The sequence below is a fragment of the Modestobacter sp. SSW1-42 genome (genome assembly GCF_046635825.1).
In the GTDB taxonomy this organism is placed as follows: domain Bacteria; phylum Actinomycetota; class Actinomycetes; order Mycobacteriales; family Geodermatophilaceae; genus Modestobacter.
In genome coordinates this window covers 283,040-340,710 of the sequence record NZ_JBISCA010000005.1, presented here as the reverse complement: position 1 = coordinate 340,710, position 57,671 = coordinate 283,040, and the positions used below count along the sequence as shown (strand labels likewise).

At 70.6% G+C, this 57,671-nt stretch carries 41 protein-coding genes (2 of these 41 running past the window's edge); 20 read left to right on the top strand and 21 right to left on the bottom strand.

The features are described 5' to 3' along the window. Together ACGBYP_RS18835 and ACGBYP_RS18830 are read right to left on the bottom strand one after the other, a co-directional pair. A protein-coding gene (locus ACGBYP_RS18835) for a glutathione S-transferase family protein (protein WP_411586588.1) crosses the window boundary here: on the bottom strand, positions 1–655 show its 5' portion. 386 nt of this gene lie to the left of the window's left edge; only the first 655 of its 1,041 coding nucleotides appear in the window; its start codon is at positions 653–655; its stop codon lies beyond the left edge, outside the window. Between the two features lie 142 nt (positions 656–797). Further along, positions 798–2,576 (bottom strand): bifunctional metallophosphatase/5'-nucleotidase, encoded by a 1,779-nt coding sequence (locus ACGBYP_RS18830; RefSeq protein WP_411586585.1) that lies wholly within the window; start codon positions 2,574–2,576, stop codon positions 798–800. A gap of 231 nt (positions 2,577–2,807) precedes the next feature. Here ACGBYP_RS18830 and ACGBYP_RS18825 point away from each other — a divergent pair, with 231 nt between their 5' ends. Then, positions 2,808–3,068: a hypothetical protein gene (locus tag ACGBYP_RS18825; protein WP_411586583.1), complete on the top strand. Its 261-nt coding sequence runs from the start codon at positions 2,808–2,810 to the stop codon at positions 3,066–3,068. Here the strand turns inward: ACGBYP_RS18825 and ACGBYP_RS18820 are convergent, their stop codons facing one another. After that, a complete protein-coding gene (locus ACGBYP_RS18820) occupies positions 3,069–3,914 on the bottom strand; it encodes a formate/nitrite transporter family protein (RefSeq protein ID WP_411586580.1) in 846 nt (281 codons plus the stop codon). Positions 3,915–4,107: 193 nt separating this feature from the next. On the opposite strand from ACGBYP_RS18820, the gene ACGBYP_RS18815 reads away from it, so the two are divergent. Then, a complete protein-coding gene (locus tag ACGBYP_RS18815; RefSeq protein ID WP_411586578.1) occupies positions 4,108–4,371 on the top strand; it encodes a hypothetical protein in 264 nt (87 codons plus the stop codon). Positions 4,372–4,382: 11 nt separating this feature from the next. Here the strand turns inward: ACGBYP_RS18815 and ACGBYP_RS18810 are convergent, their stop codons facing one another. Genes ACGBYP_RS18810 through ACGBYP_RS18800 form a run of 3 tightly spaced genes read right to left on the bottom strand, consistent with a single transcriptional unit; the run spans position 4,383 to position 7,754 of the window. Then, positions 4,383–4,973: a helix-turn-helix domain-containing protein gene (locus tag ACGBYP_RS18810; RefSeq protein WP_411586577.1), complete on the bottom strand. Its 591-nt coding sequence runs from the start codon at positions 4,971–4,973 to the stop codon at positions 4,383–4,385. A 31-nt stretch (positions 4,974–5,004) separates the two neighbouring features. After that, positions 5,005–6,864 carry a glycoside hydrolase family 15 protein gene (locus ACGBYP_RS18805; RefSeq protein ID WP_411586576.1) on the bottom strand — a complete coding sequence of 620 codons (1,860 nt, stop codon included), beginning with the start codon at positions 6,862–6,864 and terminating at the stop codon, positions 5,005–5,007. After that, positions 6,861–7,754, bottom strand: a complete 894-nt coding sequence (locus ACGBYP_RS18800; protein WP_411586574.1) for a glucose 1-dehydrogenase — start codon at positions 7,752–7,754, stop codon at positions 6,861–6,863. Before ACGBYP_RS18800 ends, ACGBYP_RS18805 begins: the two co-directional genes overlap by 4 nt. Before the next feature lie 74 nt (positions 7,755–7,828). Here ACGBYP_RS18800 and ACGBYP_RS18795 point away from each other — a divergent pair, with 74 nt between their 5' ends. Continuing rightward, positions 7,829–8,824, top strand: coding sequence for an acetamidase/formamidase family protein (locus ACGBYP_RS18795; RefSeq protein WP_411586572.1), 996 nt, complete (start codon positions 7,829–7,831; stop codon positions 8,822–8,824). Positions 8,825–8,845: 21 nt separating this feature from the next. Here the strand turns inward: ACGBYP_RS18795 and ACGBYP_RS18790 are convergent, their stop codons facing one another. After that, a complete protein-coding gene (locus ACGBYP_RS18790) occupies positions 8,846–10,441 on the bottom strand; it encodes a protein kinase domain-containing protein (RefSeq protein ID WP_411586569.1) in 1,596 nt (531 codons plus the stop codon). A 133-nt stretch (positions 10,442–10,574) separates the two neighbouring features. On the opposite strand from ACGBYP_RS18790, the gene ACGBYP_RS18785 reads away from it, so the two are divergent. The 4 genes from ACGBYP_RS18785 to ACGBYP_RS18770 all read left to right on the top strand — a co-directional run bounded on the left by ACGBYP_RS18785 (position 10,575) and on the right by ACGBYP_RS18770 (position 14,390). Further along, complete coding sequence (locus ACGBYP_RS18785; RefSeq protein ID WP_411586566.1) at positions 10,575–11,105, top strand: NUDIX hydrolase family protein; 531 nt, start codon at positions 10,575–10,577, stop codon at positions 11,103–11,105. A gap of 80 nt (positions 11,106–11,185) precedes the next feature. Beyond that, complete coding sequence (locus tag ACGBYP_RS18780; RefSeq protein WP_411586563.1) at positions 11,186–12,706, top strand: DUF4407 domain-containing protein; 1,521 nt, start codon at positions 11,186–11,188, stop codon at positions 12,704–12,706. Between the two features lie 83 nt (positions 12,707–12,789). Beyond that, positions 12,790–13,353, top strand: a complete 564-nt coding sequence (locus ACGBYP_RS18775; protein ID WP_411586560.1) for a sigma-70 family RNA polymerase sigma factor — start codon at positions 12,790–12,792, stop codon at positions 13,351–13,353. A 23-nt stretch (positions 13,354–13,376) separates the two neighbouring features. Further along, positions 13,377–14,390, top strand: coding sequence for an LLM class flavin-dependent oxidoreductase (locus ACGBYP_RS18770; protein ID WP_411586557.1), 1,014 nt, complete (start codon positions 13,377–13,379; stop codon positions 14,388–14,390). A gap of 82 nt (positions 14,391–14,472) precedes the next feature. Here the strand turns inward: ACGBYP_RS18770 and ACGBYP_RS18765 are convergent, their stop codons facing one another. From ACGBYP_RS18765 to ACGBYP_RS18740, 6 genes are all read right to left on the bottom strand, one after another. Further along, entirely contained in the window at positions 14,473–15,726 is a 1,254-nt protein-coding gene (locus tag ACGBYP_RS18765) for an MFS transporter (protein WP_411586556.1), read from the bottom strand. 145 nt (positions 15,727–15,871) lie between these two features. Next, the gene (locus tag ACGBYP_RS18760; RefSeq protein ID WP_411586554.1) at positions 15,872–16,528 is read right to left on the bottom strand and encodes a response regulator; all 657 of its coding nucleotides are present in this window, start codon (positions 16,526–16,528) and stop codon (positions 15,872–15,874) included. Further along, the gene (locus tag ACGBYP_RS18755) at positions 16,525–17,697 is read right to left on the bottom strand and encodes a sensor histidine kinase (RefSeq protein ID WP_411586552.1); all 1,173 of its coding nucleotides are present in this window, start codon (positions 17,695–17,697) and stop codon (positions 16,525–16,527) included. The genes ACGBYP_RS18760 and ACGBYP_RS18755 overlap by 4 nt, the downstream gene beginning before the upstream one ends. A 32-nt stretch (positions 17,698–17,729) precedes the next feature. Then, positions 17,730–18,563, bottom strand: coding sequence for an ABC transporter permease subunit (locus ACGBYP_RS18750; protein WP_411586550.1), 834 nt, complete (start codon positions 18,561–18,563; stop codon positions 17,730–17,732). Then, entirely contained in the window at positions 18,560–19,477 is a 918-nt protein-coding gene (locus ACGBYP_RS18745; protein ID WP_411586549.1) for an ATP-binding cassette domain-containing protein, read from the bottom strand. The genes ACGBYP_RS18750 and ACGBYP_RS18745 overlap by 4 nt, the downstream gene beginning before the upstream one ends. 156 nt (positions 19,478–19,633) lie before the next feature. Beyond that, on the bottom strand, positions 19,634–19,837 hold the full coding sequence (locus ACGBYP_RS18740) for a hypothetical protein (protein WP_411586547.1): 204 nt from the start codon (positions 19,835–19,837) through the stop codon (positions 19,634–19,636). 146 nt (positions 19,838–19,983) lie between these two features. Between ACGBYP_RS18740 and ACGBYP_RS18735 the strand changes: the two genes are divergently transcribed. Then, positions 19,984–22,671 (top strand): S8 family serine peptidase, encoded by a 2,688-nt coding sequence (locus ACGBYP_RS18735; RefSeq protein ID WP_411586545.1) that lies wholly within the window; start codon positions 19,984–19,986, stop codon positions 22,669–22,671. Positions 22,672–22,752: 81 nt separating this feature from the next. Continuing rightward, positions 22,753–23,628 carry an alpha/beta hydrolase gene (locus ACGBYP_RS18730; RefSeq protein WP_411586543.1) on the top strand — a complete coding sequence of 292 codons (876 nt, stop codon included), beginning with the start codon at positions 22,753–22,755 and terminating at the stop codon, positions 23,626–23,628. Here ACGBYP_RS18730 and ACGBYP_RS18725 read toward each other — a convergent pair. Next, a complete protein-coding gene (locus ACGBYP_RS18725) occupies positions 23,621–24,982 on the bottom strand; it encodes an amidase (protein WP_411586542.1) in 1,362 nt (453 codons plus the stop codon). The genes ACGBYP_RS18730 and ACGBYP_RS18725 overlap by 8 nt on opposite strands. Before the next feature lie 124 nt (positions 24,983–25,106). On the opposite strand from ACGBYP_RS18725, the gene ACGBYP_RS18720 reads away from it, so the two are divergent. After that, positions 25,107–25,514, top strand: coding sequence for a hypothetical protein (locus ACGBYP_RS18720; RefSeq protein ID WP_411586540.1), 408 nt, complete (start codon positions 25,107–25,109; stop codon positions 25,512–25,514). A 12-nt stretch (positions 25,515–25,526) separates the two neighbouring features. On the opposite strand, the gene ACGBYP_RS18715 is transcribed toward ACGBYP_RS18720, so the two are convergent. From ACGBYP_RS18715 to ACGBYP_RS18705, 3 genes are read right to left on the bottom strand one after another with little or no spacing between them, the layout of a single operon-like run. Next, positions 25,527–26,312 carry an ABC transporter ATP-binding protein gene (locus tag ACGBYP_RS18715; RefSeq protein ID WP_411586538.1) on the bottom strand — a complete coding sequence of 262 codons (786 nt, stop codon included), beginning with the start codon at positions 26,310–26,312 and terminating at the stop codon, positions 25,527–25,529. Positions 26,313–26,320: 8 nt separating this feature from the next. Beyond that, positions 26,321–27,187 (bottom strand): ABC transporter permease, encoded by an 867-nt coding sequence (locus ACGBYP_RS18710; RefSeq protein ID WP_411586535.1) that lies wholly within the window; start codon positions 27,185–27,187, stop codon positions 26,321–26,323. Positions 27,188–27,246: 59 nt separating this feature from the next. Continuing rightward, positions 27,247–28,218 carry an ABC transporter substrate-binding protein gene (locus ACGBYP_RS18705; protein ID WP_411586532.1) on the bottom strand — a complete coding sequence of 324 codons (972 nt, stop codon included), beginning with the start codon at positions 28,216–28,218 and terminating at the stop codon, positions 27,247–27,249. A gap of 174 nt (positions 28,219–28,392) precedes the next feature. Between ACGBYP_RS18705 and ACGBYP_RS18700 the strand changes: the two genes are divergently transcribed. Beyond that, complete coding sequence (locus ACGBYP_RS18700; RefSeq protein ID WP_411586530.1) at positions 28,393–29,937, top strand: helicase HerA-like domain-containing protein; 1,545 nt, start codon at positions 28,393–28,395, stop codon at positions 29,935–29,937. 80 nt (positions 29,938–30,017) lie between these two features. Beyond that, entirely contained in the window at positions 30,018–30,566 is a 549-nt protein-coding gene (locus ACGBYP_RS18695) for a GIY-YIG nuclease family protein (protein ID WP_411586528.1), read from the top strand. Between the two features lie 45 nt (positions 30,567–30,611). Here the strand turns inward: ACGBYP_RS18695 and ACGBYP_RS18690 are convergent, their stop codons facing one another. Beyond that, the gene (locus ACGBYP_RS18690; protein WP_411586526.1) at positions 30,612–31,832 is read right to left on the bottom strand and encodes an NADH:flavin oxidoreductase/NADH oxidase; all 1,221 of its coding nucleotides are present in this window, start codon (positions 31,830–31,832) and stop codon (positions 30,612–30,614) included. 367 nt (positions 31,833–32,199) lie between these two features. Between ACGBYP_RS18690 and ACGBYP_RS18685 the strand changes: the two genes are divergently transcribed. From ACGBYP_RS18685 to ACGBYP_RS18675, 3 genes are read left to right on the top strand one after another with little or no spacing between them, the layout of a single operon-like run. Next, on the top strand, positions 32,200–33,945 hold the full coding sequence (locus tag ACGBYP_RS18685; RefSeq protein ID WP_411586523.1) for an N-6 DNA methylase: 1,746 nt from the start codon (positions 32,200–32,202) through the stop codon (positions 33,943–33,945). Continuing rightward, positions 33,942–35,153 carry a hypothetical protein gene (locus ACGBYP_RS18680; protein ID WP_411586521.1) on the top strand — a complete coding sequence of 404 codons (1,212 nt, stop codon included), beginning with the start codon at positions 33,942–33,944 and terminating at the stop codon, positions 35,151–35,153. The genes ACGBYP_RS18685 and ACGBYP_RS18680 overlap by 4 nt, the downstream gene beginning before the upstream one ends. Then, the gene (locus ACGBYP_RS18675) at positions 35,153–38,281 is read left to right on the top strand and encodes a type I restriction endonuclease subunit R (protein ID WP_411586519.1); all 3,129 of its coding nucleotides are present in this window, start codon (positions 35,153–35,155) and stop codon (positions 38,279–38,281) included. The genes ACGBYP_RS18680 and ACGBYP_RS18675 overlap by 1 nt, the downstream gene beginning before the upstream one ends. Positions 38,282–40,362: 2,081 nt before the next feature. On the opposite strand, the gene ACGBYP_RS18670 is transcribed toward ACGBYP_RS18675, so the two are convergent. The 3 genes from ACGBYP_RS18670 to ACGBYP_RS18660 all read right to left on the bottom strand — a co-directional run bounded on the left by ACGBYP_RS18670 (position 40,363) and on the right by ACGBYP_RS18660 (position 45,491). Continuing rightward, positions 40,363–42,465, bottom strand: coding sequence for a DUF262 domain-containing protein (locus tag ACGBYP_RS18670; protein ID WP_411586517.1), 2,103 nt, complete (start codon positions 42,463–42,465; stop codon positions 40,363–40,365). Positions 42,466–42,606: 141 nt separating this feature from the next. Beyond that, on the bottom strand, positions 42,607–43,419 hold the full coding sequence (locus ACGBYP_RS18665; RefSeq protein ID WP_411586515.1) for a hypothetical protein: 813 nt from the start codon (positions 43,417–43,419) through the stop codon (positions 42,607–42,609). A 962-nt stretch (positions 43,420–44,381) separates the two neighbouring features. Further along, entirely contained in the window at positions 44,382–45,491 is a 1,110-nt protein-coding gene (locus ACGBYP_RS18660; protein ID WP_411586513.1) for a DNA cytosine methyltransferase, read from the bottom strand. 253 nt (positions 45,492–45,744) lie between these two features. On the opposite strand from ACGBYP_RS18660, the gene ACGBYP_RS18655 reads away from it, so the two are divergent. The 5 genes from ACGBYP_RS18655 to ACGBYP_RS18635 all read left to right on the top strand — a co-directional run. Continuing rightward, positions 45,745–46,140 (top strand): very short patch repair endonuclease, encoded by a 396-nt coding sequence (locus tag ACGBYP_RS18655; protein WP_411586757.1) that lies wholly within the window; start codon positions 45,745–45,747, stop codon positions 46,138–46,140. Positions 46,141–46,754: 614 nt separating this feature from the next. Next, complete coding sequence (locus tag ACGBYP_RS18650) at positions 46,755–47,852, top strand: DNA cytosine methyltransferase (RefSeq protein ID WP_411586512.1); 1,098 nt, start codon at positions 46,755–46,757, stop codon at positions 47,850–47,852. A 755-nt stretch (positions 47,853–48,607) separates the two neighbouring features. After that, complete coding sequence (locus tag ACGBYP_RS18645; RefSeq protein ID WP_411586511.1) at positions 48,608–53,317, top strand: sacsin N-terminal ATP-binding-like domain-containing protein; 4,710 nt, start codon at positions 48,608–48,610, stop codon at positions 53,315–53,317. Further along, positions 53,314–54,834, top strand: coding sequence for an NERD domain-containing protein (locus ACGBYP_RS18640; RefSeq protein WP_411586509.1), 1,521 nt, complete (start codon positions 53,314–53,316; stop codon positions 54,832–54,834). The genes ACGBYP_RS18645 and ACGBYP_RS18640 overlap by 4 nt, the downstream gene beginning before the upstream one ends. Continuing rightward, a protein-coding gene (locus ACGBYP_RS18635; RefSeq protein ID WP_411586508.1) for a helicase-related protein crosses the window boundary here: on the top strand, positions 54,831–57,671 show its 5' portion. Its footprint extends 321 nt past the window's final position; the window shows 2,841 of its 3,162 coding nt (coding positions 1–2,841); it begins with the start codon at positions 54,831–54,833; the stop codon falls past the right edge of the window. Before ACGBYP_RS18640 ends, ACGBYP_RS18635 begins: the two co-directional genes overlap by 4 nt.

Below are 57,671 nucleotides of genomic sequence, written 5' to 3'. Positions count from 1 at the left end.
CCATCAGGTAGCGCATGTCGGTGAGCCGGTCCTCCAGCCAGTCCATCGCCGTCCAGAGCCGCTCGTAGGCGCGGTCGTAGGCCTTCTGCGAACCGGCGAAGCCGCAGCGGTACACCCCGTTGTTGACCTCGGTGTAGACCCGCTTCATCACCTCGTCCATCTCGTCCCGCAGGTGCTCGGGGTACAGGTCCGGGGCGCCCTCGCGGTGGAACTGCGTCCACTGGGTGGAGAAGTCCAGCGTCATCTGCATGAAGTCGTTGGTGACGACGGCCTTGGTGGGCAGGTCGACCATCGCGGGCACGGTGATGCCCCGCGGGTACTCGGGGTCGCGGGCGAGGAACGCCTCCTGCAGCCGCTCGTAGCCCAGCACCGGGTCGCGCCCGTCGGGGTCGAGGTCGAAGGTCCAGCTGCGCGCGTCGTGCGTGGGGCCGCAGATGCCCATCGAGATGGCCTGCTCGAGCCCCAGCAGCCGCCGGACGATCGCCGCGCGGTTGGCCCACGGGCACGCGCGGGCGATGACCAGCCGGTAGCGGCCGGCCTCGACCGGCCAGCCGCTGGAGCCGTCGGCGGTGATGCGGTCGGTGATGTAGTTCGCGTCGCGCTGGTACTCCTTGCCGGGTTCGACGTAGCCACTGCCGCTCTGCGTGGTGCTCATGCCCCCAGCGTCGCCGACGTCGGCCCGCCGCGCGCGTCCGGCCCCCCGCCGACCCGACTCCACCCGTGCCCGGGACGCCACCGGCCCCGCTCCCCGGCGACGGGGTCGCGGGGAACGGGGCCGGCAGGGAGCAGGGGGTGAGTCAGACGGCGCGGATCCGGCCCTCGCCGCCGACCGGGTAGTCGGCCGCGGTGACCCGGCCGCCGAGGTCGACGGTCAGGTACGTCTGCAGCGCCTGCTGGTAGGTCACCGGCAGGACGGAGAAGGCGACGCCGTCGAAGGGGTAGCCGTCACCGCCGCGCAGGGTGAAGTCGTTGGTCGCCACCGAGATGGTGCTCAGCGCGCCGGTGGGCACGCCGTTCGTGACCAGCTTGGTGCCGTCGTCCAGCGTCAGGTCCACGATCCGCGAGCCGACCGGCTGCGCCGCGCGGTAGGTGACCCGGTAGCCCGCGACCTGCGCGAAGCCGCCGTCCGGGGTGAGGCCCCGCTCGACGCCGGCGAGGAACTGGGAGACCGGCATGGCCGGGGCGACGGCGACGAAGTTGGCGAACGGCAGCACCGTGTAGGTGTCCAGCGCGCTCAGCGGCCCGGCCGGCAGCACGCTGGCGTTGCGGATGCCGCCACCGTTCTGGATGGCCACCACCGGCGGGGTCACCCCGGCGGCCGCGGCCTCCCGCCGGCCGGCGGCCAGCAGCGAGTCGGCGACCAGGTCGCCGAGGTTGGTCTCCCGGCCGCGGACGTCGTTGCGCAGGCCGTTCAGCGGCACCTCGCTCGTGGCGACCACCTGCTCCGCCAGGGACGAGACGTACTCCTGGACCGGCTCCACCACCTGGGCGTTCACCGCGGCGTCGGGCGCGACGGCGTCCGGGCCCTGGGCGGCGACCGGGATCGGCCGCGACGCCGCGTCGTCGACGCTGGTCACGACGCCCTTCGCGTCGAAGTTGACGACCAGCCGGCCGACGTAGGTGTAGGTGGCCGCGGTGGTGACCACCGGGACGACCTTGCCGTCGGCGTCGGTCGGGGTGAGCGGGTACGTGCCGGCGGGGGTCACGCCGTTGGGCACCAGGGGGTCGCCGGCGTCCGCGAGCAGCTCGTGGCCGCCGCCACCGACGATGACGTCGACGCCGCGCAGCTGCCCGGCGAGGGCGACCTCGTTGTCGATGTCCTGCAGGTGCGAGACGAGCACGACCTTGTCGACGCCCGCCGCGGCGTAGGCGGCGGCCTGGGCGTTGGCGATCCGGGCCAGGGCCGGGTCGACCGTCACGCCGCGCGAGCTGGTGAGCCGGGGGAGCTCCGGGGTGGTCAGGCCGATGATGCCGATCCGCTCGCCCTTGACCTTCTCGACGTGGGTGCTGACGATCGTGCCGTCCTGCACCTGGGCGAGCAGCGCGGGCTCGGCGGCGAAGCCGAGGTTCCCGGACACGACGGTGGTCCCGGACCCGATGTCCTCGAGCCAGCGGGCCAGGTAGTCGGGGTTCTGGTCGAAGTCGTGGTTGCCGAGGATCGACACGTCGAAGCCGGCCGCGGTGAAGGCGGTGGCGTCGAGGACCGGCTGCGCCGCGTCCGTGCCGCTGGCGGCCAGCTGCGCGCCGGGCAGGAAGTTGTCGCCGGCGGAGATGGTCAGCACGCCGCGCTTGCCGGCCTGGCCGGCGCCCGGCTTGCCGGTCACCGCAGCCGCCTGCTGCTGCTGGACCAGCTCGACGAACCGGTCGGCGCCGCCGTAGGTGCCGCCGTCGGTGCCGGTGATCGGCAGCAGCGCGGACTCCAGGTCGTTGGCGTGCAGGATCGTCAGGGTGAAGTCCACCTTGGATGCCGCGGCCTGGGGGGCTGCGGAGGCGGTGCCGGCCAGCAGGCCGGTGGTGAGCGTCGTGGAGGCGAGCGTCAGGACGACGGCGCTGCGGCGCAGGGAGCGGGAGGTCATGTCTCTCCGGGGTCGGGAGGGTGGGCCGGACGGCACGTTGCCACAGCTCGGCGGCCTGGCCGACGTGTCCCTCGTCACGCCACTGCGTCGTCGTCACGTCACATCGAGTCAGTGCGCTGTTCACCCGGGCGGCCCATGCTGCGCGGTGGTCGGCACTTTCCCGGTGACCTCCGTGCCCGGGCCCGAGCCGCGCGTCCCGGGCGGGGACCAGCGGATGGGTACTGTTCCCGAGTGGCGAACGGACCTGTACGACCGCCCTGGCTCGGCAACTGGGGCGTGCAGCTGCTCGGCATCGGCCTGGCGCTCTACAACGCCGTCCAGCTCGTCCTGCACGTGGTCGACGGCGACTACGGCTCGGCGTTCCTGAGCTTCGCCTACACCGTCGTCTTCGGGTACGTGGCGCTGGAGTCGTGGCGCACCCGCCAGGACCTGGCCGCCCGGCGCGCCGAGGAGGGGTCGGCGCCGACCGACGGGCCGGCGCCGACCGACTGATCAGGCGCGCTCGGCGTCGGGTGCGTTGACGGCCGCGGCGTCGGGGGCGTCCTTCAGGAACAGGTACCAGTACGTGGTGGCCACGAAGACCACCGCGCCCACGAGGTTGCCCGCCCCGGCCAGCAGCCAGTTCAGCAGCGTCTCGCCCCAGGTGATGTCCGGGACGCCGGCGAAGATGGCCGCCGGCAGGAAGAACATGTTGGCCACGACGTGGTCGAAGCCCATGGCCACGAACGCCATGATCGGGAAGAAGATCACGATGACCTTCCCGGCGACGTTCTTGGTGGCCACCGACATCCAGACGGCCAGGCAGACCAGCCAGTTGCAGCCCATGCCGCGCAGGAACGTCTGCCACGGCGACTCGTTCAGCGCCTTGCCCTGGGCGATCCCGGCCAGCCGGTCGTAGACCAGCCCGGCCGTGCCCGCGGTGTTGGCGCCGCCGATCACCCCGGTCTGCACGGCGAGGAAGAAGGCGACGAAGAGCGCGCCGATCAGGTTGCCGATGAGCACCAGGACGAGGTTGCGGGCGACCGACCCCAGGCCGATCTTGCGGTTCATCGCCGCCAGCGGCACGAACATCATGTTGCCGGTGGCCAGGTCGGAGCCGGCGATGAGCACAAGCACCAGGCCGAGGGTGAAGGCGCCGCCGAGGAACAGCGTCGGCAGCGTGCCCCAGGTCGCGGGGTCCAGGCCCGCGGAGACGGTCATCGCCACCAGGCCGCCGAAGGCGATGTAGGCACCGGCCAGGAAGGAGCTGACCAGCACCCGGTCCCAGCTGCGGTGGACCTTCTTCGCCCCGGTCTCGGCAGCCGCCTGGGCCATCTCCTGCGGTTCGCGGTCGGTCATGTGCTTCTCCCGGGCTCGGGGTCCTCGGCCGCCTCGGTCTCGGCTGCCCCGACCAGCCTCGCCCCCGGCGCGTCGTCCCGCTCGTTGGAGGGTGCAACCAAGTGTCGCGGGGCTGGCGCAGCAGCGGCCGGGACGGGAGGCTCACCGGCATGGACCTGAGCGTGGGTGTGCGGCGAAGTACCTGGTCGTCCTGGTGCTGGTCGCGGTCGTGCTGTTCGTCGCGGTGCGCCGCGTGGGGGCCCCGGCGAAGCCCGCGGAGGAGGCCCGGCCGGTCCGCCGGTCGTCCGGTGACGGCGGAGCGCCGATCGGCTGGGGTGGCGACGGCGGTACGTCCTACGACAACGGGCCCGGCCACGGCCACGGCCACGCGAGCGGTTCCGACGGCGGGGCCGGGGGCTCGGACGGCGGCTCCGGTGGCGGCGACGGTGGTGGCGGTGGGGGAGGCGGCGGCGACTGAGCGCCGCCCGGTCAGTCGGCGGCGCGGGCCGCGGGTCGGGCGGGCACGTGCATCCGCTCGCCCTGCGGCCCGAACAGCGCCAGCAGCTCCACCGGCGTCGGGCCGGGGTTGCTGAGCAGGTGCGGCACGTGGGTGTCGAACTCGACGACCTCGCCCGGGGTGAGCACCAGCTGCTGGCTGCCCAGGTGGAGCACGAAGCGGCCGTTGAGCACGTAGATCCACTCGTACCCTTCGTGCGTGCGCAGTTCGAGGTCGCCGGAGGGCACGCCCGGCGGGATCACCATCTTGTAGGCCTGCAGCCCGCCGGGGCGCCGGGTCAGCGGCAGCATCGTCATGCCGTTGCGCTCGATCGGCTTCGGGTGCACCCGCGGGTCGGTCGAGGGCGGCTCGTCGAGGAGCGAGTCCAGCGGCACCTGCAGCGCACGGGTGAGCGGCAGCAGCAGCTCCAGGGTGGCGCGGCGCTGCCCGGACTCCAGCCGGGACAGCGTGCTGATCGAGATGCCGGTGGTCTCCGACAGCTGGGTCAGGGTGGTGTCCCGCTGCAGCCGGGCGGCCCGCAACCGCGGACCGACCGACTGCAGGACGGCGTCGACGTCGCTCATCGGTTCATTGCCACATCGGCAAGGCCGATTGTCAAGCGACCGCGGACTCCATCGCCTCGGAGACGGTGATCGCGGCGTTGACCAGCGCCAGGTGCGACAGCGCCTGCGGCAGGTTGCCCAGCAGGTCGCCGGTCGCCGGGTCGAGCATCTCGGTCAGCAGCCCCACGTCGTTCGCGGTGCCCATCAGCTCGTCCATCAGTGCCCGGGCCTCGGCGACCCGACCGCACAGCGTCAGCGCCGACACCATCCAGAACGAGCAGGCCACGAACGTGCCCTCCTCCTCGGCGGCGCCGCTGAACCGGTAGAGGTGCGGGCCGGCGCCCAGCTCCGCGCGCAGCGCGTCCAGCGTGCGGCTCATCCGGTCGCCGCGGTCGAAGCCGCTGATCGCGTGCAGCACGATCGAGGCGTCCAGCTGGTCGCTGCCGGGGTACCAGAGATAGGCGCCGCGCTCCTCGGACCAGCAGTTGTCCTCGACCCAGCGGCGGATCCGCTCGGCCTCGCTGCGCCACCGGGAGTCGTCGCCGGGCACGTGGCCGCCCTCGGCGAGCTCGACGGCCTTGGTCAGCGCCATCCACGCCCCGAGCTTGGAGGTCGTGTAGTGCCGGAGCTCGGGCAGCTCCCACATGCCGGAGTCCTTGCTCTGCCACCGGTCGCAGGTCAGGTCGGCGATCTCGGCCAGCAGCCGCCCGGTGTGCGCGTCGAGCACGTTCCCGTTGGCCGTGTAGAGCGAGACGATGGAGAACAGGTCGCCGAAGACGCCCAGCTGCAGCTGCCCGGCGGCGTTGTTGCCCACGGCGACCGGCGTGCTGCCCCGCCAGCCCGGCACGTCGCGGAACTCCGCCTCGGGCACCAGGCCGCCGTCCAGGGCGTAGACGACCTGCGGCTCCGGGCCGTGCTCGCGGATCGTGCCCAGCAGCCAGCTGATCGCCCCGTGCGTCTCCTCGCGCAGCCCGAACCGGAACAGCGCGGTCAGCGCGTACGCCGAGTCGCGCACCCAGGCGTAGCGGTAGTCCCAGTTCTTGCTCGTGGTCAGGCTCTCGGGCAGCCCGGCGGTGGCCGCGGCGACCATCGACCCGCTCGAGGCGTGGATGAGCAGCTTGAGGGTGAGGGCGCTGCGCCGGACGGCGGTGTCCCAGGGGCCGTCCCAGTCGAAGGCGCGCATCCACGCCGCCCAGTTGGCGATGGTGCGGTCGACGCCGGCGTCGATGGCCTCGGCCGGCGGCAGGAACAGCGGCTCGCGCTCGGTGGCGACCACGGCCAGCAGGTGCCGGGAGTCGGGTGAGGTGGTGAACGTGGCGTCGATCCGGCGGTCGCCGGCGGTGACGTCGTCGGCGTCCAGGGTGCGGACGGCGAGCGTCACCCCGTCGACGCGCAGCACCGGACCCTGCGACGTCCGGTGGACCCACGGTGAGACGGTGTTCAGAGCCGTGCCCGGCCGGACGGCGGCGCGCATCGCCACGACGCCGTCCAGGCCCTCGACCCGGCGGGCGAGCTCCGACCACGGCAGCCGGCCGGCGATGCCGCTGTTGAGGGAGTCGGTGACCCGCACCCGGCCCGACGCGGTGGTGAACGTCGTCGTCAGCACGTTGGTGTGCTCGACGTACTCGCGCTCGACGGTGAAGTCCTCCGCCGGGCACAGCTCGATGCAGCCGCCGCTCTCGGCGTCCAGCAGTGCACCGAACACCGGCGGGGCGTCCATCTCCGGCAGCGGCAGCCAGTCGATCCGGCCGTCGCGCGCGATGAGGGCGATGGTCCGGCCGTCGCCGATCGCGGCGTAGGAGCGCAGGTCGGCGTAGCCGTCGGCGTCCCGCTCCTCGACCGAGCCGGACCCGGCGCCGTCGGCACCCCAGTGCAGGGTGGGACGGCGCCGGGGGAGGTCCGTCGGGCTCACGGGGTGGGCATCCCACCGTTGACGTTGAGGGTCTCGCCGGTGACGTAGCTGGACTCCGGCGAGGCGAGGAACACGTACACCGGGCCGAGCTCGGCCGGCTGGCCGGCGCGGCCCATCGGGGTCTCCTGACCGAACTCCGGCAGTGCCTCGGTGGGCTGGCCGCCGGTGGCCTGCAGCGGCGTCCAGAACGGGCCGGGGGCCACCACGTTGACCCGGATGCCCTTGGGCGCCAGCTGCTGGGCCAGCGCCTTGCTCATCGTGTTGATCGCGGCCTTGGTGGTCGCGTAGTCGACCAGGCCGGGGGAGGGCTGGTAGGCCTGGATCGAGCTGGTGTTGATGATCGTCGCGCCGGCCGGCAGGTGCGGCAGCGCCTCCTGCACGATCCAGAACAGCGCGTAGACGTTGGTCTTGAACGTCGCGTCGAACTGCTCGGTGGTGACGTCAGCGAGGTCGTCGACGTAGGTCTGCTTGCCCGCGACGTTGGCGACGATGTCGATGCCGCCGAGGGCGTCGAGGGTCTTGTGCACCAGCGCGCGGGCGGCGGACTCGTCGGAGATGTCGGCCGGGGCGAGCACGGCCTTCTGCCCGGCCTCCTCGATCAGCGCGGCGACCTCCTCGGCGTCGGTCTGCTCGCTGGGCAGGTAGTTCAGGACGACGTCGGCGCCCTCGCGGGCGAAGGCGATCGCGGCCGCGCGGCCGATGCCGGAGTCCGCGCCGGTGACCAGGGCCTTGCGCCCGGTGAGCCGCCCGGTGCCCCGGTAGCTCTGCTCGCCGTGGTCGGCCTTCGGCCCGAGCTCGGCGTCCAGGCCCGGCGCCTCCTGGTGCTCCTCGGGGAAGCCCTCGGTGCGGTACTGGGTGGTCGGGTCGGTGAACGTGTACTGGTCGGCCATGCACCCGGCGTGCCCCACCCGGCCGCGCGTCACACACCGGGCGCCGGAGCGGCCCGGCCTGGTCTGATGTCGGGGTGCTGCGCCACGACCCCGATCCCCAGGCCGACCCCGCCACGCTCGTCTACGCCTTCGGCGGCGCCGAGCCGGTGCTGCAGCTGCGCCCCGGCGACGTCGTGGGCACCTGGACCCGGGACTGCTTCGCCGGCCGGGTGGGCTCGACCGCCGACCTGGTCAGCGAGGTCTGCGACCCGCGGTACCTGAACCCGCAGACCGGGCCGTTCTTCGTCGAGGGCGCCGAGCCCGGCGACACCCTGGCCGTGCACTTCCTGAGCATCGAGCCGCGCGAGGCCCGCGGCTTCAGCTCCACGGTGCCCTTCTTCGGGGCGCTCACCGCCACCCCCGGGACGGCGATGCTGCACCCGGCGCTGCCCGAGCGCACCTGGGTCTACGAGCTCGACCGCGCCGAGCGGCTGGTGCGGTACGCCGCCCTGGACTCCGCGTTCACCGTCGACCTGCCGCTGGACCCGATGCACGGCACGGTCGGGGTGGCGCCGCCGCTGGGCGAGGTGCGCTCCTCGCTGACCCCGGGCAGCTGGGGCGGCAACATGGACACCCCGGAGATGCGGGCGGGCACCACCTGCTACCTGGGCGTCAACGTCCCCGGCGCGCTGCTGAGCCTGGGCGACGGGCACGCCCGCCAGGGCGAGGGCGAGACCTGCGGCGTGGCGGTGGAGTGCGCGATGGACACCGTCTTCACCGTCGACCTGGTCAAGGGCTCCCCGACGCCGTGGCCGCGGCTGGAGGACGACACGTACCTGATGAGCACCGGCTCGGCCCGCCCGCTCGAGGACGCCTTCCGGATCGCCCACACCGAGCTCGTCCGCTGGACGGCGGAGCTGCTCGACCTCTCCGAGCTCGACGCCTACCAGCTGGTGTCCCAGGCCGCGCTGACCCCGGTCGCCAACGTGGTCGACACGAACTACACGGTCGTGGCGAAGCTGCCCAAGTACCTGCTCGGCGGCGCGGTGGCCATGGGCGGGGCGCACGGCCGGCTGCGGCGCGCCGGCTGACCGGCCGGCGCGGCCGCCGCGTCAGCCGTTGCCGCGGCCCCGGTCCTTGTCGTCCTTGCCGTTGCCCTCGCCGTTGCCGCCACCCTCGTTCTCGTCCGGCTCGTTCTCGTCGGGTTCGTCCCCGTTCGTCTCGCTGGGGGACGCGGTCGGGGACGGGGTGGCCGACGGCGGAGGCGCCGGGGGTGCGACGGCGTAGACGACCGTCACCGTGGCGCCCGGCTCCAGCTGTCCGGTGGGCTGGAGGTCGACGACCGTCCCCACGGCCTCGGCCGGGTTCGGGCGCTCCTGCCGGACCACGGTGAGCCCGAGGCCGACCAGGTCGCGCTCGACCTCGTCGACGGAGCGTCCCAGGTGGTCGCGGGCGTCGACGGCGACCGTGCTCGGGGTCGGCGCGGCCGGGGTGGCGCTCGGGCTGGGCCGGGCGCTCGTCGTGGCCGTCGCGGACGGGGTGACCGAGGGCGCCGCCGACGAGGTGGACGACGGGGTGGCCGTGGTGCCCTCGCCGGACCGGTTCGTCAGCGCGACGGCGCCGAGCACGATCGCGGCGACGGCCAGCAGCGCCACCAGCGGGACGAGCCAGCGTCGGCGGCGGCGCGGCTCGGGCTGCTCCGGCGCGGCGCCGGCCCGGACGGGGGGCAGGGTGCGGGTGGTGGGGGGCGGCGTCGCCCCGGCAGCAGCGGCACCGGCCACCGCGGCGACTGCCACGGTGCGGTCCGCCGCGTCGTCGCGGTAGGCGGGCAGCACCGCCGTCCGTGCGCCGTCGGTGGCGGCGCGGCCACCGCGCACGGCGTCGACGGCGTCGACGGCGTCCCGGAAGGCGGCGCCGTCGCGGAACCGGCGGGCCGGGTCCTTGGCCATGGCGGTCTCGATGAGCTGCCGCACCGGGGCCGGCACGTCGCCGGGCAGCGGCGCCGGGGTGTCGTGGATCTGCGCCATGAGCACCTGCACGGAGCTCTCGCCGTCGAAGGCGCGCTGCCCGGACAGGCACTCGTAACCGACCAGGCCCAGGGCGTAGACGTCGCTGGCCGGGGTGGCGCGGGCGCCCTCGGCCTGCTCGGGGGAGAGGTAGCTCGCGGTGCCGATGACCTGGCCGACCTGGGTGAGCTGCTGGCTGGCGGCGCTGACGGCCACCCCGAAGTCGGTGACCTTGACGGTGCCGTCGTCGGCGAGCAGCAGGTTGCCCGGCTTCACGTCGCGGTGGACGACGCCGGCGGCGTGCGCGGCACCGAGCCCGGCGGCGCTCTGCCGCAGGACGTCGAGCGTGCGCTCGGGGCTCAGCCGGCGGTCGCGGTGCAGGACCGTCGACAGCGACTCACCGCGCACCAGCTCCATGACCAGGTAGGCCAGGTGCTCGCTGCGCGGGTCGGCGGCGGGCACCTCGCCGTAGTCGAACAGCGTGGCGATGTTGGGGTGCACCAGACCCGCGGCGAGCTGCGCCTCGGACCGGAAGCGGGCCAGGAAGGTGGGGTCGCCGGTGAACTCGCTGCGCAGCACCTTGACCGCGACGTCGCGGGCCAGCACGTTGTCCCGGCCCTGCCACACCTGGCCCATGCCACCGGTCGCGATGAGCCCGGTCAGCTCGTAGCGGCCCCCGAGGAGCCGGCCGTTCGGTTCCATGCCGTTCCTCTCACCGCACGTACCTCCATGAGACCAGCAGCCCGCACGGACGTCGACAGGGGGAGGGCCGTCGTCGCCCAGGTCACCCCCGGCTCCGGCTGACCGTGGGCCGTGCATCGGCTAGACAGTGCACATGACCGAGGTGACGAACTCCGACACTGGCTGGCTCTCCCGGGAGGAGATGGACTCCGCGCGCGAGCGGCTGCCGATCCTCTACGTCGACGCCGTCCCGGTCCGCGTGGACGACCACGGCGTGGTGACCGCGGTCGGGCTGCTGCTGCGCATCGGCGGCGACGGCCAGGTCAAGCGGGCCCTGGTGTCCGGTCGCGTGCTCTACCACGAGCGCGTCCGCTCGGCCCTGCTGCGCAACCTGGAGAAGGACCTCGGCCCGCTGGCGCTGCCGCGGGTCCCGGCGGCCCCGCAGCCGTTCACGATCGCCGAGTACTTCCCGACCCCCGGGGTCACGCCGTTCCACGACCCGCGTCAGCACGCGGTGTCGCTGGCCTACGTCGTCCCGGTCGAGGGCGACTGCGCGCCGCAGCAGGACGCCCTCGAGCTCACCTGGTTCTCGCCCGAGGACGCCCGCAAGCCCGAGGTGCTCGCCGAGCTGGCCAACGGGCAGGGCACGTTGCTGCTCCAGGCGCTCGCCCACCTCGGCGTCTGACCTCACAGCCACCGGGGGTACCGGTGGGGCGGCGGGCGACCGATAGCGGTTCTGCACTGAACCGAGAGGACGTCGTCTGCATGAAGGTCCGCAATCGCACCACCGGTGACCGGCTGGCCGTGCTCGCCGGTGCCCGGCTCGACGTGCTCCAGGTCGCCTCGGGAGCCCGCGCCAAGTTCGTCGCCCTGGGTGGCGTGCTGGTGAGCACGGGCGCGCTGGCGGCGCTGTCCACGGCGTTCGCGCTGCACATGGCGCTGGGCGTCTGGTGGCCGGTGGCCGCGGTGATCGGCCTCGGCTGGGGCGTGGTCATCGTCAATCTGGACCGGATGCTGCTGGTCGGGATGGCGCACGACTCCTCCTGGCTGCGCAATGCCCTGATGGCCGTGCCGCGCATCGGGCTCGCCGTCCTGCTGGGCACGGTCATCTCCACCCCGCTGACGCTGCAGGTGTTCAGCAAGGAGATCGACACCACGATCGTGACGCTGCAGGCCGAGGCCGCCGAGCGGTTCACCGACGAGCTGGCCGCCGACGCCCGCTACGCGCCGATCCCGGAGCTCGAGCAGCGCATCGCCGAGGAGCAGGCCGTGCTCGCCGGCGGTGGCGTGGCCGACCCGGACGCCGACCCGCGCGTCTCCGGTGCACAGGCCGAGCGGGACGCCAAGCAGGCCACCTACGACGCCGAGGCGCGGACGTACGCCGACCTGCAGGCCAAGGCGCAGTGCGAGCTCGACGGCACCTGTGGCTCCGGCGACGTCGGTCAGGGGGCGGCCTACTTCGGCGCCGCCGCCGCGGCCGCCGCGCAGGCCGACGTCCGGGACGCCGCCCGGGCCGAGCTGGACACCGCCGAGCGGGCGCTGCAGGAGACCCGGGACGCCGCGCAGGCCGACGCCGTCAGCGCCGGTGCCCGCAACCTGGCGATGGCCCAGGCCGCGCTGGCCACCGACACCGCCGAGCTGCAGCGGCTGACCGCGGCCAAGGTCGCCGAGCAGGCCGCCTTCGACGCCGAGAACGCGCAGAGCGACGGGCTGCTGGCCCGCCTGGAGGCGATGGACCGGCTGGCCGAGGACCGCCCGGCGGCCGGCACCGCGCACCTGATGCTGTTCCTGCTCTTCCTGTCGGTCGAGCTGCTGCCGGTGCTGATGAAGGTGATGCTCAACTTCTCCGAGCCCACCGCCTACGACCGGCTCGAGGTGCTCCGCGACGAGGAGGACGTCGCCGCGGAGGAGATCCGCCGCAACGGCCGGCAGCGCGCGCAGCAGGCCCGGGCCGACCTCGTGGTCGCGGCCGAGACCGACCGGATGGCCCGGGAGATCCTGGACCGGGAGATCGCCGCCCGCGAGGAGGCCGAGCGGGCCGCCGAGCGCCGGGCCCGCCGCCGCGAGGCCCGCAGCCTGCGCCGGGTGCTGGGCCGGCTGGTCGGCGGCTCGCGTCCGGCGGAGTCCGCCGAGCGCGTCTCCCCGCTGGAGCCGACCCTGGACACCGGTGAGCTCGAGGCGATGATGACCGCCCCGTCCGCCGTCCGGATGTTCGGCACCACGGCCTCCCGCCCGCCGGTCCCGGCGCCTCGCGCCGCCGACGCCGGCGTGCTGGCCGACAACTGAGCCCGACTCCTCGTGAGGACTCCCCGTCGCCCGATCGGGTGACGGGGAGTTTGCGCGACCAGGTTGTGCGCCATTCATCTCCTGTGACGTCACTCGCCGGTCCAGACCAGGGCCGCACCGCAGACGGGTCCCTCGCGGACCTGCTCGACCGCTGGACCGGCCCGGCCCTGGGCCTGGCACGCCGGATCGTCGCCGACGACCGGATCGCCGAGGACGTCGTCCAGGAGGCGTTCGTCGCCTACTGGCGCAACCCGGCGGCCTTCGCCTCCGCGCGCGGGTCGTTCGGCTCGTGGTTCCTCGCGCTGGTGCACCACAAGGCGGTGGACGCCGTCCGGCACGAGGCGTCCCTGCGCCGGCGCACCGACGCCGACGCCGAGGACCGCGCCCGCACCGACGAGCTCGGGTCGCCCGACATCGCCGAGGTGGTCGCCGACCGGATGGGCGACGCGCGGGTCCGCCGGGCACTGGACGCGCTGCCGGCGGCCCAGCGCGAGGCGCTCGTGCTCGCCTACTGGGGCGGGTACACCCAGCGCGAGATCGCCGCGCGCACCGGCGCCCCGCTGGGCACCGTGAAGACCCGGATGCTCGCCGGGATGGACCGGCTCCAGCAGGTCCTGGACGGCGGGGTCCTCACCACCGCGGGCTGAGGAGCACCCTGCATGATCGCGGCATGCCTGCCTCCGGTGTGCCGCTGCAGAAGCTCGGGTTCCTGACCATCGGGCTGTTCGACGACACCGACCCGCGCGCCGGCCACGAGACGACGCTGCGGGTCATCGAGCTGGGCGAGCAGCTGGGTTTCGACAGCGCCTGGCTGCGCGACCGCCACCTGCAGTACGGCATCAGCTCACCGGTCGCCGTCCTGGCCGCGGCCACGCAGCGCACCTCGCGGATCGAGCTGGGCACCGCGGTGATCCCGCTGGCCTGGGAGAACCCGCTGCGGCTGGCCGAGGACCTCGCGACGGTCGACGTCCTCTCCGGTGGGCGGCTCCACCCCGGCGTCTCGGTCGGCCCGCCGATGCACTGGGACGACGTGAAGGCCGCGCTGTACCCCGACACCGCCGACGTCGAGGACTTCTCCTACGAGCGGGTCGCCCGGCTGATGCGGTTCATCGACGGCGCTCCGGCGTCGAGCTTCCGGGGCAAGGAGGGCGTGGTCGAGGAGTGGTCCGACCGCGTGCAGCCGCACGCCGCGGGCCTGCGGTCACGCCTCTGGTACGGCGGGGCGTCGCTGCGCTCGGCGCAGTGGGCGGGGGAGAACGGGCTGAACTTCCTCACCTCCAGCGTGGTCAAGGCCGAGGTGACCGAGGACTTCGCCACCGAGCAGGCCGGCCAGGTGCAGGCGTTCCGGGCGGCCCACCCGGCCGGGCGGGTGTCGCAGGGCCTGGTGGTCATCCCCACCGACTCGGCGACGCCGGAGCAGCGGGCGAAGTACGAGGCCTACGCCGCCGAGCGCACGCCGCGCACCCGCTCGCCCCAGGGCCCCGGCCGGCTGATGTTCGCCGCCGACCTGGTGGGCACCGCGGAGCAGATCGCCGAGCAGCTGTACGCCCACGCCGGCTTCCGCGAGGTCGAGGAGGTCGTGTTCGCGCTGCCGTTCAGCTTCGAGGCCGACGACTACGTGCAGATCCTCACCGACATCGCCGGCGAGCTCGGCCCGGCGCTGGGCTGGACCCCCACCGCCTGACCTGCTCCTGGAGGGGCCAAAATCGCGATCTTGGCCCCTCCGTCGAGGGCGGCTGCGATTCGGGCGCTCCGGGGACGAGGGGTCAGGCGGGGAGCAGATCCGCCTCGGGACGGCGGACGGCAGGGCGCGGCGTCGCGGCGACGTGGGCGAGCGCTGCGGCGACCACGAGGGCGGCGGCGAGCGCGGGCAGCGCGAGGGCGGTCGCGGCGCCCAGGGAGTCGGTGACCAGGCCGGTGACGGCCGAGGCCACGGCCTGACCGACCACCACGGCCGAGCCGAGCATCGTCATGGTCGTCGCCGAGCGGCCCGCCGGGCTCAGCCGGGCGCCGAGGCCGTACAGGGTGACCAGCGTCGGGCCGATGCCGCAGCCGAGCACGGCCAGCGCGACCACCAGCGCCGGCACCGACCGCGCGGTCGCGAACAGGACGGCGGCGGCCAGCAGCAGCGAGCCGAAGCCGAGCCAGCGGGCGGGCAGCGGGAACCGCTCCGGCAGCGCCGCGGTGCCCAGCGCGAGCACGGCCGAGCCGATGCCCATCACGCCGTAGAGCAGCCCGGCCCGGTCGCCGTCGCCGTCGGCGGCCAGGAACCCGGTGAGCGAGGTCAGCGTCGCGCCGAAGAACAGGCCGACGCCGAGCGTGCCCACGACCACGGTGAGCAGCGGGAACCGCAGCAGCTCCCCGGCGGGCGCCTGCGCCGCGGCCGTGTGCGCCGTCCCGGGCTCCAGCCGGCCGGAGGGGTGCAGCGCGAACCAGGTGACGAACACCAGCGTCAGGACCGCGGCGGCGGCGACGGCCAGCCAGGGGGCGATCGCGGTGGCGAGCAGCCCGACCAGGAACGGGCCGACGACGAACACGGTCTCGTCGGCGGCCGACTCGTAGGCCATCGTCCCGTCGAGCAGCTTCTCGCGCCGGTCCGGGGCCACCGACCGGCGGATCAGCCCGACCAGCCGGGTGCGCGACATCGGGCTGATCTGGGGTGCGGAGACGCCGATCAGCACCGACAGCGCCAGCAGCACCGGGTCGGCCGCCGCGCTGGCGACCACGAACGGGAACGCGCCCAGCAGGGCGGCGTTGACCAGCCCCACCGGCACGAGCACCCGGCGCTGGCCGAGCCGGTCGACGGCCGCGCCCAGCAGCGGGCCGGCCAGCGCGGTGCCCAGGCCCGCGGCGGCGGAGTTGAGCCCGCCGAGGGTGAGCGAGCCGCGCTCGGCGACGACCAGGGTGAGCACCCCGACGGTCATCATCGCGAACGGCAGCCGGGCGATGAAGGCGAGCGGGAAGTAGGAGAGACCCGCGGAACGGACGAGCGCGTTGCCGGGTCGGCGCGTGTGGAACATGACCTCTGCGTGGGGGGATCAGGCGTGCCGCCTTGGTCCACCGGCGGAGCCGGCACAGCAGGTAGATGCACACGTTCTGTTCGGGTGTAACGCGATCGTAACCGGAGCGGTCCCGGGCGGCAGCCCGACTCACCCGCCCGGGCGGTCAGTCCGGGACGACCAGCCGCTCCCGGTGGGCGAAGACGGCGGCCTGGGTGCGGTCGCGCAGCTCGAGCTTGGTCAGCACCCGGCCGACGTGGGTCTTCACCGTCAGCTCGGAGACGGTGAGCTCGGCGGCGATCTCGGCGTTGGAGCGCCCGGTGGCCACCTGCTGGAGCACCTCGCGCTCGCGGTCGGTGAGCCGGGCCAGCCGCGGGTCGGGCCGCCGGTCGGGCGCGCCCAGCTGCCCGGCGAAGGTCTCCAGCAGCCGGCGGGTCACCCGCGGGGCGACGACGGCGTCCCCGCTGGCGACCGTGCGGATCGCGGCGACCAGCGCGGCGGGCTCGGTGTTCTTCAGCAGGAAGCCGCTGGCCCCGGCCTGCAGCGCGGCGAACGCGTACTCGTCCAGGTCGAAGGTGGTCAGCACGACGACCCGGCTGGGCAGCCCGGCGCCGACGATCTGCCGGGTGGCCTCGACGCCGTCCAGCACCGGCATCCGGACGTCCATCACCACGACGTCCGGGCGCAGCCGCCGGGCCAGCTCGACCGCCTCGGCGCCGTTGCCGGCCTCGCCGACCACGGTGAGGTCCTCGTGCGCGGCGAGCACCATGCCGAACCCGACGCGCAGCAGCGGCTCGTCGTCGACCAGCAGCACGGTGGTCACGGGGCGGCCACCGCGGCCGGCGCGGGCAGCACGGCCTCGACCAGCCAGCCGCCGTCGCTGCGCCCGGCGCGCACCGTGCCGCCCTGGGCGCCGACCCGCTCGCGCATGCCGATCAGCCCCTGACCGCGGGAGTCGCCCGGCGGGAGGGGAGCGGTGCCGTCGTCGCGCACCCGCACCCGCAGCCCGGCGTCGTCCCAGGTGAGGGTGACGTCGGCGTGCCGGGCGTCGGGGGCGTGCTTGCGGGTGTTGGTCAGCGCCTCCTGCACCAGCCGGTAGACGGCCAGCTGCGCGGTGGTGCCCAGCGGCGCCGGCGTCCCGGTGACGGTGAGCGTGGTGGGCAGCCCGGCGGCGCGCACCTGCTCGACCAGCGCCGGCAGGTCGGCCAGGCCGGGCGCCGGAGCCAGGGAGGCCTCGCCCTCGGCGCGGAACACCCCGAGCAGCCGGTGCATCTCGGCGATCGCGCTGCGCCCGGTGTCGGCGATGGCGGCCACCGCCTGCCGGGCCTGCGGGCGGCCGGCGTCGGTGGCCAGCGCGTAGCCGGCGCCGTCGGCGAGGGCGGTCATGACGGAGATGTTGTGCGAGACGACGTCGTGCACCTCGCGGGCGATCCGGCTGCGCTCCTCGGCGACGGCGATCCGCGCCTGCTGGTCGCGCTCCTGCTCGGCCCGCTCGGCGCGCTCGCGCAGCTGGGTCACCAGCGCGTGCCGGGTGCGCCGGTTGCGGCCGAACAGCGTCGCCGCGACGGTGATCGCGGTGAAGAGCCCGACCGGGTGGCCCTCGTCGGCGGGTGCGGCGCTGAGCGGGTCGCCGAGCAGGCTGCCCAGCACCAGCAGCTCGCAGACCGCCGCCGCGGCGGCCGCGGTGCGCAGCGGCCGCAGCTCGGCCACCGCGGCCAGGGTGACCCAGAGCGCCAGGTCGGCCGGCAGCAGGTCGTCGGCGTCCAGCCCGGCCGGGACCCAGTGCGCCGCCACGAGCAGCGCGGTCGCGGCGAACGCCAGCACCGGCGCGCGCCGGCGGGCCAGCGCGGGCAGCCACAGCGCGACGCTGAGCAGCAGCACACCGGGGGACACGTCGCCGTCGCGGACCCGCATCAGGGCGGCGGTGGTCAGCACCGCCAGCACCAGCGGCGGGCCGACCTCCCGCAGCAGCTCCCGCCGGCGTCCGTCCATGTGCGGGATGGTGCCTGCTGCGGCCGGCCGCGTCACGCGTCCCGGCGGTGCAGCAGCACCGTCGCGGCGCCGAAGGCGACCACGAGGTAGCCGACCAGCACCGCGAAGCCGGCCCAGGGGTCCAGCGCGTCGGGCGCCGGGACGAGGGCGAACACCTGGGCGCCGGCCTCGCCCGGCAGCAGCCGGACGACGTCCGGGCCCCAGCTGGAGGGCAGCAGCGCACCCAGGACGGGCAGCAGGAACACCAGCCCGAACAGCGTGGAGATCGCGCCGGCGGTCGAGCGCAGCAGCCAGCCCAGCGCCATGCCGGACAACCCGATCGCGGTGAGGTACAGCGCCAGCCCCAGCAGCGCGCGGACGACGCCGTCGGCACCCAGGCCCACGCCGAGGTCCCCGAGCGAGGCCTGCCCGACGAGGAACGACGTCCCGCCGGCCACCAGCGCGCCGAGGAACACGACGGCGGAGAAGACGGCGGCCTTGGCCGCCACCACCGGCCAGCGCCGGGGCACCGCGGCGAAGGTGCTGCGGATCGTGCCGGAGGAGTACTCGCCGGTGACCAGCAGGACGCCGAGCACGCCGATCGCCAGCTGGGCCAGCCGGTAGCCGGCCAGGCTCAGCCCCACCGGGTCGGTCAGCGACAGCCCGGGCGGGCCGCCGCCGTCCCCGCCGGGGCCGCCGGACTCGGCGGTCGCGGTGAACAGCCAGCCGAGGAGCACCATCAGGACCAGCCCGATGGCGAGGCTGAGCCAGGTGGAGCGCAGCGAGCGGAGCTTGACCCACTCGCCGCGCAGCAGGCCGGCGAGCCCGCCGCCGCGGGCGGCGGTGTGCGTGGCCGGGCGGTCGGGGGCGTCCAGGACGGCGGTCATGCGGCGATCTCCTCGTCGGTGCGGTACTCGCGCTCGTCGCGGGTGAGGGTCATGAAGGCGTCCTCCAGCGAGGGTCGGACGACGGTGAGCTCGTGCAGGGCGATGCCGGCGGCCAGCGCGCGCTCGCCGATGGTGGCGGCGTCCAGGCCGCGGACGTCGAGGACGCCGGTCTCGCCGGAGGTGACGCTGACGCCGTCGGCGGCCAGCAGCCCGGTCAGCTCGCCGGCCCGCGGGCTGCGCACCCGCACCGACTCCCCGCCGGCGTGCCGGATGAACTCGGCGGTCGACACGTCGGCCAGCAGCCGGCCGCGGCCCACGACGATGAGGTGCTCGGCGGTCTGCGCCATCTCGCTCATCAGGTGCGAGGAGAGGAAGACCGTGCGGCCCTCGGCGGCCAGCCGCCGGGTCAGCGTGCGGATCCACAGCACGCCGTCGGGGTCCAGGCCGTTGACCGGCTCGTCGAGGACGACGGTGGCCGGGTCGCCGAGCAGCGCGGTGGCCACGCCCAGGCGCTGGCCCATGCCGAGGGAGAAGCCGCCCACCCGCCGGTCGGCGACGGCGGTGATCCCGGCGAGCTCCAGCACCTCGTCGACGCGGGAGGTGGGCAGCCCGCCGGTGGCGGCGAGGGAGGTGAGGTGGGCGCGGGCGGTGCGGCCCGGGTGCAGGGCGCGGGCCTCCAGCAGCGCGCCGACCTCGCGCAGCGGCGCCCGGTGCTCGGCGTAGCGCTTGCCGTTGACCAGCGCGGTGCCGGACGTGGGCCGGTCCAGCCCCATGACCATCCGCATGGTGGTCGACTTGCCGGCGCCGTTGGGGCCGAGGAACCCGGTCACGACCCCGGGCCGGACGGTGAAGGTGAGGTCGGCGACGGCGGTCTTCTCGCCGTACCGCTTGGCCAGGTGCTGTGCCTCGATCATGCGGTCGAGTCTGCTGCGGCCGCGCTCGCCCGTCGTCGTCCGCGCGGCGGCTCTTGCCGCCCGCCGCCTACGCCTGCAGGAGTACGGCCTGGCCCCCGGCGGGGCCATGTTCGCGAACATGGCCCCGCCGGGGCCGCCGGGCGGCGGTGACCGGAGTCAGTCGACCGGTTCGGCGGCGGCCAGGTGGCCGGTGTGGGTGGCGTCGTCGGTGGAGGGGCGCTGGCAGGTGGGGCAGCAGAGGTCGTCGTCGCGGGTGGCCTCGGCGCGCAGCCGCTTGCGCAGGCGGCGCATCGAGGACTCGCCGCCGGTCAGCTCGCTGAGCCAGCTGTCCAGGGCGTCGTCGGTCCGGATGGTGCTCATGACGCTGGTCATCGGCAGTCCCGACCCCGGACGGAACCGGTCCCGCCGCCGGAGGAGTCACCCGGACGGGGTCTCCAGCCGCGGGCCGCCGGCGCCGATGCTCCCTCGATCCCTGTGTGGGACCTGAGCGAGACGGGACGCATCTGATGGGCGCAACACCGCACCTGCGCGGCGGGACGACGGCGACCGGCCGGGTCAAGGCGGTCGCCGTGCTGGCGGCCGCGGTGACCGGCTTCGGGACCGCGGCCGCCGTGGACGCACTGGCGCACGAGGACCTGCCGACCGCGGTCACCGCCGCGGACTTCGGCCCGGCCGGCGACGGCCTCACCCGGCTCGTGGTGAGCCCGGCGACCGACGGCCAGCTGACCGACGCGCAGCTGGCCGACCTGCAGGGCACGCCGCGCGTGGTCTCGGCGCAGCGGCTGTTCGACGGCTCGGCGCTGGTGGCCACCGAGGGGCTCACGCCGGGCGACCTGGCCGCCGTCGTCCCGGGGGCTCAGGTGATCGTGTCCGAACCGGGCACCGTGGCCGCCGCGCCCATCACCGACCCGTACTGGTCCCGCTACGGCTACAACCTGCTCAACACCGGCACGAACTCGCAGACGACGCCCGCGGTGGCCGGCGCCGACGTCGCCGCCCCGACCGGCTGGCAGGCCGGCACCGGCCGCGGCATGGTCGTCGCGGTCGTCGACAGCGGGATGATGGTGGACCACCCCGACCTGGCCGGCTCGCTGTGGACCGACCCCGACCAGCCGTGCGGCACGGTCGACACCGACCGCGACGGCCTGGCCGGCGACTGCCACGGCTGGAACTTCTACGCCAACAGCGCCGACGTCACCAACGGCGGCGGCGACAACAGCCACGGCACCTCGGTCGCCGGGGCCGTGGGCGCCCGGGCCGGCAACGGCACCGGCACCGCCGGGGTCGCGCCGGACGTCACGATCATGCCGCTGGTGGTCGGCTCCGGGCGCAGCGTCGACGTGTACGCCGGCGCCCAGGCGATCCGGTACGCCGCCGACCACGGCGCCGACGTCGTCAACGCCAGCTGGGGTGGCACCGGCGGCGTCCAGATCCTCACCGACGCCATCCGCTACGCCAACGACAAGGGCGTCGTCGTGGTGGTCGCGGCCGGCAACGACGCGCTGGACCGGGACGCCGTCCCGGTGTACCCAGCCAGCCTCGACCTGCCCAACATGGTGACCGTCGGCGCCAGCACGCCCGGCGACACCGTCGCCGGCTTCTCCGCCCACGGGGCGCGCGCCGTCGACCTGTTCGCGCCCGGCGAGTACGTGCTCTCCACCGCGAACGACGGCCAGTACCACCTGACCAGCGGCACGAGCATCGCCTCGCCGATGGTCGCGGCCGGGTACGCCCTGTACCGGGCGCAGCACCCCGCCGCCACGGCCACCGAGCTGAAGGCGATGCTCCTGGCCGACACCCAGCCGGTGCCCGCCTTCGCCGGCCGCTCGGTCACCGGCGGACGGCTGTCGCTCACCGCGCTGGGCAACGCCGCCGACGAGGTCCGCTACACGTTCACCGGCATGACCGCCCAGCCCGGCGTCGTGTCGCCGCAGGTCGCCGTCAGCGGCGACGCCCCGGCCGGCGACTACGCGGTCACGATCGGCCTGGGCATGGAGAACGGCGGCGAGGTCATGGCGGTCGCCGAGCAGGCGCTCACCGTGGACGGGCTGACGATGCCCACCGGCGACGACGGCCAGGCCACCTTCCCCCTCGGCGCGCGCCCCGGCCTCGGCTCGCTGGTGGTCAGCCCGACCGCGGAGCTGACCGGTGGCCGCTACGTGCTCATGGCGCAGCTGAGCCGGGACGGCGAGCCCGTCGGCCGCCCGTACGCCGCGCCGCTGCTGGTCGGTGCGGCCGCGGTGACCCCGCCGCCGGCGACCGCGGCCCCCACCGCCGGCCCGACGTCGTCCGCGGCGCCCGGGACGACGACGCCGCGGACGACGTCCCCGGCCAGCTCCGCCCCGGCGACGGCGGCGCCCACGACGCCGCGGGCGACCAGCACCGCGGCGCCGACGACTCCGGCCCGGCCGACCTCGGCCGCGCCCACGTCGGCAGCCCCGACCCCGGCGGCACCTCCGACCGCGGCCCCGACCTCGGCCGCGCCGACCTCGGCCCGCCCGACCCCGGCGGCGCCGACCTCCGCGCCGACGTCCGCCGCGCCTGCTCCGACCACGAGCCGGGCTCCGGTCACGAGCGCCCCGGCCCCCTCGGCTCCGGCGACCACCCGGCCGGCGACGCCGACCAGCGCGCAGCCGACGTCGTCGTCCGGCGTCCCGCAGCCGACGACGACCACCGCGCCGCCGTCCGGCTCGACGCCGCCGGGCACCGGCGGGACGACGCCCTATCCGGGGGTCGGGCCGTTCAGGCTGACGTCGATCAGCCCGACCCGCGTCGACGCGGCCGGTGGCACCCGGGTGACGATCACCGGTGGCGCCGTCCCGGCCGGGGCCCGGGTGCGGGTGGGGCTGACCGCGGCGGCGACGGTGACGAGCGTGAGCTCCGCCCAGGTGGTGTTCACGACGCCGCGGCTGGTCGCCGGCACGTACGACGTGTACGTCTTCGCCCCCGACGGCACCTCGTCGGTGCTGACCGCGGGCCTGACGTACGTGGCGTCCACCCCGGCGCCCTCGTCGTCCCCGGCGCCGACGCCGACCGTGACCCCGACGGCCCAGCCGACCCCGACGGCGACCCCGCCGGGACCGGTGGTCGGGCCGGGCGGGCAGCGGCTGGTGCGCTCGCCGCTGTTCGCCTCGCTGGCCCCGGCGGTGTGGAAGGTGAACTGCTCCTCGGTGTGCAGCGGCCTGGCCGTCTGACGCTCCCGACTGCCCCTGGTGCGTCCGCGTACCGGGGGCAGTCGGCTGTCGCGCGCCCGGGCGGGCTGGGAGAGTGCGGCCATGAGCCTGTACCGCGAGTTCGCCACCGTCGACGAGCTGACCGCCCAGTACGACATCGAGGCCACCGTCCCCGACTTCGGGGCCTACGCCGAGGACTACGTCGCCCGCAGCGCCGCCACCCGGCAGGCGCTGCGCGGCACGCTCGACGTGCGCTACGGCGCGACCCTGACCGAGACCTTCGACGTCTTCCCCGGCCGGGCGGACGGCGACGCGCTGCAGCCGGCGCTGTTCTTCGTGCACGGCGGCTTCTGGAAGGCCACCGACTCCAAGGTGTGGAGCTACGTCGCCGACGGCATGGCCCCGCACGGGGTGACGACGGTGGTGGAGAACTACACGCTGGCGCCGGCGGTCACGGTCGCGGAGATCACCCGCCAGCACCGGGCTGCGTTCGCGTACCTGTACCGCAACGCCGAGTCCCTCGGGATCGACCGGGACCGGATCGTCGTCGCCGGGCACTCGGCCGGCGGGCACGCGGTCGGCGCGCTGCTGGCCACCGACTGGGTGGGGGAGTACGGCCTGCCCGCGCAGCCCTTCGCCGGCGCGCTGCCGGTGAGCGCGGTGATGGACCTGCGCCCGCTGGTCTACTCGTTCGTGCAGCCCTGGCTCAACCTCACCGTCGAGGACACCCTGGTGCTCTCGCCGCAGCTGAACCTGCCCGAGGTCGCCCCGCCCACGCTCGCGGTGGTCGGCACGCAGGAGACCCCGGAGTTCGAGCGGCAGACCCGCGACTGGGCCGCCGCCTGCGCCGAGGCCGGGCTGCCGGTGGAGTCCCGCACCCTGGAGCGCAACCACTTCGACATCCTGGACACCCTCGCCGACCCGGACGGCGAGCTCGCGCAGGCGGTCCTGGGCTTCCTGGCGCCCCCGGTCAGCTGAGTGCGCGCTCGATCCAGGCGGCGGCGGCCAGCAGGGCGGCGTCGGCACCGGTGCGGCCGACGAGCTGCACGCCGAACGGCAGACCCTCGTCGGTGCGTCCGGCCGGCAGCGAGAGCGCGGGCTGGCCGGTGACGTTGAACGGGCCGGTGAACAGCCCCTCGACCTCGCCCTCGGGGGTGTCGATCGGCGGGGTCAGCTCCGGCGCGGCGTAGGGCGCGGTGGGCCCGAGCAGGACGTCGACCCCGTCGAGCAGGGCCGCGGCGGCGGGCAGCAGCTCGTCGCGGCGGGCCAGCGCCTCCTCGCATACGGCCGGGTCGGCCCGGCCGGCGGCCTGGAACAACCGGAGCGTGTCCGGGCCGTACCAGCCGGGCTCGGTGGTCACCCGCTCGCCGTGCACCGCCCACGCCTCGGGCAGCAGGACCGGCACGAGCAGGTCGCCCAGCTCGACCAGGACGGCGTCGTCGACCTCGACGACGGTGGTCTGCTCCCGCAGCCGGTCGATGAGCGCGCGGGTGCGGCGGGCCAGCTCCGGGTCGAGCGCGGGGGAGGCGAGCTGGCCGGTGAGGACGCCGATCCGCGGAGCCGTGGGGTCGGCGGGCATCGGGCGGTCGGCGATCACCGCGAGCACCCGCGCGGTGGTGGCGACGTCCCGGGCGAGCACGCCGACGTGGTCCAGCGACGGCGACAGCGGCGTCACGCCGTCCACCGGCACGAACCCGGACGAGGGCTTGAGGCCGACGACGCCGCAGTAGTGCGCGGGCAGCCGGATCGACCCGCCGGTGTCGGTGCCCAACGCGGCCGGGACGACGCCGGCGCCGACCAGCGCCGCGGACCCGCCGCTGGAGCCGCCCGCCGTCCGGTCAGGGCGGACCGGGTTGCGCGCCTCCGGCAGGTCGGGGTGCGGGGCGCCGGCGGCGTACTCGAGCAGCGAGGTGGTGGCGACGACGTCGGCCGCGGCGGCGCGCAGCCGGGCGACGACCGGGGCGTCCTGCGCGGCGGGGGAGCCGCCCATCGCGCTCGGGTTGCCGTCGCCCCGCACGGCCCCGGCGACGTCGATCATGTCCTTGACCGCGACCGGCACGCCCGCGAGCGGCCCGTGCGGCGCCCGCGCCGGTGCGTCGAGGACCTGGACGACGGCGCGCAGCGGGCGGCCCACGCGGTCCAGCGCCTCGCAGGTGGCGAGCAGGTCGAGGACGGCGGGGCCCGGCTGCCGCTCGCCGCGCTCGACCGCGGCCCGCAGCGCCTGCACGCGACCGGCCAGGCGGGGGAGCGCGGTCCACACCGCGGCCCAGCGCGGGTCGGCGGCGGGCAGGCCACCGAGGATCCGGGCGACGTCGTCCGGGCTGCTGGCCATGTCACTCCTTGCTGGGGGGCTGTGCGTGAGCGGCTGCTCACGGACTGTCCGTGAGCGCGCTCTCAGCGGAACTCGTTGGTATCAGAACCTGTACGGAGGCTGTATGCCACGTCACGCTTGCTGCATGACGTCAGCGGAAGTGGTCGGCAGCCGGCCGTCCCGTCGCGCACGGGCCCGCATCGTCGTCGCCCTGGATGGGACGGCGGCGACCTCGGCGGAGCTGGTGCGCGCCCTGCGGGACGCCGCGCGGCAGGAGGGCTCGGTGCTCGCCGTCGCGGTCGTGGGCCGCCGCGCCGACGACGTGGAGCGTGGGCTCGCCGAGGCCGCACTCGAGGAGCAGGTGGCCCGGGCGGTCGCCGAGACCGGTGTGTGCGGTCGCACCGAGATCGCGCTGCTGGACCCGGTGGTGTTTGAGGCGCTGTGCGACACCGCCCGCGGCGGCACGCTGGTCGTCGTCCAGGAGCACCACCGCACCGTGTTGCGGCCGGCACCCCCGCGCGTCGCCGTCCGTCCGCTCACCCGGCACGGCTGACCGGACGGCGCCTCAGACCGGCGCCGGCACCGTGTGCACGAGTGCTGCGATCTGCCGCTTGAGCTCGTTGAACGCCGGTGCGGTGACGTCCCGGTCGGCGAGGTCGACGGGGACGACGGCCTGCACGTGCCCGGGCAGCCCGTGCGAGGCACCGCCGGTCATCACCACGACCCGGTCGGCGAGGTAGACGGCCTCCTCGATCGAGTGGGTCACGAACACGACCGTCGTGCGCGTTTCGACGTGGATCCGCTTGAGCTCGGCCTGCAGGTCGGTGCGGGTGAGCGCGTCGAGCGCCCCGAACGGCTCGTCCATGAGCAGCAGCGAGGGGTCGTTGGCGAGCACCCGGGCGATCGCCACCCGCTGCTGCATGCCGCCGGACAGCTGTGTCGGGTACTTGTCGGCGAACCGGGTGAGCCCCACGGCGGCGATGAACCGGTCGGTCACCGCGGCGACCTCGGCCTGGGGCAGCTTCTTCCGCGACGGCCCGTAGGCGACGTTCTCCCGCACCGACAGCCACGGGAACAACCCGTAGTCCTGGAAGACGACGCCGCGGTCGGGGCCGGGCCCGGTGACCGGCGTCCCGCCGACCTCGACGCTGCCGGCGGTGGGCCGCTCGAAGCCGGCCAGGATGCGCAGCAGCGTGCTCTTGCCGCAGCCGCTGGCGCCGACCACGGCGACGAACTCCCCGGAGGCGATGGTCAGGTCGACGTCGGCCATCGCGGCGACGCCGCCGTCGTAGGTCTTGCCCAGGCCGCTGATGCGCACGTCGGCGGTGCGGCCGGCAGTCAGGTGGTCCATGTCGGCTCCTACTTGATCAGCGGACGGTCGCGGAACAGGACGCGGAAGACCAGCATCAACAGCCGGTCGGAGAGGAACCCGGCGACGGCGATGCAGATCATCCCGACGACGATCTGGTCGGTCTGGACGACGTCGCGGGCCAGGAAGATGGTCGAGCCCAGCCCGGTCGGGACCCCGGTGGTCTCGCTCAGCACGAGGATCACCCAGGACAGGCCCAGGCCCACCCGCATCCCGTTGACGATCGCCGGGGCGGCGGCCGGCAGCACGACCCGCAGCAGGCAGCCGACGGTCGACGTCCCGAGCATCCGGGCGGCCTCCAGCAGCCGCTCGGGCACCTGGCGGGCGCCGCTGATCGTGCCGAGCACGATCGGGAAGAAGGCCGACAGCGTGATCAGGAAGATCGAGGCCTGGTCGCCGTAGCCGATGAGCAGGGCGACCAGCGGCACCCAGGCGGTCGCCGGGATGGGCCGGAAGAGGTTGACCATCGGGTCGAAGAGGGCGTTGACCGTGGTGGACCGGCCCATCAGCACCCCGAGCGGGACGGCGACCGCCGTGGCCAGCGCGAAGCCGGAGAACACGCGCAGCGCGCTGGCCGGGAGGTCCTCCCAGAGCAGGCTGCTGAAGGCGTTGTCCCGGGTGCCGGCGACGTAGTTGACCAGCCCGCCGGCGACGTCGGCGGGGTAGGGGAGGAAGCCCATCCGGATGCCGAAGGGCAGCTCCCACTTCCCCTCCCGGCCCAGGTGCCAGACGAGCAGGAACAGCAGCGGGACCGGCAGGCCGAGCAGCACGGTGCGCAGCCGGCCGTTGCGCTTCGGTCGCGGCGCGGCCGGCGCCGTCGGGACGGCGGCCGACACGGGGACGGCGGTGGTGGTCATGGTGCTTCCTCCCGGCGGGGGCGGGACGCCGGCGCGGGCTGCGCCGGCGTCCCGGTGGGTCAGGCCTCGGGTGCGAAGGTGGCGTCGACGAGGTCGGTCGCGGGCGGGGCGGTCTCGATCAGCCCGAGCTCGACCATGGCGCCGGCCAGCGCCTCGACCTGGCCCTGGTACTCCTCGCTCAGGTCGGCGCGCAGGAAGAAGTTCTTCAAGGCCGACTCGAGCACCGCCTGGTCGCCGCCGAACTCCTTGACCATCTCCGGCAGCCACTCGTCGATGTTGTCGGTCATGTAGGCGGTCGTGGCGGCGTGCGTGTCGACGACCTTCTGCACCAGCTCGGGGTCCTCGGTCACCTTGGTGCCGGTGGTGACCAGGCCGATGTTCACCTTGCCGATGGGGGTGGCGTAGGGGTCGGTGATCGAGTGGCCGCCGGCTGCGGTGGCCAGGGAGACGGCGATCTCGGTGCCGAAGAAGGCGTCGACCGAGCCGCTGTTGAACGCCGAGGCCATCTCCGGCGGCGGGACGGCGATCAGCTCCAGGCTGGCGGGGTCGATATCGTTCTCGGCGAGGATCAGCCGCATCGCCACCTCGGGCGCGCTGCCCTGGATGTAGCCGACCTTCTTGCCCACCAGGTCGGCGACGGTCTGGACGTCGTCGCCGCCGATGAAGCCGGACCCGCCGTCGGCGGCCGAGGCGACGATCTTGAGGTCCCGGTCCTGCGAGATGCCGGAGATGGTGGCGGTGACGCCGGTGATGGCGAAGTCGACGGTGCCGGAGGAGACCGCGTCGGTCAGTGCCGGGGTGCTGTCGAGGGTGACCACCTCGAACTCGACGCCGTCGACGGCGTGGTCCTCGTAGAGGAAGGGTGCGTAGAAGTGCGGCTGGCCGCGCAGCGTGCCGACGGTGACCGTCTGGGTCTCGCCGCTGTCCGACCCGGCTGCCTCGGCGTCGGAGCCGCCGCAGGCGGGAAGGGAGAGGACGGCGGCGGCGACGGCGGTGCCGGCGATTGCGCGGCGGACGGCGGAGGGGCTCAACGGGTCTCCTCGGAGGCGGCGGACGACGCACGGTGCGCCGTCGCCGTGGACCTAACGGCCCTGGTGTGCGGGAGCTGTGTCGCCTCGGTAACGAGCCCATGACGTGACCCAGGTGTGACCTGCCGGCCCACGGGACCCCTGCCCCGGCCGCTGGCCGCCGCTAGTGTCCGCGAGGTGACGCAGCCCTCCGCCCCTGATGACGCCGCGACGCGGATCGCCGCCGGCTACGAGACGGCCGGTCCGTCGCTCGTGCTCGGCTCGGTGGTCCACGACGGCCGGCCGCACCCCGAGGCGCAGGTGCGCGTGCCGCTGGCGATGCTCAACCGGCACGGCCTGATCGCCGGCGCGACGGGGACGGGCAAGACGAAGACGCTGCAACTGCTGGCCGAGCAGCTGTCGGCGGCCGGGGTGCCGGTCGTGGTCGCCGACGTGAAGGGCGACCTGAGCGGCCTGTCGGCGCCCGGCGCCGGGGGAGACCGGGTCACCCAGCGGGCCACGAACACCGCCGATGAGTGGGCGGCGACGGCGTTCCCGACCGAGTTCCTGTCGCTGGGCGGGATCGGCCCCGGGGTGCCGGTGCGGGCGACGATGACCCAGTTCGGCCCGACGCTGCTGGCCAAGGTGCTGGACCTGAACGCGACCCAGGAGAGCTCGCTCGGGCTGGTGTTCCACTACGCCGACGGGGCGGGCCTGCCGCTGCTGGACCTCAAGGACCTGCGCTCGGTGATCAGCTGGCTGGTCAGCGACGAGGGCAAGCCCGAGCTCAAGGCGCTGGGTGGGCTGTCGTCGAGCACCGCCGGGGTGCTGCTGCGCGAGCTGATCGGCCTGCAGGAGCTGGGCGGCGACGTCTTCTTCGGCGAGCCCGAGTGGGAGCCGACCGACCTGATCCGGGTCGGCGCGGACGGCCGCGGGGTGATCAGCGCGGTCGAGCTGGCCGCGGTGCAGGACCGGCCGGCGCTGTTCTCGACGTTCCTGATGTGGCTGCTGGCCGAGCTGTTCGAGGAGCTGCCCGAGGTCGGTGACGTCGACAAGCCGAAGCTGGTGTTCTTCTTCGACGAGGCGCACCTGCTGTTTTCCGGCGCCAGCAAGGCGTTCCTGGAGTCGGTGACCCAGACCGTGCGGCTGATCCGCTCGAAGGGCGTCGGCATCTTCTTCGTGACGCAGAACCCGACCGACGTGCCCTCGGCGGTGCTGGGGCAGCTGGGCAACCGGGTGCAGCACGCGCTACGCACCTTCACCCCCGAGGACGCCGACGCGCTGCGCAAGACGGTGAAGACGTTCCCGAAGTCCAAGGACTACGACATCGCCGAGATGCTGACCTCGCTGGGCATCGGCGAGGCGGCGGTGACGGTGCTGTCGGACCGCGGGACGCCGACCCCGGTCGCCTGGACGATGCTGCGCTCACCGCGGTCGCTCATGGGCCCGGTCGAGCCGGCGGTGCTGCAGCAGGCGGTGGCGGGCTCGCCGCTGCAGGCGAAGTACGGGCAGGCGGTGGACCGGGAGTCGGCGTACGAGCGGCTGGCGGCCCGGCTCGCGCCTCCGCCGGCCCCGGTCGATGAGGAGCCCGCGCGTCAGGCGGAGCCCGAGCCCGAGGAGGAGAGCGTCGTCAAGCAGGTGCTCGGGTCGGCGGCGTTCAAGTCCTTCGCGCGCTCGGCCGCGTCGTCCCTGGGTCGAGAGATCACCCGCGGCCTCTTCGGCACCCGCCGGCGCCGCCGCTGACGTGCGGCGACCGGGCTCCGGGGCGCCCGCCTCGAAGCCCGCCGTCGCTGTCCGGGCGTCCCGAGCGCTTGACTGTCGGGATGGACCCCGTGCTCGACGCCCTGCGCTCACTGCCCGTGTCGCTGGACGAGGCCCGCACGACCGTGCCCGACGAGCCCGGCCTGTACGCGGTGTGGACACGGTTCGGTGCGCTGCCCGGGATCTCCGGCCCGCGGCACCCGACGGCGCCGCTGCAGCTCTTGTACGTCGGCACTGCGCCCAACGGCGTCGAGGCGAGGGCGACGTTGCGCAGCCGGGTGGTGGGGGAGCACCTCCGCGGGACGACGGCGACCTCGTCGCTGCGCCGGACGCTGGCGGCGCTGATGAGCGAGCGGCAGGGCTGGCAGAGCCGCTGGACGACGAAGCCGGTGCTGGTCAACCGGGACGAGCTGGCGCTGTCGGAGTGGATGGCGGAGAAGATCGACCTGACCTGGGCCGAGCACCCTGAGCCGTGGACGGTCGAGGCCGCGGTGGTCGCGGAGCTGGAGCCGCCGTTCAACCTGGCCGAGGACCCGGCCGACCCGCTGCACCCGGTCGTGCAGGCGGCACGCAAGCAATGGCGGGACGCCGCCCGGGCCGCCCGCCCCTGACCTGCCGGAGCGCCGCCCCGGCCGTGTGGCCGGGGCGGCACTCCGTCAGGCGCTGACTGGGATCTCGCCGAACTCGGCGACCGGGACGTCGGCCTCGGCCGCGGCGCGGACCTCGGCCGGGGTCGGCGGCAGCCCGATGCTCGGGGCGTGGCCGCGGAAGTTCGACAGCCACCAGCGCCAGTCGGCCGGCACCAGGTCGAAGGGTGCTTCGTGGCCGAGCTCGCGGGCGGCCCATACCGGCCAGTGCGGGTTGGACAGCGCCGGGCGCCCGATCATCGCGACGTCGATGAGCTCCTGGCGGATGACGGTGTCGGCGGTCTGCGGGACGCCGAGGTTCCAGCTGGTGGCGACCGGGATGCCGACCTCGCGGCGGACCCGGGTGGCGCGGGAGACGAATCCGGCCGGCTCGTTGAAGAACGAGGGGTTGACCATGTCGTCGGTGTTGCCGCCCATGGACAGGTCGGCGAGGTCCAGGCCGTGCTCCTTCATCCAGCCGATGGCCTCGATGGAGTCCTCGAACTGGGTGCCGGCGGGGTGGAAGTCGTCCGAGCCCAGCCGCATGGTGAGCGGGAGGTGCTCGGGCCAGACCTCCCGGACGGCGTCGAGCGCCTCGAGCAGGAAGCGCGCCCGGTTGCGGTTGCTGCCGCCGTACTCATCCGTGCGCTGGTTGGCGAGCGGTGAGAAGAAGCTGGCGGCCAGGTAGCCGTGCGCGAAGTGCATCTCCAGCCACTCGTAGCCGGCGTCGGCGGCGCGGCGGGCGGCGTCGGCGTAGCTGCGGTGCAGCGACTTGATCTCGTCCACGGTCAGCGCGTGCACCGGGAAGGAGTGGTCACCGCCGGCGGGGATGGCCGAGGGGCCGACGGTCTGCCAGCCGTCCGGGTGGTCCGGCGGGAGGGCCTTCCAGCCACCCTGGGCGTTGGTCTCCTTGTGCGGCGGGACCTCGCTGCCCTTGCGCCCGGTGTGGCCGAGCTGGATGCCCGCGACTCCGCCGAAGCGCTTGATGATCGAGGTGACTCGCTGGTGGCCTTCGACCTGGTCGTCGTCCCAGATGCCGGCGCAGGAGGTGGTGGTGCGGCCGTCGGGGGTGATGGCGATCTGCTCGGGGAAGACCAACCCGAAGCCGCCGGCGGCGCGGGCTCCGAGGTACATCACGTGGTAGTCGTCCATCTGGCCGTCGACCGAGCCGTACATGGTCATCGGCGACATGGCGATGCGGTTGCGCAGCGTCACGCCCTTGAGCGTGAAGGGGGAGAAGAGGTCGGGCACGGGCGGTCCTCTCGAAGTCGGTGACCCGAGGCAACCTCTCGCGGACGCCGGTCTCGTTACGAGCGCCGGGTACGTCGGTCAACTTCTCCGCACGGGGCTGCCCGGTGGGTGTGCGGATTGGGTCTGCGATGTTCCGGTCGCTTCAACATCGGCATCAACTCCGTGTTGGCCGTCCTGCGTTCGCTGCCCCTCCCGGTGTCCGTGGCCGCCCGGCCGCGTTGACGGAGCCAGACTTGTGTCTGGTGGGGCGCTTGCCTCCGCCCTCGCCCGAGGCGACACAGTCTCTCGTCTTTTGTCGGGCTCGGTCGCAGCAGACTCGTGCTGCACACTCGTCAGCGATCGCTCGTCGTCTGTCGTGAGGAACTCCGTGAGCACGCTCGGTAGCTTCATCTGGTCGATCGCCGACCAACTTCGCGGCCCCTACCGCCCCAACCAGTACGGCACCGTGATCCTCCCGTTCACGATCCTGCGACGTCTCGACTCCATCCTGGAGGCCGACCGCGCCACCGTGCGCGAGCTGGCCTCCAAGTACGACAACCCGAACCGGCTCAAGGTCGAGGTCACTAAGGCCACAGGACGGGCCTTCTACAACACCTCTAACTACTCGTTCGCGAACCTGCTGGCCGACGCCGACGGACTTGCGGACAACCTCACCGACTACGTCGACCGGTTCTCCGCCGACGTCGACGTGTTCGAGTACTTCGACTTCAAGAAGGAGATTCTCGCCCTGGAGAAGGCGGGTCTCCTGCGGGAGATCGTCAAGGCGTTCGGAGCGGTAGACCTGCACCCGGACAAGGTGTCGAACTCCGACATGGGGGACGCCTTCGAGTACATCATCCGGAAGTTCAACGAGGCCGCGAACGAGACCTCCGGGGACCACTACACCCCCCGGGACGCGATCAGGCTGCTGGTTGACCTCCTCTTCGCGGAGAAGGACGCCGCGCTGACCGAGGCCGGCATCGTCCGCACCCTGTACGACCCCACCGCCGGCACCGGCGGCATGCTCTCCCTCGCCGAGGAGCACCTCCTCGCCCAGAACCCCGACGCCCGGCTCAGCCTGTACGGCCAGGAGTACAACCCCCAGTCCTACGCAATCTGCAAGTCCGACCTGCTCGCCAAGGGCCACGACGCGACCAACATCGCCTTCGGCAACACCCTCACCGAAGACGCGTTCAAGGGCCGCCAGTTCGACTTCTGCATGTCCAATCCGCCCTATGGCGTGGACTGGAAGCAGTACGCCAAGGCCATCACCAAGGAACGCGACGAAGCCGGTCCCTACGGCCGGTTCGCCCCCGGGCTCCCGGCCACCTCAGACGGGCAGATGCTCTTCCTGCTCCACCTCGCTCACAAAATGCGGGCACCCGAGGACGGCGGCGGCCGGGTTGGGATCGTCATGAACGGCTCGCCGCTGTTCAGCGGAGGCGCTGGGTCCGGGCCCTCCAACATCCGCCAGTGGCTGCTGGAGAACGACCTGGTGGATGCCATCGTGGCGCTGCCGACCAGCATGTTCTTCAACACCGGCATCGCCACCTACATCTGGATCCTGGACAACACCAAGCACGCCGACCGCAAGGGACTTGTCCAGCTCATCGACGGCACCTCGTTCTGGACCAAAATGCGCAAGAACCTGGGCTCAAAGGGCCGCCAGATCAGCGACGTTGACCGCGCCAGAGTCGTCCAGCTGTACGCCGACTTCACCGACGCCGACCCCGACTACTCGAAGGTCCTGTCCAACAACGACTTCGGCTACTGGTCCATCACCGTCGAGCGACCCCTCCTCGACGAGACCGGGAACCCGGTCGTCGACCGCAAGGGCACCCCCAAGGCCGACTCGAAGAAGCGCGACACCGAGAACGTGCCCTTCACCTACGGCGGCTTCACCACCGGCGCCGCCGGCAGGGTCGAGGCCATCCAGGCCTACTTCGACGCCGAGGTGAAGCCACACGTTCCCGATGCCTGGATTGACTGGACTAAGACGAGGACCGGCTACGAGATCCCCTTTACTCGGCACTTCTACAAGTACGTCCCGCCCCGCCCCTTGGCCGAGATCGACGCCGACCTGGAGAAGCAGGTCGCCAAGATCCTCGAGCTCTTGCGCGAGGTGGAGCAGTGACGCGCTTCGGGCATGCGATGGAGAAAATCGACGAGCGCGTCCCTGGTGCTGACCTTCCCCTCATGTCCGTTTCCCAGACGAGAGGCGTTATCCGGCGAAGCGAACTGACGGACGCTCCACAGCGAGCCGAATCCCTCGACAACTACAAGGTTTGCAGAGCGAACGACATCGTCTTCAACAAGATGAGTATCCGCTCAGGTGCCATGGGCGTCGCTGCTGAGGACGGGTTGGTGACTTATCACTACGAGGTCATGCGACCGCGGGAAGGGACGGATCCGCACTTCGTCGCTTACCTGATGAAGTCATCATGGTTCACCGAGGAGCTCATCAAGCGCGAACGAGGAATCGGGGCAGGGGACCAGGCCAACGTTCGAACTACGGAGGTCCCGTTCTCGGTCTTAAAGACGATCGACGCCTACATCCCCGATCACGCCGAGCAGCGCGCCATCGTGGACTACCTCGACCGCGAGACCGCCCGCATCGACGCGCTCATCAAAGAGCAGGGGCGACTGATCGAAATGCTGCGCGGGCGGCGTCAGGATGTGATTCGGGCGGCGGTGCTCGGCACTGAGAACCCCTTCGCGCCGACGGCGGATACGGCGTTCACCGCGATCGGGCATCACTTCTCGGTGACCCTCGGGAAGATGCTTGACGCAGGCAAGGTGGTCCGTGCGGACGATGAGATGCTTCCATACATCCGCGCAGGCAACATTCAGGACGATGGGCTGAAGCTCAACGATGTCAACGAGATGCCCTACTCCGCCGCGGAAGCGGCAAATCTCAACCTCCTCGCTGGTGACCTACTGGTGGTCGAGGGCGGCGCGGTGGGGACGAATGAGGTCATTCGGCAGGACATGCCCGGCTGGTCTTTCCAGAAGACAGTCAACCGACTCCGCCCGATCGACGGCTGGTCCTCCGCGTGGTTGGGCTACCTACTGCGCACATACCGCGACATCGGAGTGATTGACATCGTTTGCAACAAGTCCACCATCCCGCACCTTACAGCCGAGAAGCTGCGGGCGATGCGTGTTCCGTCGGTGCCGCCAGAGGCGCAGATACGCGTCGTGGAGATGCTCGATCAAGAGACCGCCAAGATCGACACGCTCATCACGGAGTCGGAGCGATTCGTGGAACTGTCCAAGGAGCGGCGTGCAGCGTTGATCACGGCCGCGGTGACAGGTCAGATCGACGTGCGCGAGGTCGCGTGATGGGCGACCACAACGAGGTCGTCTTCGAGACCGAAATCTCCGACTACCTGGCTGCCCATGGCTGGCTGTCCTCGACAAACGACGCGGGCTATGACAGGGAGCAGGCGCTCTTTCCGGAGGACCTGTTCGCGTGGTTGGAGGCGACCCAGCGGACGGCCTACGAGAAGGCGTTGAAGGCGGCCGGATCGCCGGCGAAGTTCCTCGACGTGCTCACTACGGCCCTGGACAAGCCGCTGGAGCACGGCGGCGGCACGCTGAACATCCTGCGCAACGGGGTGCAGTACATCGGCGGCGGCCGGTTGAAGATGGCCCAATTTCGGCCCGAGACGACGCTAAACGAGACGACGAACGCCCACTACGCGGCGATGCGTGTTCGGGTTATGCGGCAAGTGCACTTCTCGACCGCCGACCAGCGCAGCATCGACCTGGTGTTCTTCGTCAACGGTCTTCCGGTGGCGACGGTGGAGCTGAAGACAGACTTCACCCAGTCGCTGGATGAGGCGATCCAGCAGTACCGCAAGAGCCGCAACCCGTTGACCAACGGCCGGCCGGAGCCGCTGCTGTCGTTCGGGCACCGGGCGCTGGTGCACTTCGCGGTCTCCAACGACCGGGCGGCGATGACCACCAAGCTGGAGGGGGAGAAGACCCACTTCCTGCCGTTCGACACCGGCTACGACGCCGGGGCGGGGAATCCGCCCGGCGCGGACGGGCGGTCGGCGACGGCATACCTGTGGGAGCGGGTGTGGGAGAAGGACGCCTGGCTGACCATTATCGGCCGGCTGATGCTCGTGGAAGCCAAGGAGGAGTGGGACGTCGCCACCGGCACCTCGGTGCGTCGTACGAGCATGCTGTTCCCCCGGTTCCACCAGTGGGAGGCGGTCACCGACGTCGTGGCCGCGGTCACTGAGGAGGGCGTCGGGCAGCGGTACCTGATCGAGCACTCGGCCGGATCGGGGAAGACCAACACGATCGCCTGGACCGCGCACCGGCTCGCTCGCCTGCACGTGGACAACAAGAAGGTCTTCGACTCCGTGATCGTGGTCGTGGACCGCACGGTGCTCGACGGGCAGCTCCAGGACGCGATCCGGCAGATCGACGGCACCGGCAAGATCGTGGCCACCATCAGCCCCGAGGACGTCCGCAAGGCGGGCGCAAAGTCGAAGTCCAGCCTGCTGGCAACGGCGTTGAAGAACGGCGAGCTGATCATCGCGGTGACGGTGCAGACCTTCCCGCACGCCCTGGAGGAGATCCGGGCCGACGCAGGCTTGAAGGGGAAGACGTTCGCCGTCATCGCCGACGAGGCGCACTCCTCGCAGTCCGGTCAGATTTCCTCGAAGCTGAAGCAGGTCCTGACCGCGGAGGAGCTCCAGGAGATCGAGGACGGCGGCGAGGTGGATGTCGAGGCCATCCTGGCCGCGGAGATGACCGAACGGGCCGAGTCCCCCAACATCTCCTACCTGGCCTTCACCGCCACCCCGAAGAACAAGACGCTGGAGCTGTTCGGCCGCAAGGGGCCCGACGGCAAGCCGCGCGAGTTCCACCTGTACTCGATGAAGCAGGCCATCGAGGAGGGCTACATCCTCGACGTCCTCAAGGGCTACCAGGCCTACGAGACCGCCCTGAAGATCGCCGGCAACGCCAGCAGCGAGGGCGAGGTCGAAGAGGGGGCGGCCCGCAAGGGCCTGATGCGGTGGGTGCGGCTGCATCCCACCAACATCAGCCAGAAGGTGCAGATCATCGTCGAGCACTTCCACGCCAACGTCGCCCACCTGCTCGAGGGCAAGGCCAAGGCAATGGTCGTGACCGACTCACGCAAGGCCGCCGTGAAGTACAAGAAGGCGATCGACGCCTACATCGAAAAGCGGGCCGCTGCGGACGCCTCCTACACCTACCGCACGCTGGTGGCCTTCTCCGGCGCGGTGCGGATGGGCGAGGACGAGGTCTGGGGCGCGGACTGGGGGCCGGCCCCGAGCAAGGACGACGACTTCACCGAGGCGAACATGAACCCCGGCGCCGGCGCCGACCTGGCCGCGGCGTTCAAGGGCGAGACCTACAAGGTCATGTTGGTCGCCAACAAGTTCCAAACCGGGTTTGACCAGCCGCTGCTCTCAGCGATGTACGTCGACAAGAAGCTGTCGGGCGTGACCACGGTGCAGACGCTGTCGCGGCTCAACCGCACCCACCGCACCGCCGGCGGGGAGCAGAAGCGCAAGACGTTCGTCATCGACTTCATCAACAAGCCCGAGGACATCAAGGCCGCCTTCGAGCCGTATTTCAAAAACGCCACCCTGGAGACGGAGACCGACCCCTACGTCGTCGTGCACCTGTCGACCAAGCTCGCCCAGGCCGGCATCTACACGGAGGACCAGGTCCGCCAGGTCGCCGAGCTGTGGGTCACCCGGAAGGGCAACAACGCCCTCTCCGCGGCGATCAGCCCGGCCCAGCACGACTTCGCGCGCCGCTACGCCCGGGCGATCGAGGAGGACGACAAGGTCACCCTCAACGCGCTGGACCTGTTCCGCAAGGACGTCTCGACCTACGTGCGGCTCTACGACTTCATGAGCCAGATCGTCGACTACGGCGACCCCTACCTGGAGATGCTCTCGATCTTCCTGCGCCTCCTGGAGCGGGTCATCGACGACACTTCCTGGGCGGCCGAGGTCGACCTGTCCGACGTGGTCCTGGTTGGGGTCAAGCACACCAAGGGCGCCGCGGTTGACATCTCGCTGACGGGCGACGGACAGCTCAAGGGCATCAGCGCCGCCGGCACCGGCACGAAGAAGGAGCCGAAGTTCGTCGCCCTTCAGATCGTCATCGACAAGATGAACGACCTGTTCGGCGCTGAGTCCTTCACCCAGTCACAAGTCTCGGGCTTCGTCGAAGCGCTCGTGCAGCGGCTCCTTGCCGACCCCGAACTGGTCAAGCAGACACGGGTCAACTCCAAGCGGCAGTTCATGGAGTCCCAGGACTTCACATCCGCGGTCACCGAGGCGGTCATCGACAATCAGGGCGCTCACAACACCATGGCCGACTACTTCTTCAGCGATGGGCCTGCGATCAACGGCGTCATCATCGCCTTGGCTGATGCTTTCTATGAGGCGGCGATTGACGAGCCTGCGAGCGCATGACTGCGTGCGGTCCGGAGGCCTACCTGGACCCAGAGGGTCAGTGGGGGAAGCTCTGGACGCCTGCCTACACGGAACTTGCTGCAATGCGGCTTTTGGCGGCCCCGTGACCTGACCCGTAGGTTGGAAACGTGGTACGCCGGCGCGGGAGTAGCGGTCAAGGCCTGATCGAGAACCCGCTGATCAGGAAGCGGCCCAGCGCGCTGCCTGCATAGCGTCTCCGCGTTTTGGCGGAGACCCTCACGCGCGTGCGCTTGCGGGACTGCGCGCCGTAGCAATCCCGTTCAACTCGACCGCAACGCTCAGGCGGCGAGCTCAACGAAGACCCGAGGGACGTCGACTGGGCACCTGGTCCTCGGCCCGTTCCTGCGGATAGGTATCCGTAGGCCCACAGGGTGACCTGGCGAAGGTGCCCCGTGGTCGCACTAAGGTCGCACGGCGCCAGACAGGCCAGCGCGGCCTGTCTGGCGCGTTAGTGTGAAAGTGCTGATTTCAGATCCGTGGCCGGCGAGTGCCCTAGTGAGGGATGGTTGTCCTCGGGCCCTCTGTGTGGTCTCCTGCACACCGACGAGGGAGGCGTCATGGCAGGGTCGATCGAAGACTGGTTCGCGGATCACGCGCGTGATCGCGGCGGATCCTCTGAGGATGAAGTCGTTGAAGCTCAGCTGCCTTGGGACGCCCAGTCGGCCAGCATGTCCACGACCCGATCGGCGCGCCGTGATGCTGGCATCCCCGATAGTCCACAGTCGCAGCGGCGATCGTCCTCGGCACGTGGCCGGAGAAGGCAGGAGCCGCAGGCGCCCCAGGAGTCTCATGCAGTGCCAGAGCCAGCCGAGTGGTTGCCGCCGATCTCGCGAAGCACGCGCCAGGCCATCCTCGCGTCCTCCAAGGCCTATCCGGGCGCTGACGCCAAGAGCCTCGCGGCATATCTCACGAGGAACGGCACGCCGGTCAGCCCTGCCGAAGTGACCGCGGTCAGGAAGGCTCCTACGTCGCCCCTGCAAAGCGGAAGTCACGTTAGGCGGGACCCGCTGATGGGGGAGAAGACGGAGAAGATCCGCCGCGCCGCCGCGACTCATCCCCACTTCGGAGCTGCGAGACTGTTTTCACTGCTCCGCTCTCGCGGCGTCACCGTTACTCAAAATCACGTCGATGCCGTGCTAGCGCAACTGCGCTCCGCGACTCAGGGGAGCCGCCCGAGCGCGGGCTCCTTGAAGTCGGTATCATTCAGTGACGTGTCCACGACGGCTCGAACAGACCGAGCTTCTGAGGCCGCTGCGCCGTGTCCTTCTTGCGGTGCTCGCCCCAGCGTCTTAGGCATCTGCCGCTGCTCGTGAGCGCCGAGGGGGCGGCCGGGGCAGAGTGGTCTCACGCCTCCTGTGGCCTGGACGCAGCCAGGGAGAAGGCAACTCCCCTCGGCCTGTGGGTGGGTCACAAGCCACAGGCCCAGGGGAGAGGCTGTCCGAAGTGGGCCGTTGTGCAGATGCCGACTTGAGTGCCTGAACGCCACGTCGTCGCGCTCAGGGCGAAGTCGATCACGCGGCCCAGGACGCGCGAAGCCAAGGGCGGAACTAACGACCTTACGATTTTCATTGATCACTCGGACGCGGCCGGATGGCCGGACGGCCGGACGGCCGGACGACACGAGGGTCAAGATGGTCGTGGAGGCGAGAGAAACGACCAGCAACCATCAAACACCACGCGCGAAGCCACGGACCGCTGGCTGCGGGCTCATCCGGTAGAGAAGTCCCAGGTGGTTGACCGAACCTACACAGAGGAGCGCCGCTACTTGAGCTCGATGCAGGGCTGGTGCGTTGCGGTGAAGGCGTGTGTGAGCAGTGGTCATGGCCTTCTGCGTCATGGTGACCCGGAAACCGCAGCCTTCAGAAGCAGACGTGAGCCGCCCCCATGATCGCGGCGGGCACATAGCCCACCATGCCGAGGTGGACCCTAAACATGCGGGGGCCATCGGACCCACCCTCGATGCCCAGGTGTTGCTCCGGCTCACCGTCATGCCTCAGCGGACCTGCCTAGCGCGCTGGGCAAGTGGAGTGGCGGCCAACTCCGCAGCCGAGCCTCAATGGCTAGTGGTCAGCCTGCGGAGATGCCAGATGAGCGAGTGGAACCGGTCCAGAGGGGCCGTCGGCCAACCAGAAGTACCAGCCGTCGACGCTGCTGCCGGCCGAGGCCACGGCCGCCGCGGTAGGCGTCTCGTAGACTTGGTCCCCGACTTCCAGGTCACCGTTCTCGAGAACCGTCGCGAGAACGTTCACGTAAGGTTCGGTAGGCATCAGCACCGCCCCTGAGGCGAGCAGTCCCTGCTCGATCATCTCGGCCAACGAAAACAGCACGGACGTCTCGGCGTGCGTCGACGCGTTCCCGGTTGTGGCTGACGCAAGTGATGGCTGCGGGTAGCTGGGCGTGTAGGAGCTGCTGCGCAACTGTGTGAAGGCGTCGCGGACGACGGCTCCCATCAGCTTGCGACGAGCAACAAGGAAATCGTCGTAGGCCATGTTCGTCCAGCCGTCGGGCAGGGCGTGAAGTCGCATCTGCTCGGCGAGCTTGTCGTTGGTAAAGCTGCGAGCGGCAACCTGGGCGGGCCAGTACGTCACGGGCGGGTCGTCGGAGACGGCAATATTGTCCGCCCACTCAACCAGCGCCATGTTGGCGATCTGGTTGACCTGCTTGGTATCGGTGATCTTCAAGGCGTCGCGCAGGTAGCCCTTGGGGAAGAGGTGGTGCCGCTCGATGCCCTTCTTCGCGACGATAGCCGGATCAAGCCGAGATCGGACCTTGCCGGTGCCCATTAGCGCGTCGGCATCGAGGATGTTCAGCGCGGCGATGTACGAGCTCAGTGCGGGGCTGCGTGAGGCTGAGGTCGCTAAGTCGTTGGGCAGCGTGATAGTCCAGTAGTCGGCCGATAGGGTGTCGTCGACGACACGGTCCAACACCTGAATGAAGCCGTCGGCGGTCCTCACGTCGGCGAAGCGGGCGAGGTCGGACTCGACCTGGCTCTCGAATGAGCCGGTGTAACGGCCGGTCACCTGAACCATGAAAAACCACCGGGCGATGACCTCGCGCAACTGCTGGACGCTCATGCCGTAGTCGACGCGACCGACGAGCCACAGGCCGTAGCTGTACAGGACGGCGCTCTCGCTGGTGATCATCTTCCCGCTGCGGTAGCCGGCTCGTTCTAAGCACTGCAAGAACTCATGCCAGTTGGTCAGGTTGAGCACATGCTCTTGAGCCGCCTTCAGCTCCTGAAACTGCTTGTCACGCTTGTCGGCCGACACCTGACCAGTGTCCAAGTCCTTGCCGCGCAGCAGGGTGTACACCGTCTTGAGGACTGCACGACGGAACGCCAAAGCCACCGACACGCGCAGCAACTGCGGAGGCTGAGGCTGGATGAACCAGTTGAAGGGCGACGCCTTGGCTATGGAAGGCTGCTTAGCCGCCCGGCAGAAGTCCTCGAGCTCAGCGCGGCCCTTGTCCCAGAACACGCTCATCAGCGTGAGGATGAAGTCGGCGCGGTTGAGCTTGACGCCTTCGGAGTTGATGCGCACGAAAATCTCGGCGACTTGTTCCTCGTCGACGTCCGCAGATAGCTCAACAACCTTGAACGGGTAGTTGTGCAGGTCGTACAGTCGGTCAATGGCGTCGTCGAGACGGTCCTCCTCAGCCTGGCTGAGGGAACGTTTGGTGCGCAGCCGGTCGAAGAAGGCGCGGACTGTCTTCTTCCGCCCTGCGTCGCCCCAAAGAGCCGACACGTCCGGAAGGAACTCGGGGTCCTTTTCGATTGCCGCGTCCGTGACACCAAAAGTGGCGTCCGTCGGTCGGAACGCGATGCGGACGCGCCCCTCGGTGTAGTCCTCGCGAACGACCTTCGTCCCCGTCAGGACCGCGAACAGGGAGGTCAGGCGCTGCTGCCCGTCGACGATCAGCAACCGAGGCGCAGCCTGCTTAACGTCAGTACCGATTTGCCGCGTGCCGGTGCCAGCACCAGTTTCCCAGAACAGCAGGTAGCCGACGGGGAAGCCGCGGTACATCGAGTCGAACAGGTCACGGACTTTGGCAGCGGGCCACACGAACGGTCGCTGGATGTCTGGCAGTGCCACCTCGCCGCGCTTGATGTCGCCGACAAGGCCGTTGAGGTTGTACGTCGTGTCCTTGAAGAGGGTGATCGGCATGTCAGGCTCCACTCCGCTGCGTACTCGTTGCCGCGCACTAGGCGTGGCCTCGCCAGGCTGCAATCTCACCACGCCGGGTACCGGAGCGGTGCGGTTGATCGGCGTCGAAGTGACCGGCGTCCACCCGGCGGTGCGAGTCCGCTAGTGGGAGAAGTGGAAGGACTGGCCGGCGAGGCCGTCGATATCGAGGGTGTACTCGATGGCCGTGGCGTCCTGCACGCTGTAGCCGTCCTTGAGGATGAACGCCCCTCCGGGAGCAATCACTTGCGGCCATCCGATCATGCCGACGACGTCTCCCTCCAGGACCACCGAGACCTGGTCGTCGGCACCGGTCTTTGTCACGTCGGAGAACACGAAGTCCGGTTCGAACGCCTGGCTAGTCGACAGGTTCCTGATAGTGACAGTGAAGTACACGTTGGCCTCGTGGAGCTCTCCCGCCTCGCCGCCCACCGCGGCCCGCGCGTCGAAGACGGTGGCCGCCTTGCTCGGGGTGAAGGACACCGGTGACCCGACGGTGATCTCCAGCGGGATGTCGCTGTTCCCAGCGGTCGAGCGGAAGCGAGCAGTCTCCTCAAAGTTGAGGTCGGCGTCCTCCGTCTCCTCCCAGGTCGACTCCGAGGGAGTCGGTGCGGATGGCTGCGCTGATGACGCGACATCGGCGGGGGAAGAACTTGCGGTGGCGGCCGTCGGCCGAGCGGTCGTGTTCTCGTCGTCGCCGAAGATCAGGCCGATGATCAGGCCGCCGACCGCAACCAGCAGCAGGAACGTGAGGGCAGCGGCCGCTGCAAGACTCTTCTTGGGCCTAGAGCGCCGGAACGTAAGGGCTGTGCGGAAGGCTCCCTGCTCACGGTTGACCAGTTGCCAGCCTGCCGCCTCCCACTTGGCGATAGCTCTGTCCTCGGTTCCCCGAATCGCTTGGACAGTCTTGTTGTCGTACCCCTTGGTCGCGGTCACGATTGCGGCCCCTCGCTCCCGAGCGTCACCACCGAAGGAGTTCGAGCATGGGGACGGCTTCCGGGCGCCGAGTAACACATGCGCTCAACATCCCACGTCTGAGTTCGTCGTCCCGGCGTCGTGGGGCTCGAGGTGCTCGAGGGACGATCAACCTCTCCGGCCTACATGGAGCAGATCGTGGGGACTCGTTCGCCTTTGGCTGGGGATCGCAGACTGGGGCGACGGGCGCCCCGCTCGGCGTCAAGTTGGATCCTGAGGTGGACGGGCAGCAGGAGCGTCAGGAAGATGTTGCCCGCAAGCGGTCGGTGCATGAGTTGACCAGGACTCTGTCGGACTGACCGGCCGAGTCCGGAAGGCGACGGCCGGGCAGGTGGTGAGCAAGAGTCCGCGCACTCGAAGCGTGTAAGGCTGCGGGTATCGCCGACCGGACCTGGCGGCGTGGACCAGGCGGCACGGTGGGGACCGGGCGCCGCCTCTAGGACTCCGCGCAGAAGCGCATCACCTTGAGCCTTCCCATCAGGCGGGCGCTGGTCTCCGCGGACGACTACTCGAAGGTTCTGACGGGGCCCTCCTGCTCTCGGCCTGGCTGTAGTCCCTGCGAATCAGGTCGCGGTCCTGCTCAACGATGATGAGACACACGCTCACTCGGCCGGCGGTTGAGCGATCGCGGCGGCTGGTGACCGGGTGAACCTGCTGGCGGCCTACGACCTAGGCGCGACTGTCGATGACCTGGCGGAGCGACTGATGATTGGACCGGCAAACGGTCCTCGAACACGTCGGCAATCGCCTTTGTCCAGCTCCTGAGGGGAAAGCGTGGTGGCCATAGTCCATCTGGCTAGCCCTCCGAGTGCCGTTCGTAGTTGCGATTGCGATCCGCTCGCCCAACGCCTACATGGCTGCGGTGAACCGGATGTACACGCCCGCGAATTCGACTGCCCGGGGGAGCAGTCGCGGGAGGGTCATCACCTCAGCTGACTCGCGATGTGCTCACCGAGTCCGCGAGCCAGTTCAACCGGGACGGCGTTCCCGATCTGACGTGCGATGGCCAGCTTGCCGCCCACCCACTGGAATTCGTCCGGGAAGCCCTGTAGGCGAGCGGCCTCGTGATGCGTTATTGCCCGAGGGCGGTCGGGATGGAGGTAGCGTCCCTTTTCTGGCTTGAAGAACTCGGTGCGAATGGTCACAGAAGGGCGATCCCAGTGCATGCGCCCCATCACGTCGAACGACCCGGAGTTGTGGCCGATCCAGCACGGCGCCTTCAAAAAATTCGGCAGGTCGCGACGGTCGCCGCCCTCGGGAATGCGCGCAAAGCGCTTGAGGGACACCTCGCGATAGTTCCTCGTGATGTGCAGGTCGGGAGTTTTGAAGACCCCTGGCAGGATGTGTCCAAACGCCTCGGTGGTCATCGAGGGCAGCTGCTGTTCCCCCGGGTCCACGTCCCCAGTCAGTCCCTCGAAAGCCTGGCGCACCGTTCGCCACTCGTCCTTGGGCACCGTCCCGTTGGGCACGTCGATCTTCGGTAGGTCCCGCAACGTGCCAATGACTATGAAACGCCGGCGGAGCTGGGCCGCCCCGAAGTCGGTCGCTCGTACGACCCGCGCGTCGATCTGATAGTCCTCGAGCATACCGCCGAGCTCGGTCTCCTGTCGGAGCAACTGAAACTCATCACTCGCTCCGAACCGGTCGACGTTCTCAATGAGGAAGGCCTTTGGCCGCACCTTGACCAGCGTCTCCATGTAATGACGCCAGAGTTCATTGCGGGGATCGTCGAGCCTGCGCCTGTTAAGGCTGGAGAAACCCTGGCACGGGGGGCCACCCACGACGACCTCTGCGTCCGGGAGTTCTCCCGTGACCCAGTCCTCGATCTTCCCCGGATAAACGTGGTCCTCACCGAAGTTGGCTGCATAGGTGGCAGCAGCGGCCAGGTCGTGCTCGACCGCTGCGACGGGTGTAAAGCGGCCGGTCTGCTTGAAGCCCTCGGTGAGACCGCCGCACCCGGCGAACAGATCGATGACCCGCAACGAAGCCTCGTCCGGGCGGTCTCCGTGCCCCTCGTCGACTGACTCGCTCACCGAAGTAGCACCCACCGTTCATGCCGGCGCGTGCCCTGTAGAGGCACGCGCGTCCTTCCCCACAACACTATCGACCGCGGGCTGGCACCGACGGTAAGCGCGCCCGATGACAGTTCCGTCACCGGGCCCGCAACCGAGCTCAACCGGGCGAGGTGGGTGCTTCCCACGGCGGGCGAGCACAATCGGACGAGTGACGGAGGGTGACCGCGTGGAGGCTCGCCCTCCTGCGTCGAGCCCTCAAGTGGCTGCCCGGATGAGTCGTGCCCGGCGGCGGGACACCGCCCCAGAGGTGGCCATCCGTCGTGAGGCGCATCGGCGCGGGCTGCGCTACCGGGTAGATGCGGCGTTGCCTGGCATGTCGCGGCGTAGAGCGGACATGACCTTCATTGGGCGGCGCGTTGCCGTCTTCGTCGACGGGTGCTTCTGGCACTCGTGTCCGGTCCACGGGACGACTCCCGCGGCCAATCGCGACTGGTGGGTGGCGAAGCTAGAGCGCAACCGAGAGCGCGATCACGAGACCGATGAACATCTGCACGACCTCGGCTGGACGGTGCTGCGCTTCTGGGAGCACGAGGACCCGATCGCCGCCGTTGACGTCATCGAGCATGCGGTCCGTCGAGACGGACCAGGTGGTCGGACGCTCGCGTGACGAGGCCGACGTCCTGTGCCCGGACGCTGAGCAGCTCGGCGGACTTCGATGCCGCCACCTGTAGTTGGCGCTAGCGCTCATCGCCGTGGAGCGACTCGAAGTCGGTGATTGCGCCCCGGCGGGAGAACCGCTTGAGGACGTGGATCAGGACTTCACGCTCGGCAACCCGACCGCGGTCGACCGACGGTCAAACCATCGGCGATGGTCCGTCTCAGCGCCCGACTGTCGCCGTTCGAGCGTGGACGGGTAAGGATGTGGTCGAACGCCGCCTCGCCGTAGGTCTTGAGCAGCCGGCACGGCTCCTTCTATGCGGCAACGAGGCGGGGGAGGCCCAGACTGGCCGCACAGCGGCCCTGCCGGCGACGAGTCCGCAGTGCTGGTTGAGCAAGTGGGCCACCCCGCTGTCGGTTTGCGTGAGACGCAATTGCACGGGCCGGGCCTCATGGCGCGGACGGCAGACCCGGCGGACGTTTGGGAACTGCTGCTGCTCATGATGTTCTTGAGGTCCGTCCCAGCGGTTGGGTCAGTACCCATGAAGGGATCACCGGTGAGCCGGTGGTGGTGGGTGCCCTGCGGCTGGCTAGCGTGACGCCGTGCGGGACGCTGGAATCACCATGCTCGACCTGTTCGCCGGCTGTGGCGGACTCACTCGGGGCTTCGTCGACGAGGGTGACTTCCGGAGCTCAGGGGCAGTCGAGTTCGATCGGTCCGCAGCGGCGACCTATGCGGCGAACTTCGACCCGACGGGCACGCACACCTTCGCCGGCGACATCGCCGATTTCCGGGACGTGCCGCCCGTCGACCTGGTGATCGGTGGGCCGCCCTGCCAGGGCTTCTCGGCGCTCGGCAGACGCGACCCCGCCGACGTGCGCAACCAGCTCTGGCGCGAGTTCGTCCGAGTGGTCAGGGACTCGGACGCCCGGATGTTCGTGTTCGAGAACGTCGACCGTTTCGCGAAGACACCCGAGTTCGACCTCCTGCGCGCTGCGGCGGGTGAGGGGGGCCAGCTGGCGGACTTCAGGACGCAGGTCTTCCGCCTGAACGCCGCTGACTTCGGGACGCCGCAGAAACGGATTCGCACGATCATCGTCGGTTCACGGATCGGTCCAGTGAGCGCGCCGGTCGCCAGTCATGCCCGGCGGCCCACCGCGAACCTGCCGAGGTGGGTGACCCTGCGTGAGGCGTTCCTGTCCGGACCGGTCGTCCTTGATCCGGGTGTGCGGGACGAGTGGTTGCCGGAGTCGTTCCTGGACTTCCAGGGTCGTTCGGTGCCTGGTGCGTTCAAGTTGCGGGATCTGCACGTGACCAAGCGGTACGACCTGACGTCCGAGATCCGCTACGCACACATCGCCCCGGGCCAAAGTCGACTGCAACTTCCCGAGGACCTGCAGTACCCCTGCTGGCGTCGTGATCCGGTCGGTCGGAGCGACGTGCTGGGCCGACTTCGGTGGGACGAACCAGGCGTCACCATCCGTACGGAATTCTTCAAGCCCGAGAAGGGGCGTTTCCTGCACCCACAGTGGGAGAACGGCGGGGACCAGGTCAACCGCGCGCTGACCCATGCTGAGGCCGCGGTTGTCCAGGGCTTCGACGATCGTCACGTCTGGTGCGGTAGCAAGGCTGAGATCGCTCGTCAGATCGGTAACGCAGTACCGCCGCCCCTGGCCCGTGCCATCGCTCGCGTGGTTGGCGACAGGCTCACAGCTGCCTAACTGCCGCCTACTCGTCGCGGCGTGGTTCTGCCGAGCTGAGGCGACGCCTGACGTCCGAGTGCGCGATGGACCGTGAGGTCCGCCGTTGCTCATCGGCGGCGTGGCCGTCGTAGGGGTGAGGTCTGAGCTGCGGCGCCTCTCGGGCGACTGCGTGCGCATGACCCTCACTGCCCGGTCGTCGCAACGTCTTCACCTCCTCGGTCACGGTGCATCGCGATTCTCACGACGCACCGTGGTAAGCGGTCGCCGTCCATCGCAGGACCTGGACACCACTGAGCCGAACGGGTCTGGAGTCACTCGAGGGGCGACTGTTAATTGTCATTACGCACCACTGTCGTCCCGCGATGTCATGATTCGCGGGTGACTGCGACCACACCCCTCTCCGGCGCGTGCATCGCAGTTGCCTGTTTGTGCGGGACCGTCGGCAGACGCCGATGGTGCTGAGCGACCACCCCCACATCGTGGGCACGGCGCAAGTCTCCCGGTGTGAAGTACGCGCCTTTGACGAGGTGAGCGGCGACCTGATCAAACGATTGCGACCCCACCGCCCGCTGGGAGGGGCCTCGTCATTCGTCAGTGGTCGACTTCTGAATGCCCGGCCGACCGGCCGAGTGGCCAGATCGCGCTGGACGTGCACCGACATCAAGACCAGGTCGCCGCGGAGGTGACTGATGCCCACCGACCCCGGGCCAACCGGCAGACCAGTGCTCGATGGCGCTTCGCACGACCACCCCTGACTCAAGGAGACCCTACGCATGGTGACCGCAGGCTCGGCATGGACAGCGGACGCCGGCCTCGTCCAGGAACTGTCACATCTCTTCGAGAGTGCGATCGCGTCGTACAGGGCCAACCCGCACCTGATTCCTGAGCACGCGAACCACGAGGAGTCGATCCGGGTCGGCGGCTACGCGAACCGGACGCTCCTCGAGCTGGTGCAGAACGCGGCTGACGCCATGTCGGGCGCACACGCGGACGAGGTCGCGGACAACGCCGGTCGGGTGGAGATCGTCCTCGATGCGGGTTCGGGCACGCTCTACTGCGCGAACGGAGGGCGTCCGTTCTCGAGGAGCGGGCTGACGGCCATCATGCACGCGCACCTCAGCGGAAAGCGCGGCGACGAGATCGGCCGCTTCGGCTTGGGATTCAAGTCGGTCCTGGCTGTCACCGACGCGCCGCAGATCTTCAGCCGCTCGGTGTCCTTCGAGTTCAATGCGCCTGAAGCCAGGGCCGCTCTGGCAGCGGTCGGCGCGAGCGTCAGGCGATACCCCATCCTGCGGACGGCGACAATGGTCGATCCGCAGGTGCACTTCAAGAGCGACCCGATCCTGGCCGAGCTGGGCAAGTGGGCCGCGACCATCATCAAGCTCCCGCAGGCACGTAATGTCGCGCGACTGCGACGGGAGATCGAGACCTTCTCGTCCGAGTTCCTCCTCTTTGTCGGGTCCGTGCGCGAGGTGCGTCTCCGAGTGCTGGGGGAGGAGGCGTTCGATACGAGCCACGTGTCGCGTGACCTGGGTCGTGGCGTGCTCAAGATCGAGCGTCCCGACGGAACCGGCGACGAGTGGATCGTCGAGGACAGGATGCACAGGCCGTCACTGGCAGCTCGTCAGGAGGTTGGTGAGGCGGTCTCACGTGACGAGGTAAAGGTGACGGTGGCTGTGCCTGTGCGTCACGCCCAGCAGCGCGTCGGACAGTTCTGGTCGTACTTCCCGCTGCAGGACCAGACGTCGGCGTCCGCGCTCTTCAATGCACCGTGGAGTGTGAACGACGACCGGACCACCCTGCTGCGCAACGACTACAACCGCGAGATCCTCACGACCTTGTCGGAGATGTTCGTCCGCGTACTACCCCGAGTGAGAACGAACGACGACCCGGCCGCCCACCTCGACTACCTGCCCGCTCGTGGTCGGGAGGAAAGATCTTTCGGTGACGCCGTGCTGTGCACGCACGTCCCACTTCAGTCCCGTGAGGGCGCGCTGATCCCGGATGCCAAGGGCCAACTCGTCGACGCAGGCGCGCTCCGTCCGCTCGACTTCTCGGTGAGCGTGCCCGAGGACATCCACGAAGCATGGATCGCCTCACCGAACACCGGCGATGACGTGCCGCACTGGCGTTGCTATACCTCGCCCACGCGCACCTCTCGTCTCCGTCAACTGCTCGCAGTAGGGGCGGACCCCGGGCTCCTGGAGGACGACGGTCGGGACATGAAGCGGGCCATCGAGCTCATGCCCAAACGAGGTCTGCTCTCCTGGCTCCGGGAATGGGCGGCCGGGGACGACCCCGTGTCAGCGGCTAACGCCTTCAGGTTCGTGATGGGTCACCAGAACCTGCCGGAGATCAACCAGGCCAAGGTCATTCCCACCAGCGACGGCCTTCGTGGACTCTCCGACAAGAGTGTTGTCTTCCTCGAGCAGGAGGATGATCTCGACATCGAGGCAGCGGTCTTCGTCGAACCTCGCTTCCTCGCACAACCTGGAGTGGAGAAGCACCTCCGGGCCGCAGGCTTCCGTGACCTGGATCCGCTCGCGATCCTCGGGGCGCGAGTGGCCGGCCTCTCGGCCTCGTCCGGCGATGACGAGCTCTCCCGCTTCTGGGATGCGGCTCTTGGGGTCAGCGCCCACGATGCGCTGGCTCTGCTCAAGGAACATCGGGATTCGCCGGTCAAGGTGCCGACCCGGGACGGTGGCTGGGCATGGCCACAGCAGGTCATGGACCTCGACGAGCCACTGACCGGCGCATATGCATCGATGATGTTGGACCGTCAGCGATGCGTCCCTACGGTGGCCTACTCGCTCGGAGTCGTTCGTGAGCCCGTCAAGGCGTACGGCCTGGAGGACGAACCCCTGTACGACGACTACCGCTCGTGGGTCCTACAGACGCTCAACGCGCGGCTCGGGCCGGGTGAGCGCGCTGTCGAGCGGATCGAGCTCTTTCCCAGTCAGGGACCTGGTCCTGCTTCGATGTTGCTGGTCCTGAGGGATGCCGACGCCACGCACGCCTCGCGGGAGGCCTGGACGCGTGGGCTGCTCGCCTTCGGCGATTCGGCATGGGACTGCGAGGACGTCGACTCACGCATCAGCTACCGGGTGCCCTCGCCGGTCCGATGGGCAGTTGGTCAGGCGGGCATCGTCAACTCCACCCGAGGTTTCCGTACACCGGGCGAGGTCGTCGCGCCATCCCTCGTGCAGTACCGGGATCTCCTTCCGCTTTTCGTCGGCCCCAGCGAGGTCGCCCACGCGCTTCGGCTTCCGGACGAGCTGAAGGACGTACCGATCCCGGTGCTCAAGGCAGCCCTGGACGTTGAACTGTTACCACCGACGATTCGCGACGATGTGCTCGTCGGCTTCATCTTGGTAGCGAGTCGGTTGGCCTATCGTGACGCGCATCCGCCACGCATCCCCGCCCGAGTGGGTCGTGCGGTCGAGGCGCGGTCACCCAAGGCGGTCTACCTGGCCGTCACCGACGAACAGCGCGACTTCCTCCTGTCGCGGCAGCGGCCGTTCCTCCGTACGAACGAGGAGGTGGCTGCCGAGCTGGTCGACGTCGTCGGTTGTCGGCGGTTCGAGGACAGCTTCGCCTTCTCCCTGCTGATCGAAGGGCAGCAGGTCGGGGAGCGGGTTCTCGACGTCTTCACGGGCCTTCGCACGTCGTTCGCTGCCGGACTGCCGGCCGGTGCCACGGTGACGCGTGCCGCCAAGATCACCAAGCGGGTGACCACCGAGGACGGGGTCGAGGACCAGTCACTCGAATGGCACCTCGATGGATCGGACCTCGTCGTCGACGGCACCGTGGACGACAAGCGGCTCCTCGAGATGGTGAGTGAGGCCCACGACCTCCGCCTCACCAACGCAGATCGAGCGATCGTGCTCAAGGCAGGACTCGAACACCGGCTCGAGCTGCTCCGTCAGCAGGCGCTGGCGGCCACATCGGATGTGGAACGGCTCGAGATCTACTTCGGTGATGACGATCTGCGCGACGAGCTGCCGAGGGGGCTTTGGCAGGCCCTGGACAGTCAGGGTCTGGTCAACTCGTCGACGTCCGTGGCCGACCTGTACCTCACGGTCTACGGGTCGGACTCGATCAAGTTCCTGGCCGAGCTGTTCAGACGTGAGGGATTCCCGGACGTCCCGACCACGTGGGCGGGTGGGGCCCCGACCATCTCCTGGCTGCGGCGCATGGGCTTCGGGTCCGAGTTCGCCGGACGTCGCGTCCAACCCCAGGACGACGAGTTCGTCGTGCCTGGCGCGGTCAAACTCAGCCGGCTGCACGACTTCCAGCAGGAGATCAGCTCCAAGCTCGGGGAGGTCCTCACCACGCGTGAGGACGGTCGCGCACTCAAGGTGATGGTCGAGCTGCCAACGGGGGCGGGGAAGACGCGGGTGGCCACGGAGACGGTCCTTCGTCTCTTCATCGAGGGGAAGCTCCGAGGCACGGTCCTCTGGATCGCGCAGTCCCAGGAGCTTTGCGAACAGGCGGTCCAGACGTGGAGCACGGTGTGGCGAGGTCTCGGTAACGAGAGACCGTTGACGATCGGACGGCTCTGGGAGACCAACGTCGTACACGAACCCGACACCGAGTTCAGCATCGTCGTCGCCACCGACGCGAAGCTCGACGTGATCCGTGAGAGTCCCGAGTACCAGTGGCTGAGCGATCCTGCCGCCGTCATCATCGACGAGGGCCATCGGGCGGGTGGCTCCGAGCGGTACACCCGTCTCCTGACTTGGCTCGGGGTCGCAGGGCGGGGTTGGGCACGTCCGCTGGTAGGGCTCTCCGCCACACCGTTCAAGGGGTTGTCCGAGGAGGCCAACCGGCCACTCGCGAGCCGTTTCGGCAACCGTAAGCTCCGTGCCTTCGACGCTGCGCCCTATCAGGAGCTGGCCGCTCGCGGGGTGCTGGCACGGGTCGAGCACGCAGTGCTCCAGGGCGTCGACGTCCAGCTCAGCAAGTCCGAGCGTGATGAGGCGAGCACGATGCGACGCATCGCCCCGAAGGTGCTTGACCGGATCGGTCAAGATCAGGCACGCATGTCGATCCTGGTCAAGGACATCATGGAACGTCCGGCCGACTGGCCCGTACTCGTGTTCACGCCGAACGTCCTTTCAGCGCAAGTCCTCGCGGCAACACTCCGGTACCAGGGCATCGATGCGGCATCGGTCAGTGGCCAGACCGGGCGTCAGGAACGACGGGACGTCATCGAGAAGTTCAGACAGGGCAAGCTCCGTGTCCTGACCAACTGCGATCTGCTGGTCCAGGGATTCGATGCTCCTGGCGTTCGTGCCCTGTACATCGCACGGCCGACGTTCAGTCCGAGTGCCTACATCCAGATGGCGGGCCGCGGACTCCGTGGACCCGCCAACGGAGGCAAGGAGGAGTGCCTGATCGTCGACATGGCCGACAACTTCGGTGACATCAACAGCCTCCTCGGCTTCCACCAGTACGAGGACCTCTGGCAGGAGCAGGCGTGATTCTCGTCCCGGACCTGACCGACATCGTCAAGGAATGCGACAGCGACGCCGAGCGCCTGGTCGCTCGGCTGCTGGCCGGCATCAACGGGGTCCCCGACGCAGTGGCGTTCCACTCGGTCAAGCTCCGCTCGCACGCCTACAAGCAGCAGGCCGAAGCCGACTTCGTCGTCCTCTGGAAGGGCGTGGTGGTCGTCGTCGAGGTCAAGGGAGGAGGGGTCAGGAAGGCCGAGGGCGTCTGGTACAGCGTCGACCGTCGGGGCGATTGGCACAGGTTGTCGACCTCCCCGATGGAGCAGGCGCGCTCGGCGATGTACGCGCTGAGGGGCATCCTCGAGGAAGAAGGTGTCGGGTGGATCGCGCACGAGGCCCTCGTCATCACGCCGGACATCGATGCACCGCCACATGCGGTCGAGTGGGAACCGACGCACTGGCTCGCGAAGGACGACATGAGTGTGGCCGGCCTGCAGGCCGCTCTGGACGCCGTGGTCGCCAGGAGCAAGGAGGCCCCGGCTGGTCGTAGGAAGGCCAGGGCTGACGTCCTGAGGGCGCGGCTGTTCGGCGAGTTCACCCGTATGCCGGTGATCGACGCGCAGCGTGGTGCCGTCCTGGAGGCGCAGAACCGGGCCACAGAGGACCAGGCGCGGGTTCTGGCGTCTCTCGCGCGCAATCAGCGCATGATGATCCTGGGCGGTGCGGGAACCGGGAAGTCTCTCGTGCTGGCCGAGGCCGCCAAGCAGGAGGCGAGCCAGGGGAAGAGGGTCCTGATCACCTTCCACTCCCCGTCATTGCTGCGCTTCTTCGAGCAGCGTGTCACCGACCGGGCCATCGAGGTGCTCCCGTTCGATGCCCTCACGCCAGGGGCGGAGTACGACGCGGTCTTCATCGACGAGGCGCAGGACCTCATGACGCCCGAGAGCATGGACCGGCTCGACTCGATCCTGGCGGGTGGCCGTGCAAGCGGGCGGTGGCGGATGTTCCTCGACCCGAACAACCAGGCGCACGTGGACGGCCGCTTCGATCGTGACGTCTACGAGATCGTGACTGCTGAGGCCTCCTCCTTCGACTTGGACAGGAACGTCCGCAACACGCGCTCGATCGTGCACGTGGTCCAGGAATACCTAGGTGCCGATGTAGGCGATCCAGGGATCGTCCACGGGGAGAGGGTCCAGTGGCACTGGTGCTCTCCTCCCGCCGACGTCGACGAGGCTTCGGACGTTGCTCGTCGTCTCGTCGCTGAGGGCGCGCCGAGGTCCGACCTCTGGATCATCGACGTGAACTCGGATGCAGTCCCCACATCGACCCGGGACGGTGTCACCCTCACCAGTCCGCGCTACGCCAAGGGCCTCGAGGCCGAACACGTCATCGTGTGCAACCTCCCGCGGGCGTTCGACGATGCCGGCATGGCGGCCTTCTACGTGGCCGTGACCCGACCGCGGGTCTCCTTGCACGTCGTGGCCTCGGACGAGGACAGGAAGGCACTTCAAGCGCTGGTCCGACAGAGAGTGGTGCTGCCATGAACCTCACTGCTGCACAGCGGTCTGCGCTCCGGCATCTGCGAGCGGCTTATGTGGGGCCATCCGAGGGCGACGAGGAGGTGCTCCTCAACCGGCCGCACCTCCAGTACGCCGTCGGCATGCTCTTCCCCGGTGAATCGGTGGTCAGAGAGACGGACGTCGCTGAGAACAAGGCACGATTGACGGCCGTCCCGGAAGGGGACGTCGAGGAGGACGCAGCCGGTGTCCCGCTCGCTGAGGACTGGCGTCCGTCGTCGGTCGCGATCTCGTTCGTCACCGACTCACCCGCCGCCGCCTGCTCACTCGAGGGCGGTACTTATGTTCGACTCTCCGACGACGGTCCGCCGCGGTGGCAGCGCCGGCCGTTCACCTTCAGTGCGGTGGAGCTGGCCGAAGGTCGCCCGCCGCACCAGATGAAGGCGGGCGATGTCCCCCTGGAGATCGGGGCGCGTTGGCGCCGGGTCGGAGGGGGCTATCTGGTGACGGTCCACGTGCGGGTGTCCGCCGGCTCAACAGGCAACGACACGCATGACATCGGGCTGATGCTGTTCCAGGTCTGCATGGCCGTGACGCCAGCGCCAGGTGCGCGCTTCCTTGAATACGACACATCCCGGAAGTACGACGTCGATGCCGAGTCTGCGGAGCTCCGACTCCGCTACCGGGAGCGACGGGTCTATGCCGTCGGTCACGGGATGGCGGCGGACTGGGTCCTCGAGGCCGGTGAGTGCGTCAAGATCTTCGTCGACCCGGTGCCGGCCTTCGTCGTTCCAACCGTCGAGACGACCGGCTTCGCCGCGGGGTCCGAGGAGGACGGGGCGCTCCGGCTGGACCGCTTGTCGCGCATCGATGAAGCACCCACCGACGTCCTGCGAGACCTGCGCGCCTTCGTGCGTTCCTTCGAACACTGGGTGTCCGGACAGGAGGCGCGTGTTGCCCAGGTCGGGGGCGAGAGCGAGGTCGCCCGCACGATCGTTGCCCGATCACGAGTGGCGGTCGGGCGGATGGAGTCGACGGTCGAGCTCCTCGCCAATCCGCGACAGGAAGAGCTCAGAAGGGCCTTTGCGCTCGGCATGGCGGCCATGCGGCTCCAGATGCGTCAGGGGAGCATCAATCGAGGGAAGGTCCCGGACGAGCCCAAGTGGCGTCCGTTTCAGCTCGGCTTCCTCCTCGTGGCGCTTGCGTCGACCGTTGACGAGTCGCACGAGGACCGGGACCTGGTCGACCTGATCTGGTTCCCCACGGGCGGCGGGAAGACCGAGGCATACCTCGGTCTCGCCGCCGTCGAAATCTTCCGGCGTCGCCTCGTCCATGGGGTGCAGGGTGGCGGCACGGCGGTGATCACTCGCTACACCTTGCGCCTCCTCACCGCCCAGCAGTTCCAGCGTGCCGCGTCGCTCATCTGTGCCATGGAGATCCTGCGCGGCTCCGATCCGAGGGCCAAGGGCATGGTGCCGTTCAGCATCGGGCTGTGGGTGGGCAACGACGTGACCCCCGCGACGTTTGCTCGCGCGAAGGCCGAGCTCGAGCGCCTGCACAAGGCGGCTCGTCCGGAGGAGGCGAACGGGTTCCAGGTGGAGAGCTGTCCCTGGTGTCTGGCACCCCTCGTTCCTCGGGACCGCAGCGATGATCGCAGTCGGTACGGGTTCCGCCTGGTGGGCAACGACCTCGTCATCCACTGCACCGACGGGACCTGCCGGTTCAGCTCCGAGCTCCCACTGTCGGTCGTCGACGACGACCTGTACGTCCGGCCGCCGACGATCCTCCTCGCCACGGTCGACAAATTCGCGAGGCTCCAGTTCAAGCCGCAAGCAGGTGCTCTGCTCGGGCTCAACTCGGTGCATCGACAGCCATCGCTGGTCATCCAGGATGAGCTGCACCTGTTGTCTGGTCCCCTCGGGACGACGGTCGCTGTGTTCGACGGCGTGATCCAGCTACTTCTCGGGAGCAGCGGATCGAGCCCGAAGATCGTCGCGTCGACGGCGACGATCCGGTCGTCCGACGACCAGGTCAAGAACCTGTACGGCAGAAAGGTGGCCCTGTACCCGCCTTCCGGACTGGACGACGACAGGACCTTCTTCTCCAAGCCCGTTGAGACCGGGGAGGGACGTCTGTACATCGGGCTGATGCCACAGTCGATGTCGCAGGCATCCTCGCTCGTCAGCTCGACGGCTCCGCTGGTCGAACTTCCTCGGGTGCTCACCGCTGAAGGGACGGACGCGTCCCTGGACAGCTACTGGACGTTGATTATGTACCACAACAGCCTGCGGGAACTGGGTCGCACCGGCACCCTCGTCCTTGACGATGTGAACGGGCGATTGGAGACGCGCGCCGACCGTCTTGGCATGGAGCACCGTGAGGTCAGGGCCGGAAGGGTCCTCGAGCTCACGAGCCGTCGGGGCCCGGATGAACTGCCGAACGACCTGCGCGAACTCCGTACGAGGGCCGACGATTCCGACCAGGCCATCGACGTCGTCCTCTCGTCGAACATGCTGTCGGTCGGCATCGACATCCCGCGGCTGGCGCTCATGCTCATGGTCGGGCAGCCGAAGACCACGGCGGAGTACATCCAGGCAACCAGCCGGGTGGGACGGGGCGACACCCACGGAATCGTGGTGACCCTCTTCCGTTCCAACCGCGCACGTGACCGTTCACAGTTCGAGAGCTTCAGGGGCTATCACGAGGCGCTCTACCGTGGCGTCGAACCCACCAGCGTCACCCCGTGGTCGTTGGCGTCAAGAGACCGCTCACTCGCCGGCGCCCTGGTCGCGCTGCTTCGAAATGCCGTGCCGGATCTCGCCGACGACTCCTCGGCGATCCGTATGGATCTCGACGACGGTCGC

What these genes read in the sequence shown, in the direction of transcription:
- ACGBYP_RS18830 (WP_411586585.1), bottom strand. Translation starts at nt 2,576, where the DNA reads ATGACCTCCCGCTCCCTGCGCCGCAGCGCCGTCGTCCTGACGCTCGCC.
- ACGBYP_RS18820 (WP_411586580.1), bottom strand. Translation starts at nt 3,914, where the DNA reads ATGACCGACCGCGAACCGCAGGAGATGGCCCAGGCGGCTGCCGAGACC.
- ACGBYP_RS18810 (WP_411586577.1), bottom strand. Translation starts at nt 4,973, where the DNA reads ATGAGCGACGTCGACGCCGTCCTGCAGTCGGTCGGTCCGCGGTTGCGG.
- ACGBYP_RS18800 (WP_411586574.1), bottom strand. Translation starts at nt 7,754, where the DNA reads ATGGCCGACCAGTACACGTTCACCGACCCGACCACCCAGTACCGCACC.
- ACGBYP_RS18790 (WP_411586569.1), bottom strand. Translation starts at nt 10,441, where the DNA reads ATGGAACCGAACGGCCGGCTCCTCGGGGGCCGCTACGAGCTGACCGGG.
- ACGBYP_RS18785 (WP_411586566.1), top strand. Translation starts at nt 10,575, where the DNA reads ATGACCGAGGTGACGAACTCCGACACTGGCTGGCTCTCCCGGGAGGAG.
- ACGBYP_RS18780 (WP_411586563.1), top strand. Translation starts at nt 11,186, where the DNA reads ATGAAGGTCCGCAATCGCACCACCGGTGACCGGCTGGCCGTGCTCGCC.
- ACGBYP_RS18770 (WP_411586557.1), top strand. Translation starts at nt 13,377, where the DNA reads ATGCCTGCCTCCGGTGTGCCGCTGCAGAAGCTCGGGTTCCTGACCATC.
- ACGBYP_RS18765 (WP_411586556.1), bottom strand. Translation starts at nt 15,726, where the DNA reads ATGTTCCACACGCGCCGACCCGGCAACGCGCTCGTCCGTTCCGCGGGT.
- ACGBYP_RS18755 (WP_411586552.1), bottom strand. Translation starts at nt 17,697, where the DNA reads ATGGACGGACGCCGGCGGGAGCTGCTGCGGGAGGTCGGCCCGCCGCTG.
- ACGBYP_RS18750 (WP_411586550.1), bottom strand. Translation starts at nt 18,563, where the DNA reads ATGACCGCCGTCCTGGACGCCCCCGACCGCCCGGCCACGCACACCGCC.
- ACGBYP_RS18745 (WP_411586549.1), bottom strand. Translation starts at nt 19,477, where the DNA reads ATGATCGAGGCACAGCACCTGGCCAAGCGGTACGGCGAGAAGACCGCC.
- ACGBYP_RS18740 (WP_411586547.1), bottom strand. Translation starts at nt 19,837, where the DNA reads ATGAGCACCATCCGGACCGACGACGCCCTGGACAGCTGGCTCAGCGAG.
- ACGBYP_RS18735 (WP_411586545.1), top strand. Translation starts at nt 19,984, where the DNA reads ATGGGCGCAACACCGCACCTGCGCGGCGGGACGACGGCGACCGGCCGG.
- ACGBYP_RS18730 (WP_411586543.1), top strand. Translation starts at nt 22,753, where the DNA reads ATGAGCCTGTACCGCGAGTTCGCCACCGTCGACGAGCTGACCGCCCAG.
- ACGBYP_RS18725 (WP_411586542.1), bottom strand. Translation starts at nt 24,982, where the DNA reads ATGGCCAGCAGCCCGGACGACGTCGCCCGGATCCTCGGTGGCCTGCCC.
- ACGBYP_RS18720 (WP_411586540.1), top strand. Translation starts at nt 25,107, where the DNA reads ATGACGTCAGCGGAAGTGGTCGGCAGCCGGCCGTCCCGTCGCGCACGG.
- ACGBYP_RS18715 (WP_411586538.1), bottom strand. Translation starts at nt 26,312, where the DNA reads ATGGACCACCTGACTGCCGGCCGCACCGCCGACGTGCGCATCAGCGGC.
- ACGBYP_RS18710 (WP_411586535.1), bottom strand. Translation starts at nt 27,187, where the DNA reads ATGACCACCACCGCCGTCCCCGTGTCGGCCGCCGTCCCGACGGCGCCG.
- ACGBYP_RS18695 (WP_411586528.1), top strand. Translation starts at nt 30,018, where the DNA reads ATGGACCCCGTGCTCGACGCCCTGCGCTCACTGCCCGTGTCGCTGGAC.
- ACGBYP_RS18675 (WP_411586519.1), top strand. Translation starts at nt 35,153, where the DNA reads ATGGGCGACCACAACGAGGTCGTCTTCGAGACCGAAATCTCCGACTAC.
- ACGBYP_RS18670 (WP_411586517.1), bottom strand. Translation starts at nt 42,465, where the DNA reads ATGCCGATCACCCTCTTCAAGGACACGACGTACAACCTCAACGGCCTT.
- ACGBYP_RS18655 (WP_411586757.1), top strand. Translation starts at nt 45,745, where the DNA reads ATGAGTCGTGCCCGGCGGCGGGACACCGCCCCAGAGGTGGCCATCCGT.
- ACGBYP_RS18650 (WP_411586512.1), top strand. Translation starts at nt 46,755, where the DNA reads ATGCTCGACCTGTTCGCCGGCTGTGGCGGACTCACTCGGGGCTTCGTC.
- ACGBYP_RS18645 (WP_411586511.1), top strand. Translation starts at nt 48,608, where the DNA reads ATGGTGACCGCAGGCTCGGCATGGACAGCGGACGCCGGCCTCGTCCAG.